Genomic DNA, 57,671 nt, shown 5'->3' on the forward strand with positions numbered 1-57,671 from the left:
CCCTAGAATGTTAAATAGTTGTATATTCTTTAAATTCATTCATCTCCAGCATATCCACTCATCACACAACCAAGCACGCTCATCCCGCCCATAATGAAACAATTCTCCAACAAAAAACAAAAAGCCAGTCATATAGACATAGTTGATCGCCAAAAATCAAAATAAACCACCAAAATAAGCGGACAAAACCATGAAAGCGCAAATAGAGAGTGTCGCTGTCACTTGTTTGACGCCTAGACGAAACATTCGGTATATCTGGCTGTCATGCGCGCTCAGGGATAAGAGCTGTACTGAAGATACGCGCTGAAGAAGTAGTCAAATGACAGGGAGCAATCAAGGATGAAGACAAGAACAACGGCACTGTCTGTTGCCATTGGTCTCGCAGTGGGATCACTTACATTCGCCTCAACCGCTATCGCGGACGAGTCTCAAGAACAAGCGCAAGAACTACAGAAGCTGAAAGTGACGGGTTCGCGTATTACTCGCGCCTCCATGGAGGGCAGTACGCCAGTCGCCGTAATAGGTGAGGCCGAAATTGCACGAGCGGGTGATGTATCCATCGCAGATGTTCTGCGCAAATCAAGCTATAACTCTTTCGGCTCACTAAGCGAAAGTTCAGGTACAAGCGCGCAAAGCCAAGCGACAATGTCACTAAGAGGCCTGGGTGGTAGTCGTACACTGGTTCTCGTTAACGGTAAACGCCTGCCTGGCTCCGCTGCGATGGGGGGCGGCCCTGCCAATATCAACGCGATTCCTGCCGCCTCTGTGGAGCGTATTGAAATCATGGCCGATGGCGGCTCAGCGGTTTACGGCTCTGATGCTGTCGCCGGTGTAGTCAATATCATCCTAAAAGACAACATGGAAGGGCTTAATGTCACTTTCGGGGGCGGAATTCCTGACCGAGAAGGGGGGGACGAGAAAAACGTCTCTATTTCCGGAGGAACCTCGGGGGATAGAGGTAACCTAATGTTCACGTTTGAACATGACAGCAAAGACGAAATCTACCAGCGCGATCGAGATTACTTAAAATCACAAAACACTAGTGCATCAAACTTTGATGACATAAGAGGCGTAAGTGTTTATGGGCGCAATGTATTCCACAACGGAACAATCCAGCCTCTTGCGGGTAGTGTCAGTGGCGGTAAGTGTAACAACGGATTTGTCGGTGAAGCCGTCTATCCAGGCTTGGGCACCGTGTGTGGTTATGATTACACAACGACAGCAGCACAAACAGCGTCTCTTGAGCGGAACACGCTGTTTGTGAATGGCGACTTAGCCTTAACTGATGCCACAACCTTTACATCTCAACTATTGATTAACCGTAACGAAAGCTTCGGTCGTTTTGCGCCTGCAGCAGGGACATTTTCAATAGACCCGACCACAACTGGTGGCGCACAATTCTTTACTGAAAATGGCCTCGATCCTAATCAGGGACCTGCTACTGTCTATTACCGTTTTGATAAAGTCGGCACTCGAGATAATACCGTCACTGATTTCCAAGCGGATCTTAATTTCGCATTGGATGGTTATTTTAATACGGATACATTCGGCGAGGTTATCTGGGAGACAGGTTATCATACCAACTACGCAAAAAGCAGCGAAGCTGGCTCTGGTTACGTGTTCAAAAGCAATGCAGAGCAGCTGGCAAACTCTGGTGAGTTTATTGGCGGGGAGTTCTCGGACAGTGCGACTTCAACCATAGCTGCACCCACTTCTCGTAATACCGAAATGGAAATGCACCAAGTCTCGGGAGGATTGCAGTTTAATATTGCTGAAATCGGCGATATCAACGTTCCACTCTACCTTGGCTCTGAATTTAGCACCTATGATTACTCGGATACTTATGATTCACAGAGTGAATCTGGCAATATTATTGGTAGTGCAGGTAACTCAGCCGCCGGCGATCGTGAGACTTTCGCATTGTTTGCAGAGTCTGTGTTATATCTCACTGAAGATTTAGAGATGAACCTCGCAGCCCGCTACGATGACTATAGCGATTTTGGTAGCGAAATATCACCTAAAATTTCATTCCGTTATCAGCCTAGGGACAACCTAATGTTCCGTGCAGGCGCAGGAATGGGCTTTAGAGCGCCTACTTTAGCAGACTTATACGCAGCGGACGCTCAATCGAGTGACTGGGCTAAAGACTATACTAAATGTACGAATGATGGTACTCCTGAGAGTAAATGTCCTGAGCGCCAATATGACGTAGTTCGCAAGTCTAATAAAGATCTTGACGCCGAACAGTCTGTTTCATTCAACTTTGGCGTAAGTTACAGCCCGATAGAAAATCTTGATTTAGTTGCTGATTATTACAATATCTCTATTGAGGACACTATTGTATTAAACACTCTGCAGTCCATGATTGATCAAGAGCGTTCAACGGGTGTCGCGAATCCAAATATCACACGTGAAGGTGGCCGTATTGTCAGTGCCAACGCGGAGTGGGTTAACTTGGGTACGCTAGATACATCTGGTATCGATCTTAAAGCAAACTACGCGCATGACCTAAATATCGGTAGTATTCGTTACGATTTCAGTGGTACCTATGTGCTTGACTATAGCGAGCCTGAGTTCGTTAATGGTCCGGTTAATAACCAAGTGGGCCGCAATGGACTACCAAAATATCGTTTCCAAACGGGTATTGGATTTAACTACATCGATACTCACGATATCTATTTATCCGCAGATTATATCGACAGCCAAGCTCAAGATATAGACAAGGATTACAACAAGACTGGGCACATCGCCAGCCAAACTACGTGGAATATCGCTTATACCTATCAAGCCCCTTGGGATGGAAGACTCTCTGCAGGCGTGCGTAATCTAACCGATGAGGATCCTTCATTTGAGAGTGATGGTGCCACCTACAACGAAGATTTATACAGCATTCAAGGCCGTGTTTTCTTCTTTAAATATTCTCAAGATTTCTAACTCAAACCTGGCGCGGTTTCGCCGCGCCTTATTTCTCTGCAATTTAACAGGTAACGGATATGGTACGTAAGGGATTAAATAACGCCATTCTCAGTTCTCTGTTGCTGACCAGCTCGTTTGCGATGGCTACTTCTACTAATGACGTTGTGTCGGCGGTAGAAAGTAAAAATAACGCAGGACAAGCATCGCAACAAAAAATTGATCAATACAGCGAACAAACCGATGGCATGCTCGCGGAATATAAAGCGGTTTTACGCCAGCTTGACAGTATGCGTATTTATAATAACCAGCTTGATCGTATGGTGAGTTCGCAAAATAGTGAAGTGGCGTCACTGGAAAAGCAAATTAACCAGATTGATCAGACCGCGATGGAAATTGTTCCGCTGACACTCAAAATGATTGATTCGCTCGATCAATTCGTGCAACTCGATTTACCGTTTCAGCTCAACGAACGCGAAAAACGCATTGCCAGCCTTCGCGAAATGATGGATCGCGCCGATGTCACCACATCAGAAAAATTCCGTCGCGTGCTTGAAGCCTACCAAATCGAAGAAGGCTTCTCTCGTAACATTGAAGCCTACAAAGCCAGCATGGAACGTGACGGCGATGTCAAAACCTATGACTTTCTTCGTGTAGGGCGGACAGCGCTGTTCTATCAGTCACCTGATGGCGCAGAAACGGGTATGTGGAACAAGCAAACCAACCAATGGGAATCACTTCCTGAAGGTTATCGTGATGCGGTTGAGCAAGGTCTGCGTATCGCGAAGAAACAAGCACCACCTGCACTGATTGAGCTACCTGTCTTTACAGGGGAGAAGTAATGATGAAGGGAATCAAGTATCTTCTAACCGGTATCACTGCCCTATCTTTATCGTTAAGCAGTGTACATGCCAACACTTTGGATGAGCTTCTCAACCAAGTGAAGAACGACCGTGTGACCGAGTCACAGCAAAACCGAGAGCGTGAAGCGGCGTTTTTGGCAGATAAAGAAAACCAAGCGGCACTCCTCGCTGAAGCCAAACAGCAATTGGCTTTCGAGACCCAACGCGGCGAGCAACTTAAAGCCACATTCGATGCGAACGATCAGAAACTGGCGGAATTGGCAGATACCTTACGTCAGCGTTCTGGCTCACTAGGTGAAATGTTTGGCGTGGTTCGTCAATTCTCTGGTGAATTTAAAGGTATCTTCCATGCCTCGCAAAACGCTGTGCAATTCCCGAACCGTGATGCACTGCTGACCAAGCTTGCCGAGAGCAAAGAGTTGCCCTCTATCAATGAGCTAGAGCAATTCTGGCAAACGGTGATGGAGCAGATGATCGTATCGGGCGATACCTCGACGGTTCCTGCAACTGTGGTGTATGGCGAGGGCAGCGAAGCGAGCGATGAAGTCACACTCATTGGTGAATTTAACGCCATTGCCAACGGTAAATACCTGACTTACGTCCCTGAGACCGGCAAATTTGAAGAACTCGCCCGCCAGCCAGCTAGCAATATTTTGTCGAACGTGTCTGCATTTGAGTCAGCATCCAGTGCCTACGCGCCACTTTATCTTGATCCGTCACGTGGTGTGATCCTTTCCCTACTGGTGCAAAGCCCTAACGTACAAGAACGTATCGACCAAGGTGGTTTGGTAGGTTACATCATTCTTGTCATGGGTGCGGTTGGTGTCCTCATCGCGCTGTTGTGCTACCTACGCTTATCCGTAATTGGCAGCAAGATGCGTAAACAGAAGAAGAGTGACGCAGTCTTGAAAGACAACCCACTCGGTGAAGTCATCCAAGCCTACAAAGAACACCAAGGCTCCAGCTTAGAAGACTTGGAAGCGAAACTGGATGAAATCATCATGCGCAATGCGCCTAAGATTGAACGCTTTATTGGCTCAATCAAGTTATTTGCATCGGTAGCACCGCTACTCGGCCTGCTCGGTACGGTCATGGGGATGATTGGCACCTTCCAGGCGATTACCTTGTTTGGTACCGGTGATCCCAAGCTAATGGCTGGCGGCATTTCAGAAGCCTTGGTAACTACCATGCTTGGCCTGGTCGTCGCGATTCCGTTGCTGTTCCTCTACACCTTCGTACACAGTAAAGGGCGTCGATTGGTACAAACCCTCGAGGAACAAAGCGCTGGCTTTATTGCACGATATCAGGAAAAGCTTCATACAGCGGAAAGCTAAGGAGATGTCATGCAATGGATACTCTCTGAGTTAGCGTCGATTCGACACTTTCTCGGCATGGGTGGCGATGTATTGGTCGCCATCTTTGTGCTCAGTGTCTTTCTGTGGTGTGCGCTGTTAGAGCGTTGGTTTTACTTTATTTTTGTAGCACCTCGTGCGGCAAAATCGGTAGTCAGCCAATGGCAACAGCGCCCAGAGCATCGCAGTTGGGCAGCGCGAATGATACGGCAAGAGCTGGTTTCAATCCGTGACATAGAAAATAAACGCGGGTTACCCATCGTCAAAGTGTTGATCGCAATGTGCCCTTTATTGGGCTTGTTAGGGACGGTTGTGGGTATGATCCATGTGTTCGATACATTAGCGGTGGTAGGCACAGGGAGTCCTCGGGCGATGGCTTCAGGGATTTCTAAAGCCACTATCCCGACGTTAGCGGGAATGGTCGCCTCCTTGTCCGGTTTGTTTTTCAGCACACGCTTGGATCATCTTGCCAAAACATCAACGCGTAAGCTTGAAGACAAGCTTAAGCATGTCACCTCGTAAAAGGATTTAAGGTAGCGACATGAAACGACGTTATAGCAATGAAGGGAATGATGAAGCGGCGATCGACATGACACCCATGTTGGATATCGTCTTCATTATGTTGATCTTTTTTATCGTCACCACTTCGTTCGTCAAAGAAGCGGGTATTGACGTCAATCGACCCAGTGCGAATACCGCACAGACAGTCAGTAAAGGCAACATCATGGTTGCCGTCGGTCCTGCGGGTGATGTCTGGGTTGATAAACGCCGTGTTGAAGTCGGTGCAGTGCGTGCCAATATTGAGCGCTTGCGTGCAGAAAGCCCAGAAGGCGCGGTCGTCATCCAAGCGGATCAAGAAGCAAGCGCGGGTGTTGTTGTTGACGTCATGGACCAAATCAAAATGGCCGGTGTGGATAGCATCTCGATTGCAGCGAAAAGCAAGGACTAGCGTATGCGTTATTTGGCGTCGATTGTGCTCGCATTATTCGTCTCGCTGGGTTTGTTTTGGGGCATGGATAAAATCGTCAACAAAGAGCGCCATGAGTTAACTGGCGACGAGACTCAGCGAATTATCGAGTTTGTGCGCATCAAACCTGATGAAAAGATCAAAGAAAGAAAGCGTGAGCTTCCAAAGCCTAAGCCACCGAAAAAGCCGCCACCACCACCGGAAATGAAGGTGACATCTACGGTGAAGCCACAGATGGATCAAGTGAAGCTTGATATGCCTAACCTGGACTTGCCGGTGAACATTTCGGGCGGTTCGGTGCTGGGTCACTACAGCCAAGGCGGTGGCGGGATGGCCGGTAATCAGGGACCAACTCCTTTGGCGACCTTCTTACCGCAAATGCCTCGCAAAGCGGCACGAGCAGGGTTAGAAAAAGGGATTGTGTTACTTGAGTTTACCGTCAATGAGCAAGGGGGCGTGGAAGACGTTCAAGTCCTTGAGGAAGACCCGCGCCGTATGGGACTCCGACGAGCCGCGCAAAAAACGGTGCAACAATGGCGGTTTAAGCCCAAGGTTGTAGACGGCAAACCCGTCAAAGCTCGGCTTTCTCAAGAAATAGAGTTTTCGATTAACTAGGACGGCCATCATGAAAAACTCATTAACACGGATGTTGGCTTTAGCGCTGTTTGCTTTGAGCCTTTCAAGCGTGTCCTATGGTGCCAATAACCCGGAGCTATCGGACCGGACGTATCGCACCGTCAATAAAGTGCAAAAGTACATCGCTAACGAAGCCTATCAAGATGCAAAGGCAGAGCTTGAGAGTGCACTCGATCGCAGTGGTAATAAGAAATATGACCAAGCCGTGCTGCTTCAGCAGCTTGGTTATATTTACTCAATTGAAGATAACTACCCGAAAGCGACCGAATACTTTGCACAAGCGCTAAAGATTGATGCTTTGCCTGTGGCTGTCGCACAGCAAGTCAGATACAGCCTGGCGCAGCTCTATATGGTACAGGAGAAATTTGCTAACACGATTTCGCTGATGAAGCAGTGGTTTCGTATTCAACTGAGTGAAGGCGAGGACAAGCCAGATGCCATGAGTTACATGACATTGGCAAGTGCCTATGTCCAACAAGAGCAGTTTAAGCAAGCGATCCCCGAGATAAAGCAGGCCATCGCCCTCAGCGATAAGCCGAGTGAGTCTTGGTATATGATGCTGATGTCTGCCTATTACCAAACCAATGATTTAGCAAACACCGCCAACGTCCTGACCACGTTGACCGAGCTATTCCCAGAGAAAAAACAGTATTGGAAGCAACTGTCGGGAATAGAAATGGAGCGCGGAAAGGATGGTAAAGCACTGGCAGCGCTTGAGTCCGCTTATAAGCTCGGCTTGCTCGATGAGGAAAAAGAAATTCTCAGGCTCACTGACTTTTTAGCCTATCAATCTATTCCTTTTCGCGCCGCCACGACATTGGCCAAGGAGATAGAAAAGGGCACGGTAGAAAAAACCAGTGAGCACTTGGACAAGCTCGGCCAGTATTGGCACCAAGCGAAAGAACTTACCAAAGCGATTAACAGTTATCGTGCAGCTTATACGTTGGACGCCGATCCGAAAACCAAACTCAAGATCGCTCGCTTAATGATCCAAGACCAACAGTACAAGAACATTATTGACTTTGCGTCGGATAAACAGGGCGTTCCCTTCAATGTTGCTGCTGAACTGGAGTACTTAAAAGGGATGGCCTACTTCGAGTTGGAGAATAACGCTGCTGCACTTAAAGCCATGCAACAAGCGGCGAAGTCGAACGAACTTAAACCCATGGCTTCCCCTTGGATAGCGTTCTTAACGAATAGCTAACCATGGCAACAACACTGCTTTTCTTTTTTGCCGAGCCTCTTTGTTGCTCGGCTTTTTTACCCTCATGGACTGAGCACGACCCCTATTGAAAAGGAAAAGGAAAACGACAATGAAAACTCCCGCACTCAGTGCCGCGGCGTTAGCCATGACTCTAGGCACAGCACACGGCGCCGATCACACCGATCCCTTTTTATGGCTGGAAGAGGTTGAGAGCGAGCAAGCCCTTACTTGGGTAAAAAAACAGAATGCCTCAACAAACGACATTCTTACTCACCACCCAAGCTATCCGACCTTCTACCAAGATAGCCTTGATGTATTAAATGCCAGTGACCGTCTCGCCTATCCGTCTCGTCGTGGCGACTACTATTACAACTTTTGGCAGGATGATACCCATATCAAAGGTATCTATCGACGCACCACGCCCGACAGTTATGCCAAAGCAAAGCCTGAATGGGAAACCGTCATTGATGTCGATGCACTCGCCAAAGCAGAAGGTGAAGACTGGGTACTTAAGGGCGTCGATTGCTATGCACCTGCCTACCAACGCTGCATGGTGGCACTCTCGCGCGGTGGCGCCGACGCCACGGTTAAACGCGAGTTCGACCTCACCACCAAACAATTTATTGCCGATGGCTTTTCACTCAGCGAAGCCAAAAGCGACATTACCTGGTTGGATAATGATCACTTACTCGTGGCAACGGATTTTGGTGAAGGAACACTGACAGATTCAGGCTATCCACGCCTGGTCAAAAAATGGCAACGTGGTACCTCACTCAAAGACGCACCTGTGGTTTATGAAGGGAACCCTCGCTCCGTCTCCGTCGGTATGTTTACATTGCGAGATGCCCACTCAAGGATGACACTTGTCCGTGAAGGCGAAACCTTTTATCGCCAACAAACATTCTGGCTCGACAAAAACACCCTGCGCCCCCTGACTCTGCCCGCTGACAGTGAGATCCTCGGCTACTTTGAAGGCGCTTTGTTCTTCCAGCTCAAGTCAGACTTGCACCAAGGCGACACCCATTTCCGACAGGGCAGCATCCTCTCCGCTGCGCTGACTGACCTAACGACAGAACAGCCACGCTATCAAGCATTTCTTGTCCCCGACACCAAAACCAGTATCGAGTCCGTTGACTTTACGGCACGCCATATCATTGTCAGCGAGCTAAATGATGTCAGTTCACGTATTCGCGTGTTGCATAAAGACGCCAAAGGGGATTGGCAACAAAAGCCTGTCGAGCTCGAAAAAAACACCCATATGCGTGTATTCAACACCTCGCCAGAACATGATGACTTTTTCGTTGACGTGGCAAGCTTCTTGACGCCACCTTCTATCTACCGGGTAGACGCTCAGTCGCATGAGACGCGACGTCTAAAGTCAACGCCACCTAAGTTTGACGCTAATGATTTAGTCGTCGAGCAACACTTTGCGACCTCTAAAGATGGCACACAAGTCCCCTACTTTTTAGTGGCCTCTAAAGCCTTGAAACGCGATGGTAAAAATCCAACCTTGTTGTACGGATACGGTGGCTTTGAAGTGAGCTTAACGCCCCACTACAGCGCGTTACTTGGTAAAAACTGGCTAGAAAAAGGTGGGGTTTATGTCCTCGCCAACATTCGTGGTGGCGGAGAGTATGGCCCTGCTTGGCACCTTGCGGCACTCAAACATCAAAGACATAAAGCCTACCAAGATTTTGAGGCCGTCGCAGAAGATGTGATTGGCAAAAAAATCACCACACCTGCCCACCTTGGTATTCAAGGCGGTAGCAATGGTGGCCTGCTGGTCGGCGCTGCCGTAACACGTCGTCCAGAGCTGTATCAAGCCGTGGTTTGCCAGGTGCCATTGTTAGACATGAAACGTTTTAATAAGCTACTGGCAGGCGCCAGTTGGATGGCGGAATATGGCAACCCTGATACCGAAGCAGATTGGGCCTATCTTAAAACGTACTCGCCCTATCACAACCTCAGTCAGGATACCGCTTATCCTCGCGTGCTATTCACCACCTCAACCCGCGATGACAGAGTTCATCCTGCTCACGCACGTAAAATGGTGGCCAAAATGCAGGCGATGGGCCACGACGTACTTTACTATGAAAACATGGAAGGGGGTCATGCGGGCGCCTCAAACAACGCGACCCGTGCTGCCATGTATGCCAGAACCTATACCTATCTCGCAAGCCAGCTGGCTTTACGCACCGATAACGACTAATGCCCTTACGTGAAGAGGGTTGGTAATTTCCAGCAATCCTCTACAATTGGTTGGGTTATGCCGAGCATGCAAATGCTCGGCTTTTTTTACCCTTTTAACCCAAAGAGTGCCTGATGGAGTCTGTCTCTCGCGCGAAGCGCTTGTTTTCTACCACCCTGCCCATGCTATTCGGGGTGCTGTCACTGATGAGTTTTCAGTTAGTCGACAGTGCATTTATCGGCCAACTTGGGGTGCTTCCCCTTGCTGCGCAAGGCTTTACCTTGCCCATTCAAATGATCATTATCGGGATTCAGGTCGGGTTAGGTATTGCCACGACCGCGGTCATTTCACGCGCTCTCGGCGCGGATAAATGCGATTACGCCAAGCAACTCGGCGGCTTAATTCTCCTGATAGGGACCCTCGGTGTCGCGGGTTTCGCCCTGCTTTTGTATGCGCTACGTCACCCGATATTAATGCTACTCGATGCCCCTCAGAGCGTGTTTCCGGTGATTGATAGTTATTGGATTATTTGGCTGGTCAGCGCTTGGGCGGGGGCGGTGCTGTATTTCTTTTACAGTATTGCGCGGGCCAACGGAAACACCTTGCTGCCCGGCTCCATGATGGTGGTCACTAGCCTGTTAAACTTGGTCCTCGATCCTGTGTTCATTTTCTGGCTCGATTGGGGCATAAATGGCGCCGCCGTCGCAACCCTGATCGCTTTTGGTAGCGGTGTGGTCATTGTCGCGCCACGGGTTATTCGCAAAGGTTGGATCTCGATGGCGTGGCACGATTTAGACATTGCCAAAAGCGTCAAATCCATCGGCCACATTATGGGGCCGGCGATGATAAGCCAGCTGCTACCGCCCGTCTCGTCCATGGTGGCAACCAAGCTACTCGCCGGCTTTGGTCCTGAGGCAGTTGCGGCATGGGCGGTGGGATCTCGCTTTGAATTTTTTGCGATTGTATCTGTGCTTGCATTAACCATGTCGATGCCACCTATGGTGGGTCGCCTACTGGGTAAAGGCGATCTCACCGAGATCCGTCATTTGGTGAAACTGGCCTGTCAGTTTGTCTTAGGCTTTCAATTTCTGATCGCTGTAGTGACCTGGTTTGCCGCCGATCCACTCGCCCAACTCATGACTAGCGATCAGCAAGTGACTGACATTTTGCATTGGCACCTGACCTTAGTGCCGTTTAGCTTAGGTGCTTTGGGCGTATGCATGTTGATGGTCTCCATTACTAATGCATTAGGCCGTTCATACACTGCCTTGACCATCTCCGCCCTTCGTCTGTTCGCATTTTTCTTGCCATGCTTATGGTTGGGCGCACAACTGGCTGAGTTATATGGCTTATTTGTGGGCGCTTTAGTCGGCAATATTCTCGCTGGCGCAGTGGCTTATGGTATGTATCGACGCGCAATGGCTAAGCTTATGGCGCGCGAATCCCTCTAAACTGACTCAACAGTCACCGCTATCATCGACTGGATACCACTAAAAAGCCCGCCACAACAGGGCGGGCTCACAAGCACAATGCGCTTAGCGCATGCGGGACTAATAACCCAGCTTGGCAAGTGTCGCTTGAATATCTTTGCCTTCACCGCCAGAGAGCGTTTTCACCGCAAGGTTAGGACGGTTGGTGAAAAAGCCATCCACACCACGGTCACGATAGCGCTCAAAGTCTACCGCTTGATCCACGGTGTAAACATGCATCAGCAAGTCTTTCTCATGGCTCATCTCTACCATCCAAGGTGCTGCAAGCTCCATGTAGCTAAACTGGCTTGACCATGCATCATCGTGCTGCGTTTGGATAGTGGATGGACCCACACCGATCGCGCCATGCTGTTTGGCATAATCCAACCATTCTGCGTAGCCTTCTTTCGAAGCCACTTCTTGGCGCGCATAGTATTGGGCGTAAGACTCATCGTCTGCTTTCGGCGCACTGTCCTTGGTGGGAATGTAGCCATCACCCGCCCAAAGCAGCAAGATTTTTGGCACGGTTGGCATCACACTTTGCAGCGTTTCAAGGCTCGATTTATTAAAAGTTTGTAGGATCACTTTGCCCTTGGCATCGTCATCTAGCCAGCCATGCTTGGTCAAATCGTCTTTCAAATCTTTCTCAATGCCTGGGAAGAACTCCGGCACCTTGGTCTCGATATACAGACCGGGCTGATGCGCACAGCCTTCAGCGATTTCACGCACTTGGTCTAAAGTAACAAGCTTCAAGCCACGGAAGCTTTCACGCGCGCGCTCTGGGTATGATTCATTAAACCAGCTACCCGCATCCAGTTTTTCCAGCTCTGCCCATGTAAAGGTATTGACCGGATCGTCGGCGCGCTCAGGGTAGACCGTCTCGATATTAGTATTGCGCTTGAGGTTATCGTCATGCACAGCAATCAATTTGCCGTCTTTGGTGCGCTGCAGATCAAGCTCGAGGTAATCGGCACCCACTTCACACGCGAGCTGATACGCGGGCAGCGTGGACTCGGGGGCGTTGTAGGAATCACCACGGTGGGCAATAACGGCGTGATCGGCAATGCCAAGCTTTTCGCTAAGCGCACTGTCACTGGCTTGAACTGAAGAAGAGAAAGATAAGGCACTGGCCACACTCAGTGCGGCAACGGTCAAGCTCAGGGTCGCTTTTGATGTTATATTCAACGGGTACTCCTTAATGTCGTTGAAATTGGCGAGATAATTAAACGCTTGTTCAATTATCGAGACAGCATAGCAAAAGCCTGATTTAAAGAGAAAACAAACTCAAAACGCCCACCGAAAAAGGTGGGCGTTAGCACGATTAAGAGGCCAGCGGCCAAAGTGACTCAACCGCCTGCAATGGGCGTTGGTCTGGGTTAGAGAGATAGTGCGGGCGTGGCGGTAAACCACTAAATGGCGTCACCGGTTTATTCTCCACACTGTTATAAACAAACATTAAAATCGAGCGTGGATCATTGGCGATATTATCAGGTGAACCGTGCATTAAGTTGCAGTCATGGAACACCAAGGTTCCAGCTTTACCCGTGACGGAGGCAACGCCATTATCATCGAGCAACGTCTCCATGGTCTCTGGTTTAGGCACGCCCAGCATTTGTTTTTTCAGCGACTGCTGATAGTTTTTCTCGCCGGTACTGCCTTCACAAGACACATAGTGATAATGCGAGCCAGGGATGACGTACAACGGCCCATTGTGCTCGGTGTTATCCGTGAGCATCAGCCAGACGGTAACCGCTCGCATCCGTGGCATTCCATCCTCAACGTGCCAAGTCTCGAAGTCAGAATGCCAAGGAAACGACTTACCTTTAAACGCTGGTTTAATATTGACGCGTGATTGCATCAAATACGCGTCCGAGCCCAAAATTTGTCGTACTTTATTGAGAATGCGCGGATCGCGCGAGAAGCGATCAATTAAGTCACTGTAGGCAAAAGGTTTAAAAATGGTGCGCAGCTCGTCGCTATCCGGCTCGGTATATAGCTCTTCATGGCCGGTCATATCATCACGTAGGCGGGTAATCTCGCGTTTAAGTGGTGCCACCATTTCCGGCATATAGTCATTCATCACCAAAAAGCCTTGGCGCTCAAACGTATCCAGCTCTTGCTGGCTTAAGCTATGCGGTACCTTGGGTTGCACACGGCCGTAAACAACCGGATCTAAGCGTGGGGAAAGCGTTTCTTTACCATTGACGCGTGAGGGATATACATCGGCTATCGCTGCCATTATTGACACCTCCTTCATGTCATTCTTTTTCTGGTGATATCTTCTCTCTTTTTGGGGCCCCAAACGGGCATTGAGTGGAATACAGTTCCATATCGGGGCGACTCGATAGAAATCAACCCCGAAACGAATTGCGGGAGCAGCCTAACAGGTTAGCAAGCGAGAGTGAACCTTTGTCATCGTGTTCACGAAAAAGGTATCCCCTTATTTTTACAGTGAAAAACGAATCGGCACTGTGACGGTGATTGTCAGCCCTGGCAAGGCATCTGGCGGCGTCGGCAACGGGGACGCACGCTGTACCAGCGCCTTAGCCTCTTCGTCCAAACTCTCAAAGTGGCTCGAGGTTTGGAGTTTGACCGATTGAACCTCGCCTTGGCGATTGACGGTAAAGGTTACCCGAGGCGAGCCTTGCTGCTTAAGTCGCCGAGCAAATCGAGGATAGCGCTTATAGTGCGCCAAATGCGCGTGAACCCGTCGCTGCCAATTCAACTTGGCAACCTTCCCCTTTACGGTTAGCTGTCCTTGCGCTGGGCCAGTCACTTTTTCACTGTGTGTTGGCGCGTCAACATGTTTCGGCGCACTCGCCTCTTTCGCGACCGACGACGCACGTGACGTTTTGGGACTTTCCTTTGGTTTAGGGCGAGGCTCAGTCGTTTGCACCTTGTGGGTCTCAACCGTCTTTTTCGTCTCTACCGCTTTAGGCGGCTTCTTGGCAGAACGTGAGACAGACTGCGGCTGTTTTTGGACTTGCGCATTTTTCTCATCTTCAACCACAGGCGTCGCGTTTGGCGTCGGTATCACTTTTTCCGCCACCGTCTCAGATGCATCAGCAGGCTGACTGGCGCGTTGCGGTTTGCCCTCTTTCACATCGTGCTTTTCCACCTTTGGGGCAGACACTTCTGGTGCGATGACAGAAATAGCAATCGGCACCGCGGCGGGAGGCGGTGCGAGCGTGCGCGCTGGTGTCCAAAAGTACGCGATCGCCACTCCAAAATGGAGACTGACGCTCACTAGCGCCCCCATCAACCAGACTTTTCGCGTGCGGTCTAACTCAAAGCCTTGCGGCAACCCAGCCAATACCGTCATGAGGAACTCGATGCTGACTGCGCAATACCCACCAGCCCGACTTGCTGATAACCCGCTTGACTAAGCGTATTAATCACTTCCAACAGTGACTGATAAGGCAAGGTTTTATCGGCCCGCAAATATAAACGGGTTTGTTTGTTCGCCACCCATAGAGGCAACTTCTGACTGGCTTCTTCAAGGGAAAACGCAGGATGCTCGTCAACTTGCAACATTTGTCCAGAGCCTACAGACAAATACACAGGCTGACTGGGCGAGGCATTCGGCTTCGCCGAAGAGGTGGGTAAATCCACCGGCACGCTGACGGTTGCAAGCGGGGCCGCAACCATAAAAATGATCAATAACACCAACATCACATCGATAAATGGTGTCACATTAATCTCATGGTTTTCTTGTAGTTCATGGTCTGACGAGGAAAATTGAAAGCTCATCTTTCTACCCTGCCTGTCGCCACGCAAGTTCAGTTTGCGCATTGCGCTCACTGTCGAGATCACGGCTCACCAGCACCAAAATAGCCACCGCTAAATCCCCCATTTGAGCACGATACGCAGCCAATGCACGGGTAAAATAGTTGTAAACAATCACAGCTGGGATCGCCGCAACCAAGCCAAGAGCCGTTGCCAGTAGGGCTTCAGCAATCCCGGGAGCCACCACGGCTAAATTAGTCGTTTGCGTATGCGCAATGCCAATAAACGCATTCATGATCCCCCACACGGTACCAAACAGCCCCACAAAGGGAGCCACGGACCCGATCGATGCCAGCACCCCTGTGCCACGATTCATCATGCTAGCCTGTGCCACCTGTACCCGCTCCAACCGTGCTTGTACCCGCTCTTTAACGCCTTGACCGACTGCATCTACTTGTTCGGATAGGGCAAGCTCGGTTTGCGCCGCACTGAGAAACGCCAGCCCAGTGCCCTGGTGAGACGATGCCGCCGCTTTGGCCGACGCAAAGCTTTCAGCGTGAGCACAAAGTGACACCAGTGGCGCTAAGCGGCGACGCGCACGACCGAGTTGCCACTGCTTAGTGACAAGCACAGCCCATGTCACGCCTGAAGCCGCCAGCAATATCAGCATGACCGCTTTGACGATAGGATCCGCAGCCTGATACATACCGAGCGGAGACAGTGCATCAACGGACAAATGGGTGGCCTGCGAGCCTGAAGCGGTCACCACTGACCCGCTCTCCGCTGGTGCCGTGGATTCACTCGCCTGCACATGCACCGTGATGACCAAGAGCCACAGTCCCAGCCCTATCCAATATCGCTTCATTTTGAGTCCTTATTATCCATGCGTAATACGCCATATCGGTTATCTACCCGCTATACCGAACGAATAACGAAAACCCGTAACCGCGTCGTTAAAATTTTGCTTTTAGCATCAATTTAATGGTGCGCCCTGGCGCCGGTACACTGGAACGCACCAGTGGGTCAATGTGGTAGACATCGGTTAAATTGGTCCCTACGACTTCAAGCGCGATGTGGCGTGATAACTGATAATTGGCAAATGCATCAAACGTTAAGGTATCGTCGCGCTGGACCACCTCATCTGACTTGGCTTTGGCAAGGTACGCGCCTTTGACCCCAGCTTCTAACTGACGATTGAAAAAGCGATGGCCCAGTTGCAGCGACGTCGACCACGCTGGGGGGACTTGCGATTCTAAATATCCGCCAGGAAAACCGCCAAACAGACAATTGCGATAATATTCTGGCTCGTCGGGGCGATAACGTGTGACGACGGAGCTCTCATCACAGACTTGATTGGTGAGCATGTAAGCGCCATTTAAATCGGCAAACCAATCACCGTCATCGTAGTTCGCTTGCAGCTCCAATCCTGCCAGCGTCTGCGAATCAATATTGCTAAAGCGCAGCATGTCATCTCGCTCGATCACGTTTTCAGTGAGGTGGTGAAAGTAAGCCAGTTTCAGATCACCGTGAGTAAAATGATGAATGTAGCCTAACTCGTGATTCACCGTTGCTTCGGGTTTGAGGCTGGTATACGCATTATTTAACGCGGAAAAGCTAAGCGTGCTTTCAAAGAGGCTTGGAAAGCGCAACATTTGGCTGTAGCGGTAGTAAATACGGTCTTGCGGCGTAGGAGAAAATGCCACGGAGGCAAACGGTGACCAACCCTGCCCGTGATCGTGTGTTTTGGGACGCATGTTCACTTTGGTATTCAATTGATTGGTCGCACGACACGTCCCTTCAATGTAGTTGTCGGGTAATAGTCCATTAGCGGGGTCACAGGGATTTTGCGCACGGCTATATTTACCGTTTCCATCATGTAACCAAGCTTGTGTGCGCTCTTCAATTTCACCTTCTTCGCGCAGCTTGGCTTCTTCTTCAGCAAGATCAGCCAATATCTGGCTCTCAGGGAACCCAAAATCCTCCAGCATTCTACGATAACTGTCCAGTATCGCCTGAATTTCAGCCTCACTCAGGAACACTCGCACTTTATAGCTGGCTTCAAGCCCCGGCGAGACAGCCTGCTGCGTGAACAGGGTATCGCCCCCTTCGGCTTGGCGCGCGGCAAGGAAGTCATCTTTAACATCAAAGCCTTGAAACTTCACACCAGCGTTAAGCGTCCATTGGGTATGTGGCTGCCAAGTGGCTTGTAAGCTGGCATCAAATTCTTGATAGGTCCCTTCTTGTGGAAAGTGCACCCAACCATCGGCTTTGTTCGCATCATAAGTATCATCAGAACGTTGCTCTCGATATTGATATCGTCCTGCCGTAGTCAGAGATAAGGTGTCACTGAACGCCATGGTATTGCTGATATTCACGCCAATACGGCTATCTTTTGCATTAGACGCAGCAGTATTACGCAACAGAGTGCTGTAGCCCGGTAACAGGTCATGGTTATTGGCATAGTTAGGAAACCCACCTCGGGTATTGGTATCGCTGACGGTGTAGGTGGTCCACAACTTGGCCGTTAAATCAATCCAAGGGTCCTTTGGCGACCAGTGATAATCAAGGTTGTAAGCTTGGGCACGCACGCGGCTAAGTGGCCATTGCGCCATTTTATTGCCATCAATTAAGTCACCAGAGCGACTTGCCATGATTTCACCATACTCGGCATCGGTGTAGCGCGCGCCAAGGCTCAATTGCTGCGCGCTCTCGAAAAGGAATGTACTTTTCAGCAACACAGATTCGGTTTCGCTGGACGTGTTAGGAATTTCCGCGCCCGGCAGATGGCGCAGCGCCAAGGTCTCTGGATCGACCTTGGTCATATAGGCTTCTTTCGAATCGCCGCTTTTATAAAAACCACTATCATGTTTTCCCCCATAATAATTGCCTTTATAGCGATAAGCGTAAGCAGCCAACCATTCCATGCTTTCGTCTCGTTTTGCCAGCGCAAGACGGTAAGCGTAGTCATCCCCGGAGAAAGGATTGTTGTTTTTGTTGTGGCTCATCGGCTGCCACAGCGAAGGATCGGCGTAAGGGTATTGGGGCGTGGACGGAAACCCGTCGACGTCGCGATAATCTTGCCCTGTGTATAAGGTCCCTAACGTGGGCGCAACCGCATTGTTGCTTCCTTCAATCAAGAACTCACCGCCAAAGTCTTTTCCCGGCAGCAAAATATCTTGCGCTGAGAGGGTATTGACGACCACCGCACCGCCTGTGGATGTTTTGACATTCGCCACAGTATTGGGGCCTTTGATGACCTGCACACCACCAATTAAGTTGGGGTCTATATAACTGCGATTCGAGACACCACGATATCCACGCCAGACAGTCAGCCCTTGCTCTGTACCATCGATGAGGACAGGCACACGACCCGGCCCTTGAACACCTCGAATATTTGGGTCAATGCCTCCGCCGTTGCGCGCATCACCACTGTACACATTGGGCATACCTTTAAAGAGATCAGCCGCATCTTTACCTTTATATCGCTCAACCTCTTTTTACTCGCGTACACCGTTGACCGGTTGTCATCGTAAACAGCATATTTACCCGCTTCATCGCGACTAATCTCCCCTTCCGAAAACGACACATCTAGGGTATCGAGCGTCAGCGACTCTGTGCTGTCGGTAATTTGATAGCTGCCATCGGCTTGTCGGTGTGCCGTCAAACCTGTACTGGTCAGTAGGGTGTTGAGGCCTTGCTCTGGAGTAAACTGTCCGTCGAGCCCCGCACTGTAAAAACCTTCGGACAAACGCGCATCCAGATGAAATTCGATACCCGATGCCAGCGCAAAGGCTTTTAATACCGCATCAAGCTCTCCGGCGGGGATCTGGTAGGTATTTACCGTGTCTGTTTGGGCATAAACGGGAGAATAAAAAGGCATGCCCAAGGTTAACGATAGACATAATATCGATGACTGCAGTTTCACAATACGGCTCCACTTAAGTGAATTAACTAACCGATACACCGAACGAAGGCGTGGAATCCGTAAAGGTGAGTGTCATTTTTTATTGGGCTGGAATAATTTGTACCCAGAGCGCAGTACGAAAGCGCAGGGCAATAGGCAGAATGGTTTCTAGATGCGCCAGGGTTTGCTGGATATTGCGGGTGGAAAATACTCCCGTCACGGTTAGATCATCCAATTGCGCATCTAAGCGCAACCAGCCTGAGAAATACCGTGAGAGCTCTTCAACTAGCGTCGAAAGCGGCATGCGTTCAGCCACGAGTTTTTGCTCCAACCAGCTCACCGCGTGAGTTTCTAAAGGCGCAAGATGCTGCACCTTATTGTCCGTGCATTGCACCGAATGCCCGGCGGGAATGTGGCGCAGTTGCCCTTGGAATGGCTGAATACGCGCATTGGTCGATAAGACTTGTATAGCACTGAAACGCGCAAACTGGCGCACAGCAAGCTGGCCTTGCTCCTCAACCCACACCTGACCATGGGCGGTGAGAACCGATAAAGGCGATGCCGCTTCGAGCATCACTTCACCGCGCTCAAGGAAAATCTGTTTTTTCCCGCCTTGATAATCGACCCACACCCGCGAGTCTGTGTTTAACGCGACACGACTCTGATCCGGCAAGGTGGACTGCTTGAGTTCCCCGACTCGGCTTGCCAAGGCAACGCCCTGTTCGTAACGCTGCGCATTAGAGCGCCATGCCAATAAGCACCCTGCGCCAATACCAATGCCACCGAGCATCAAAAACCGCCGGCGCGACAGGCCACTTTGTCGTAATAAGACCGAATGATGTCCCGAGACATCCTGAAGCTGGGATTGCACACCTTCCAGCGCTTGCCATGCCTTTTCATGATGAGGGTGAGCACGTCGCCACTGTGATAGTGCTTGTTTATCCTGCTCAGACACGTCGTCCGCCCACATACGGGCCATCCATTGTGCCGCTTGCTCAACCACATGAGGTGATAAAGATGACATCATGAATCACTCTTGCGCGGCGAGTACGCAGGCAGTCAGTGCCTTGGCAACATATTTCTCTACCGAGGAAACTGAGACAGAAAGCGCCTTTGCGATATCTTTATAGCTCATTCCCTCGAGCTGGCGCATCAGCAAAGCCTGCCGCACCTTGACCGGCAAATGCCCTAATAAAGCATCAACCGCCACCAAGGCTTCCATGGTTTGTTGGTGTTGCTCGGGCGAGCTGGCCATGCGTTCCGGCTGCGCTTGCAGATAGTCTAAGTAAGCTTGCTCAACGCGACGACGGCGATACCAATCGACGATCAAGCCTTTGGCGATATGGGTAAGGTAAGCACGCGCACTGTCTGTATCAGGCAAACGGCCGGAATTAAGCAAACGCAAATAGGTATCTTGAACTAAGTCGGCCGACGTTGACGGGCACCCCATGCGTCGCTGAATAAAGCCCGAAAGCCAGCGCTGATGTGACACATACAGCGAGGTAACACCCTGATGTAACGCCTGCTGACTCCCTATCATTGAATGTGCTCCCTACACCTAAACCGACCACCCAATACAAACGCTAACAATTATCATTAATAATTGCGTATATGCAAGCATGTTCTAGACAGAGCCATGCTTTATCGACTTAGCGCACAGTTTGTGTCACACCGGCAATCGCGCACGCATGTATCAAGTCAGTAACTTCACGCTCTAGCGTTCAAATCCCCGCCGGTTCGTGCTAACCTGCGCGCCTCCCATCGGGAGACTACTATCTATTCGTCGATCTCCGTCAATACGATTGCGCTATGCTTTGGTATTGGCATCAGCCGGTTAAAGTGATCAATCCATGAGTCAAGGTACGCTTTATATTGTTTCTGCCCCGAGTGGTGCAGGCAAATCAAGCCTGATTTCAGCACTGCTGAATGACAATCCACGCTATGACATGAAAGTGTCGGTTTCACACACCACACGCGCTATGCGCCCCGGTGAAGAAAACGGCGTGCATTACCATTTTGTCGCAGTAGAAGAATTCAAGGCCTTAATTGATCAAGGCGCCTTTTTGGAACACGCGGAAGTCTTTGGCAACTATTACGGGACATCGCGCGTATGGATTGAAGAGATGCTTAATAAAGGCATCGACATCTTTTTGGACATTGATTGGCAAGGGGCGCAGCAAATTCGTCAACAGATGCCGAACAGTAAAAGCATCTTTATTTTGCCGCCTAGCCGCGAAGAGTTAGAGCGCCGTCTCACCGCTCGCGGCCAAGATAGCGAAGAGGTGATCGCCAAACGCATGCAAGAAGCACGTTCAGAGATCTCTCACTATGCTGAATATGACTATTTGATCATTAATGATGACTTTGATGTCGCATTAATGGATCTTAAAGCGATCCTCCGTGCAGAGCGGATGCGTCAGCCTAAACAAGCCAGCAAATATCATGCAATGATTGACGACTTGCTGGCCGACTAATCATGAATATTGGCGTTTGTTCGATTGCAGCGCACCCAGTGCTAGCAATGGACGGCCGCCTTTTGTATAATTTTCGGTCATTTTTAAGACCTGTTTATCACTACAGCTGGAGTCCTTCATGGCACGCGTAACTGTTCAAGACGCCGTTGAAAAAATTGGTAACCGTTTCGATCTCGTTCTGGTTGCGGCCCGCCGCGCCCGCCAAATGCAAACGGGTGGTAAAGATCCTCTAGTACCTGAAGAAAATGACAAGTACACCGTGATCTCACTGCGTGAGATCGAAGAAGGACTGATCAACAAAGAAGTGCTAGACGCGCGTGAGCGTCAAGAAAAGCAGGAGCAAGAAGCTGCCGAAATGGCCGCTGTTAGCACCATTTCTGGTCACCGTTAATCGCGTCATTATCAGGGAACAGGCCGTTTGTACCTCTTTGATAGCCTGAAAGAAGTCGCGAACCAATACTTGCCGGAATCGCAGCTTGAAGCGCTCCGGCAAGCGTATCTGGTTGCGCGCGATGCCCATGACGGGCAAACCCGCTCCACCGGTGAGCCCTACATCATCCACCCCATCGCCGTTGCGCGGATCCTCGCAGAAATGCGCTTGGACTGCGAAACCTTAATGGCGGCGTTGCTGCACGATGTGATTGAAGACACAGACGTGACCAAAGAGGATCTGCAACAACGCTTTGGTGATGTGGTTGCGGATCTGGTGGATGGCGTTTCCAAGCTCGACAAGCTCAAGTTTCGCGATCGCAAAGAAGCGCAGGCGGAAAACTTCCGCAAAATGGTCATGGCAATGGCCCATGACATTCGCGTCATTCTGATTAAGCTCAGCGACCGCACCCATAATATGCGTACCTTGGGTGCCCTGCGCCCCGATAAACGTCGCCGTATTGCCCGCGAAACACTGGAAATTTTTGCCCCACTCGCTCACCGTCTCGGTATTCACAATATTAAAGTGGAGCTCGAAGAGCTCGGCTTTGAAGCGCTCTACCCCAACCGCTATCGCGTCCTCAAAAAAGTGATTGCGCAGGCGCGGGGCAACCGCAAAGAAATGATCCAAAAAATCCATGCGGAAATCGAAGGCCGCTTGGAAGATGCCGGGATCAACGCGCGCGTGCTCGGTCGAGAGAAGAACCTTTATTCCATCTATAACAAGATGAAGAATAAAGAACAGCGCTTTCATACCATTATGGATTTGTATGCCTTTCGCGTGATCGTCGACGACCTCGACACCTGTTACCGCGTCTTAGGGCAAATGCATAATCTGTATAAACCGCGCCCCGGCCGCTTGAAAGACTACATCGCCGTGCCGAAGGCGAACGGTTATCAATCACTGCATACGTCAATGATTGGTCCGCATGGTGTGCCGGTTGAAGTGCAAATTCGCACTGAAGACATGGACCAGATGGCGGACAAAGGGGTCGCTGCGCACTGGGCGTATAAGAGCGGCGCCGAACGTCCATCCGGTACCACGGCACAAAAACGTGCTCAGCGCTGGATGCAAAACTTGATTGAGCTGCAGCAAAGCGCGGGGAACTCCTTCGAGTTTATCGAAAGCGTTAAATCCGATCTTTTCCCCGATGAGCTGTATGTCTTTACCCCGAAAGGGCGTATCGTCGAGCTCCCTGTGGGCGCCACAGCCGTTGACTTTGCCTATGCGGTTCATACCGATGTGGGTAACACCTGTGTCGGCGCGCGAGTCAATCGTCAACCGTATCCACTAAGCCAGCCTCTGAAAAACGGCCAAACCATTGAGATCATTACCGCACCGGGCGCTCGCCCGAATGCCGCATGGCTCAATTATGTGGTGACCGCTCGGGCACGGACCAAGATCCGTCAAGTGCTCAAAACCATGCGCCGTGAAGAATCAGTCACATTGGGACGTCGTTTGCTCAACCATGCGTTGGGTGAGAAAAACCTACCCGATGTCGATCCTGATCGCCTCAATGCGATTTTGACCGACCTAAAGCTAGAAAGCAGCGATGATTTGCTCGCCGCGATCGGCTTGGGTGAGTTAATGAGTGTCGTGATCGCTCGCCGCCTGCTGGACGATGAAAACACGGACGCGGAACCTTCGGACGGGAAAATGCCTATCCGTGGCGCAGATGGTATCTTGGTCACTTATGCCAACTGTTGCCGCCCTATTCCGGGCGATCCGATTATCGCGCATGTCAGCCCTGGTAAAGGCTTGGTGATCCACCGTGAAACCTGTTCAAACATTCGCGGCTACCGTCAAGAGCCGGACAAATATATGCCTGTTGAGTGGGCAGACGATTTCGATCAGGAGTTCAGTACTCGTCTACGCGTGGATATGCAGAACCATCAAGGGGCGCTAGCGGATTTAACCAACACCATCGCCGCGACGGGATCGAATATTCAGGGACTGACGACCGAAGAAAAAGATGGCCGCTTGTACACCATCTTTGTTCGCCTCACCACCACAGACAGGGTTCACCTTGCCAATATTATGCGCCGCATTCGTGTGATGCCAAACGTGGTCAAGGTCAGCCGTCAAAAGAACTAGCCATGTTGCCGTTTCGCGCTCAGGCTATCACTCGCCCGCCTTTTGGTGGGCGAGTTTGTTTCTCTCCTATCGTGTAACTAACGGAACCTCACCATGACACCAGAACGGTTTGAACGTATTCATCAAGTGCTTGCCCAGCGCCAGCCTGATCTCACCGTGTGTATGGAACAAGTCCATAAGCCAAATAATATCTCTGCCATTATTCGCACCGCAGATGCCGTCGGCGTACATCGTCTTCATGCCGTCTGGCCAAAAGGCAGTAAAATGCGCGCTTTAGGTGGCACCTCAGCAGGCTCTCGCAATTGGGTCGATGTACAAACCCATGATTCGACGGCCGAAGCCTTTGATGCGCTTCACGCTCAAGGCATGCAGATCTTAGTCACCAACTTATCCGACACCGCCATCGATTTTCGCGACGTCGATTACACCCGCCCCACCGCTATCGTATTAGGCCAAGAAAAAGAAGGCATCAGTCGCGAAGCGCTCGATAAGGCGGATCAAGATATCCTCATCCCAATGGTGGGTATGGTACAGTCATTAAACGTGTCAGTGGCGAGTGCTCTTATTCTGTATGAGGCCCAGCGACAGCGCCAATTAGCGGGTATGTACCAGCGGGCTCACACCCGTATTCCGGACGAAGAAGTCCACAAGATCCTGTTTGAGCGGGGCCATCCTGTTCTAGCACGCGTGGCCAAACAAAAAGGGCTACCCTATCCTCCGCTGGATGAACACGGGCAAATCGTTGCTGATGAGGCATGGTGGTCTGCGATGCAGGCAGCCAAACACAAACGTAGTAAATAACGGACTATTTTGATGCGATCATCCATGCTCAATGCTGTCTCAGTCGAAACACTGGCCGGTGTCGGCGCCAAAATGGCGGAAAAGCTGACCAAGCTAGGGTTGTATACGGTTCAAGATGTCTTGTTTCACTTGCCGTACCGTTATGAAGATCGCACACGCGTCTGGCCGATCGCCAGTTTGCTCCCCGGACAAACCGCGACCGTTGAGGGTGAAGTGACGCACAATGACACTGTGTTTGGGCGCCGCCGCATGCTAACCGTGCGGATCCATGATGGCAATGGTGCGCTGACGCTACGCTTTTTTAACTTCAACGCCGCGATGAAAAACAGCCTCGCCATCGGCAAACATGTGAAGGCCTATGGCGAGCTAAAACGCGGTAAGCATGGCCTAGAAATCATTCACCCTGACTATAAAGTCTTTTCTGAGCCTACCGAGCTTGCGCTAGAAGAAACCCTGACACCTGTCTATCCCACCACCGAAGGGCTGCGCCAAGCTACCTTGCGCAGTCTAACCGACCAAGCGTTGGCATTACTGGACAAAAGTGGTGTACAAGAGTTACTCCCTGAGGGCTTATATGATAGACAGCTTTCATTACGCGATGCCTTACACCTTTTGCATCGTCCGCCACCAGAGGTGTCACTTGAGGCCTTGCTTGCCGGGCAACATCCTGCCCAACGTCGCTTAATTATTGAAGAATTACTCGCCCAACATCTGTCGATGCTGTCCGTTCGTCATCAAGCGCAAGCGGTCAGTGCCACACCGTTGCCGCCGAATGGGGCGCTGAGCCAACAATTGCTGGCCAATCTGCCATTCTCACCTACAGGGGCACAATCGCGCGTAGTCGATGAAATCAGTCGCGATCTGGCTAAGCCCGTCCCCATGATGCGCTTGGTACAAGGCGATGTGGGCGCGGGTAAGACGCTAGTTGCGGTATTGGCGGCGCTGCAAGCTATCGAACACGGTTACCAAGTCGCATTAATGGCCCCCACGGAGCTATTGGCCGAACAGCATGCGGTGAATTTTGCCCAATGGCTGGAGCCGTTGGGTATTCAGGTCGGTTGGCTCGCCGGTAAGCTTAAAGGCAAAGCGCGCGACGCTGAACTTGCACGGATTGCCAGCGGTGAGGCGAAAATGGTGGTCGGCACGCATGCGTTGTTTCAAGCCCATGTCGACTTTGACCATTTAGCCTTGGTGATCATTGATGAGCAACACCGCTTTGGTGTTCACCAACGCCTCGCCCTGCGAGAGAAAGGCGAGCAACAAGGGGCGCATCCGCATCAATTGATCATGACAGCCACCCCGATCCCGCGTACTCTCGCGATGACTGCGTATGCCGATCTCGATACCTCGATTATCGATGAGCTCCCCCCGGGGCGCACGCCAATCCAAACCGTTGCCGTGCCAGATACGCGTCGCGATGACATTATTGCGCGTGTCAGTGCCGCCTGCAGTGAAGGCCGCCAGGCGTATTGGGTGTGTACCTTGATTGAAGAATCCGACGCTCTCGAGGCACAAGCTGCTGAAGATACCGCCACCGCACTCAAAGCGGCGCTTCCTCATCTTGCCGTCGGCCTTGTCCACGGACGCATGAAAGCGGCGGAAAAACAAGCCGTCATGCAAGCCTTTAAGCAAGGGGAGCTGCATTTGTTGGTCGCGACTACCGTGATTGAAGTGGGTGTCGATGTCCCCAATGCCAGTTTGATGATCATTGAAAACCCCGAGCGACTCGGGTTGGCACAGCTCCACCAACTACGGGGCCGTGTCGGTCGAGGCTCCGTCGCCAGTCACTGTGTGCTCTTGTATCATGCCCCTTTGTCTAAAACCGCCAGTCAACGCTTGGGCGTCCTACGCGAAAGCAATGATGGCTTTGTGATCGCACAGCGCGATCTCGATATTCGTGGGCCCGGCGAGCTTCTCGGCACCCGACAAACCGGCTTGGCCGAGTTTAAAATTGCCGATCTGGTGCGTGACCAAGCGCTGATCCCTGAGGTACAGAAGTTAGCGCACCACCTGCATCAACACTATCCGCAACACGCCGCCGCAATCATCGCACGTTGGCTTGGCCATAAAACCCATTATTCCAACGCATGATCGCCGATATCGCTCTCCCAGTGGGCCATGACCAACGCCATGGCCTCAGATTTGCTATATCCGGCTTGATTGGCCACCTGAATAAAATGTGCCAATGGCGCTTGTACATATTGCAACCGTTGATGAGGCTCAGCAGGACGCGCTTGCTGGCTGACTTTCATCCCAACGCCTCGCACTCGCTCTAACCATCCTTGCTCGGCAAGTTGCTGATAACTGCGCGAGACCGTCATCGGATTCATCTTTAACTCTCGCGCCAGCACGCGTACCGACGGCAACCGCTCGCCAGAGCGCAGCGCACCACTGGCGATCTGACGCTGGATTTGCTCAATCAATTGCTGAAATTTCGGGGTAGGATCGTTTTTATCTAAACAAAGTCGCATAGGCCATAGTATGTGTATTAGTTCTATACGACAGTATGGTCGGCCTATCCGCCTTCGCGAATAGGCCATGAAGAAAACGTGGCAACGCGCACACTAGCTTTTGGCACGCCCCTGATTGACCGGAAATGTCATCTGGATCCTCAACCCTCCTTCGGTACGGGAAGACAGGCGAATATCGCCGCGCAGTTGTTCCACAATCCGTTTCACAATGGCGAGTCCCAGTCCGGTTCCCTCGCTACCACGAGCCGAATCACCCCGCGTGAACGGCTGGAAAAGCGACGCTTCTAGGCTCGCATCAATGCCCGGCCCATTGTCCTCAACTTCGACCCATTGGTGGGTATGATCGGCGGTACTGCCACAACGAATACGTACCCAACCGTTGCCATAGCGGACCGCATTAACCACCAAGTTAGTCACGGCTCGCTTAAGCGCCACTGAGTTGGCATACAACTCGCCATACAAAGGCAGCAACTCGGTATCCATCTCGATACCCACCAGCTGTTGGCTATTCGCTACATCACGACAAATGCTCGCTAAATCCACCGGATCAGGGTCTTGCTGCTGCACCGCGCGCAGATAATCCATAAACTGATTGATGATCTCGTTGCACTCTTCGGTATCTTTAGTGATGCTATCGGCAAGGTATTCATCGTCCGGCGACATCATTTCGGTCGCCAAGCGAATGCGCGTCAGCGGCGTACGCAAATCATGGCTCACCCCTGCCATCAGCAAGGCGCGATCTTCTTCGAGTTTGCGTATGCCTGCAGACATTTTATTAAACGCCACTGTTACCGCTTGAATTTCAGAGGCGCCTTTTGGAGCAACAGGCTCAGGAAACCGGCCTTCAGCCACATCTAACGCAGCACGCTCTAAGGTCACCAGTGGGCGGTTTTGCATCTTGATAAACAGCCAACCACCTGCAATCACCAGCAACGCAATAATCAGGCTGTATTGGAAAAGGGGCGCAAAGTCATCTTGATGCAGTTCGGAAAGCGGAATACGCATCAAAAAGTCATCGATGGCGTCAAACTTTAACCACAGCACATAGCTGTCTTCACCACTGACAAGGCGCACTTCGGTCGGCGTTCCCAGCTCTTCGCTCATCCGCGCACTGAGATAATCGATCTGCATCGCATCTTGGTAAGCGCCTGCGGCGTCACTGTTAGGAGCATGTAAGGTCACCCCAATTTGTTCCAGCAGTTGCCGCCGCACAGGCTCACCCAAGTGCAGCACTTCCCCGTCTTTCAGCGTCCAATCCTCTTCCAGCATCAAGCGCACTTCAAAGGCCAGGATTTTATTGAACTGCTGCAAGCTGGGGAGCAGGGCATAATTCACGATGGTGAGATAAGAAAAAACTTGGCTGGCAATCAATAGGCCAGCCAAAATCAACAGCGTGCGGGCAAAGTTGGTGCGCGGCGACATCCGCATCGCTTAGACCTCGCCGTCAGGGACAAACACGTAGCCCAGCCCCCACACGGTCTGGATATAACGTGGCTTGCTCGGATCTTCTTCAATCATGCGGCGCAATCGCGAGATTTGCACGTCAATGGAGCGTTCCATCGCGGAGTACTCACGTCCGCGCGCCATATTCATCAACTTGTCGCGTGATAACGGCTCGCGCGCATTGGTCACCAAGGCTTTAAGGACCGCAAATTCTCCCGAGGTTAACGTCATTGGGTCGTCATTACGGAACATCTCCCGCGTACCGAGATTGAGGCGAAACTCGCCAAATTCGACCACCTTGGTGTCTGCACTCGGTGCGCCCGGCGCTTCAATGGTTTGGCGGCGCAAGACAGCACGGAGGCGCGCCAATAGCTCCCGTGGATTAAATGGCTTGGGCAGGTAATCGTCCGCGCCCACTTCTAATCCGACAATGCGGTCAATTTCATCACCCTTTGCGGTGAGCATTAAAATCGGTAATTGGTTGTTCGCCTGACGCAAACGGCGGCAGATAGATAAGCCATCTTCACCCGGCAGCATCAAATCCAAGACCATCAGGTGAAAGGCTTCCCGCGCGAGCAAGCGATCCATCTGTTCGGCATTGGCCACACTGCGCACTTGGAAGCCCTGCTCAGTTAGGTAACGCTCTAGTAGCGAACGCAGACGCATATCATCATCCACCACTAGGATTTTATAGTTTTCTTGCATGGTTAACCCTCATACTCAATGCGGTTATCTGCCGACAAATCAAGCAGTCACTGCTGTAATCATACCGGATTTTGCCACATTTGCGCGGATTGACACTGATGGTTCCGCCACGAAACAACGAAGAAATTGTTACCGAGTGTTGCCTCGACAAGCTTGCTCGGTTCTTGTAATTTGCTCGTTGAAATTGCATCACTTATTGAGGCTTCGCGAGGGTTAAGGAGACGCTGCGTGAAAACCAAACTGGTCACCCGCGAAGGGTTTAACGCACTCAAAGCGGAACATGACCACCTGTGGCATGAAAAACGCCCAGAGATCACCAAAATTGTCAGTTGGGCGGCAAGTTTAGGCGACCGCTCAGAGAATGCCGACTACACCTACAACAAGCGCTTGCTGCGACAAATTGACCGCCGCGTCCGTTATCTGCGCAAGCGGCTGAATGAACTCACCATTGTCGACTACTCGCCCCAACAAGAAGGGCGGGTCTTTTTTGGCGCTTGGGTGGAAATTGAAAACGAGGCGGGCGATATCAAACGCTTTCGGATTGTTGGCCCTGATGAGATTTACGATCGTAAAGACTACATCTCCATTGATGCGCCCATGGCGCGCGCCCTGCTCAAAAAAGCGGTCGATGATGAGGTGGTGGTCCGAACCCCTGAAGGCGAGAAGCATTGGTTCGTCAATGCAATCACTTACCCTACCGAGACCGACTCACGGGAACCTTAACGACCACAAAGGTCAAAGAAACAGATTCAATGGCAGTGCTGCGGTGCTGCCGTGCTTGTTTACAAAAGGATATGCATGCACAGTCAACTGACTCAAACCCTGGCTAAAGAGCTCAATGTCTCACCCAACCAGGTCGCAACCGCCGTTGCGCTGCTCGATGACGGAAATACCGTCCCCTTTATTGCTCGCTATCGAAAAGAAGCCACCCAAGGGCTGGATGACAGCCAACTGCGCACGCTGGAAACACGCTTAGTGTACTTGCGCGAAATGGAGGCTCGGCGTGATACCATCCTAAAATCGATTGATGAGCAAGGTAAACTAACCGATAGCTTGCGTCGCGACATTTTGGCGGCAGACAGCAAGAACCGCTTGGAAGATCTCTATCTGCCCTATAAACCCAAGCGTCGTACCAAAGGACAGATTGCCATTGAAGCAGGCCTAGCGCCCTTGGCCGAGGCCTTATGGCAAGACGCGTCGCAAGACCCTGACACACTCGCCCAATCCTATCTCAATCCCGAGCTGAGCATCGCCGACACCAAGGCCGCACTCGACGGCGCCCGCGCCATCATGATGGAGCGCCTCGCTGAAGATGCCGCCTTGCTCGATAAAATTCGTCAATATCTCAACCAACACGCGGTGTTACGCGCAAGTGTTGTCACAGGCCAAGAAGAGGCTGGGGCGAAATTTAAAGACTACTTCGATCATCAAGAGCCGATCGCTAAAGTGCCTTCTCACCGCGCCTTGGCCATGCTACGTGGCCGCAACGAAGGCGTCTTGCAACTGGCCTTAGTCGCTGACCCAGACCAAGAAGCAGACAGCAAAGGCAGTATCTGCGAAACCATGATTGCCGAGCATTATGGCTTATCCTTGGGCAATGCGCCCGCCGATCGTTGGCGTAAGCAAGTTATCGCGTTCGCGTGGCGAGTCAAAATACTCATGCACCTCGAGACTGAGCTTATGGCCAGTTTGAAAGAGCGGGCCGAAAGCGACGCCATTGATGTCTTTGCCGCCAACCTAAAAGACGTTTTGATGGCCGCTCCTGCGGGCCCACGCTGTACGCTCGGCATTGATCCGGGTTTGCGTACCGGCTGTAAGGTGGCCGTGGTGGACGGTACAGGGAAATTGCTCGATACCGCCACCATTTATCCTACCGCCCCGCGTCACGACGTAGATGGCGCGAGCAAAACGGTGCTCAATTTAATTAAACGTCATCAGGTCAACCTCATCGCGATCGGCAACGGCACCGCTTCCCGCGAGACCGAAGCGTTTGCCAAAACCATGCTAAGTCAGGCTGGTTTAGCCATTCAGACCGTCATGGTCAGTGAGGCAGGTGCCTCGGTGTATTCGGCATCGGAATTAGCCGCCAATGAGTTTCCAGACCTTGATGTCTCGCTGCGTGGTGCCGTTTCTATCGCCCGCCGCTTGCAAGACCCACTGGCCGAACTGGTTAAAATTGACCCGAAATCGATTGGCGTAGGCCAATATCAACACGATGTCTCTCAAAGTCAGCTTGCCAAAAAACTCGATGCTGTGGTCGAAGACTGTGTGAACGCGGTCGGGGTGGATCTGAACAGTGCATCGGCGCCACTCCTGACTCGTGTCGCTGGCTTAAGCCAAACCATGGCGCAAAATATTGTCGCTTTTCGTGATGAAAATGGCCGCTTTGGCGATCGTAAAACCCTGCTGAAAGTGCCGCGTCTTGGCCCTAAAGCATTCGAACAATGTGCGGGCTTTTTACGGGTAATGGATGGTGCCAACCCGCTGGATCGCTCTGGCGTTCACCCAGAAACCTATTCTTTGGTCAAACGCATTGCGGAGAAAACCGGCAAAGCCGTCGAGGCGCTGGTCGGTAATAGCCGTTTCTTGCAAGGCCTGAACGCGAAAGAGTTTGCAGATGACAACTTTGGGGCAATCACGGTCACCGATGTGCTTAACGAGCTGGCAAAACCCGGCCGCGACCCGCGCCCTGAGTTTAAGACCGCCACCTTTGCGGAAGGCATCAATCAAGTCAGCGATCTGAAGCCCGGAATGCAACTGGAAGGCGTGGTGACCAACGTGACGCACTTTGGCGCCTTTGTCGATGTCGGGGTTCACCAAGACGGTTTGGTGCACATCTCCGCCCTATCGAATCGCTTTGTCAGTGACCCTCGCGAGGTGGTCAAAGCCGGAGATGTGGTTAAAGTCAAAGTGATGGAGGTGGATGTACCACGCAAACGGATTGGCTTATCCATGCGTTTGGACGATACCCCTTCAGGCGACAGTGCGTCCCAAGGACAAGGCGATAACCACAAAGCGGGACAGTATCGCCCATCACGCAAGGCGCCTCGTCAACCCGCCGCACCTATCGGCGGAAGCATGGCTGATGCCTTTGCCCGCGCCAAGCGCTCTTAACGACGCAAAAAAGCCCCGCTCGTCTTGGCGGGGCTTTAACGTCAATAGGCTCGGTGGACCGAGCTTAAATCACAATCAACACTTCTGAAGGCATATTCGCCACGGTCGCTTGCTGGTAGCGCATCGCGACTACCGCACGGGTACGTTCAAATCTTTGCAGCTGCTCAATTTTCTCCAACACCTCTTCGGGCATTTTGAGCCCCAACGGATAGCCGTTTTCTGGTCGCGCCTCGTCTCCGGGCTCGCTACGAGTGATGGCATCAATGCGGTTAGCAACATTGGCGCCGTTGTAGTCTGCGTCTTGAAAGGACTCGGGGGTATAGTCGAAAGAATAATTGGGATGCTGTGACGGATCCCAAGAGGGATTACGCAGTTGCTTGTCTTGCTCCGTCGCGGGTCTTTCATGATCCAACGCGGGTGGCTGTTTGGTCGGAACAATTTTTTCGCGCACGCGATTTTCCCGCGCAACTTGCTCAGTTGGCGGGTTCACCGATGGCGCGACAGTTGGGATACTGACGCTTGCTGGCGATATATTCATCTGATGCTACCTCCCAACATCAGCTGAAGGCCTTATTGTCAGTCCGGCCTCGTCTCCTTATAGTTTAGACGACAACCGCGAGTATTGTGCCTATTGTTCCCAGCGCAGACAAAAATTGTCCTGCGTTATAGGCGGTATCATCGTTTTCCTTCACTTTGTCCGGATGGTCCATGCCCAACGCGCCATAAGTAAAGGACTCAACCGATGATTTCTCTTTAGACTTCTCAACGCCTTCAGCGTTTTTGGCTGCTTTCGCATCCTTGACGTCTTTCACCGCTGGGGTGGCCGCTGTCTCAGCGGGCTTTGTGTCTTTGACCTCTTTGTCCGCATTTGGTTGCGTTTGCGGCGGTGATTTTGGCTTCATCGACTGAGGATGATAGGCCTGAGACTGCCCAACGTTGCCTACGTTCATTATGGTCTCTCCTCATACCAGAGCAAGTGACATAGTTAACTTATCGGCAGAGGAATGACAAGATTTAGTCAATTCTGCCAAAAATCGTTCAGCGCGCGCAGTCAGGGCGGCAATTGGTTGCCAGAAAGGCGGTGAGCCTGTCTACCACACCGTCAGGCTCAGTGACAAAAGGGGCATGGGCACTGTGTGCAAAGACCTCACTCGGTGAATGAGGTACCCAAGCGTCCATCTGTCCCGCCACGGCGACAGGCACCAACCCATCGAGGCGACCGTACAACCGCAGCCAAGGTAAGCGAATTGACTGGCATGCTTGACGTAAATCCGCCGAAGCCAGTATTTGCAAACCATCGGCCAGAGCCTGAGGATCCGGTGCAGGTCGTGAAAACACTGCCTGCTTGAGCGCTTTAATGTCTTTCTTCGCAGTGGGCGACCCCATGGCCTGCAGCGCCATAAACCGCTCCACGGTCAAAGAAAAATCCTGCTCAAGCTGTGAGGCAAATGCATTCAGCACCGCGGGTTTAATGCCTCGCCATCCCGGTTCCGCGACAAACTTGGGTGAGCTTGCGACCGTCACGAGCCCCGTCAAACGATGGGGCGCGAGCAGGGCCGCTTGCGTGGCCACCAATCCGCCCAGTGACCAGCCCAACCAAGTTGCTTGCGCTGGTGATTCTTTAAGCAACACTTGTGCCAGTTGTTCTAAATCAAGCCCCGGCTGTGCGGGGCTCAACCCAAATCCGGGCAAGTCAACACAATGAACACGGTAGTTTGCAGTGAGATACGGCAAGATAAGCGACCAAACAGCACTGTTCATTCCCCAACCATGAATGAGAACCAGATCGGGGCCTTGTCCGTAAGATTGCCAATCACATAACGCCATGCTTTACACTGCCTTTGTACTCTTTTTCATCAGGATGGCTATGATACCAGCAATTCATCCCCCTCGCCTTGCTGGCGTTTGGCAAAGCATTAGGGGCAAATCTTTGCCCCATCAGTGCCCCGTGTGTCGCTTATCCCTCCCTGCCGATCATACGTTGTGCTGCGACGCGTGCTGGGATAAGCATCATCAGGCCTACGGGTGTCAATGTTGTGGCTTGCCGGTGCTCACCCCTCAAACACATTGTGGTCAGTGCCTCAGCCATCCACCTGCGTGGCATACGCTTACCGCGATCAGCGCCTACCTCGACCCACTCCCTGATTTGGTTCACCGCTTTAAATATCAAGGAGACTTCGAGCTCGCCCTTCCGTTCGCCAAGCTGCTCAGCGAGAAAATCGACACGCCTGCCCCAGTCTTACTGCCTGTTCCCTTACACTGGCGGCGACGGCTACAACGCGGCTTTAACCAAAGCGCTCATCTGGCATGGGCGCTACAACAGCGGCTCGGCAGCCAAGTCGTCAATCACTATCTAAGACGTACTCGCCATACCTCACCTCAGCAAGGGCTGGATAGATCTGCGCGACTGAAGAACCTGCGCGGGGCATTTCGCTTACACGGCGCACTGCCCGCAGAGCATGTTGCGCTTGTCGACGACGTGGTGACAACCGGAGAAACGGTTAGTCAACTTTGCCGTTTGTTGCGCCGAGCGGGTGCGCAACGGGTCGATATTTATTGTATTGCGCGGACCAAGCTCCCTTGAGATAAACCGCAGTGACCATAAATTAGCCACATTGAACAAGGGGTGATAGCAAGTAAAAACCGGAGTACACTGTACAAAACACACTGGATTAGTCAGGTATTTGTCGTGTCAGAAGTCAAAATTTCAGAAAATGCACAAAGCCACTTTGTGAAGTTGCTTGAGCAACAGCCCGAGGGCACCAATATTCGCGTGTTTGTGGTTAACCCAGGCACGCCAAACGCCGAGTGCGGTGTTTCTTATTGCCCACCCGAAGCAGTAGAAAGCAGCGATACTGAACTTAAATTCAACGGCTTTTCTGCTTTCATTGATGAGCTAAGCTTGCCGTTTTTAGACGAAGCGGAAATCGACTTTGTCACCGATAAAATGGGCTCACAGCTGACGCTGAAAGCACCGAATGCGAAAATGCGTAAAGTGGCCTCCGATGCGCCTTTAATGGAGCGTGTTGATTACGTGATTCAAAGCCAAGTCAACCCACAGCTTGCCAGCCATGGCGGCCATGTGAACTTGATTGAAATCACCGATGACGCCGTGGCAATTTTGCAATTCGGTGGCGGTTGTAATGGCTGCTCAATGGTAGACGTGACCTTAAAAGAAGGGATCGAAAAGCAGTTGCTGGCCGAGTTTAGTGGTGAGCTAAAGGGTGTGCGTGATGTCACCGAGCACGCGCGTGGCGATCATTCTTACTACTAATAAACGCCGTCTCCTATCGCAAAAACAGGCCAACTGGCCTGTTTTTTTATTGGCGGCCTCAGTGTGTGACGTGAAAAAAGCTATCTCGTCGCCAATGGTAAACAAAGCACACTGCGAGACTGAGTCCTCTTAGCGCCATAAAAGTAAGCATCGCTAACCACAGGGCGTGATTGCCCCACCCTTGCGCTAACCACCATGCAGCAAAAAAGCCCGCGGTGGCGACAAACATCCCATTGCGCATGTCTTTACCCCGCGTGGCACCAATAAAGATACCATCGAGCAAAAAGCACCACATCGACACTAAAGGCATAGCCACCAGCCAAGGTAAATAACGTGCCGCTTGGTCACGCACCGCTTCGATATCGGAAATCAACGCAATGATGTGATGGCCTGCCACGCCAAACGCCAACGTGATCGCCAAACAAATCACCAACGACCAAAAAGTGCTGCCTATCAGTGACACTAACAGCTCAGACTTGCTCTGCGCGCCAATCGCTCTACCCACCATCGCCTCCATCGCATAGGCAAAGCCGTCCATCGCAAAAGAAATCAACATCAGAAAGCTCATCAACACCGCATTGGCGGCCACAATGTCATCGCCGAGTGTGGCCCCTTGGAAGGTCATGAAGGTAAACGCCAACTGCAAGCTAAGGCTACGTAAAAAGATGTCTCGATTAAGCTTAAGCAAGCGGCTCATCCCAGTCAGCCCGCGCTCAAACACCGACCGAACGGTCGGTAACTGACGCGAATGCCAGATACCTTTGACAAAATAGAGCCCCAGCATGAGGCCGATATAATCGGCAGCCACACTCGCTGCAGCAGCTCCTTCGACTTTCATATCGAGACCCACCACAAACAGCAAATCAAGGACAATATTGGCACTGTTAACCACAATCAGCAGCCACATCGGCTGGCGCGCATTTTGCGCCCCCAGTAGCCAACCCATGATCACCAAGTTCATCAAGGTCGCCGGCGCACTAAAGATCCGAATGGAGAAGTACTGGCTCGCGTAATGTTTCACCTCGGCGCTGGCATCACTAAAGTGCATCACCCCCTCTAAAATAGGCACATGCAGTGCGATCAAAAGTACAGCCAGCAAGCCCGCTAAGGACGCGCCACGCACAAAGGTGGCCGCCAACTCACGGTTATCACTCGCGCCATAGGCTTGCGCAGTAAACCCGGTGGTCGCCATACGCAAAAAGCCCAACAGCCAAAAGGTCACATTTATCATGGTGCTGCCAACCGCCACACCACCTAAATACCATGCATGGTCTAAATGGCCGATCACCGCGGCATCCACTAACCCTAATAACGGAACGGTGATATTGGAGATCACCATAGGTAAAGCCAGCGATAAGACCCGCCAATGAAGCTCACGCTGAGTGAGAGACTGCCACATACTTCCTCGTTCTCAATATTGGACGCCACGCTATGCGTCAGGATGATGTATCATTTTTGATAAAGAACACGATTGCAGCGATAACCGGCAAGGTCAGCGGGTGGCCCTTATCGATGCAGCAGTGTACCATTGCGGCAATCTCATCGACGAGCGGCCATTGCACTGTGTCAGTTGCACTGCGCCAACTAGGCTCATCACCTCTGTGAATAAGGAAAGGTTATGCGTGTATTTTTTGCCTGTGTATTGGCGGTATTGCTAGCGGGTTGCTCGAAAGTGACCAAGCAAAACTACGATCAGCTCGAAGTGGGCATGAGCTATGACGTGGTTGTGAGCCACATTGGCGAACCTAGCCAATGCGACGACACCATGGGCTTGACGCACTGTGTGTGGGGCGGCGATGGTAAACATATCAAAGTCTCGTTTGTCGCCGACAAAGCCACCGTGTTGTCGGCGCAAGGGCTAAAGTAGCCTCTCAATAGCGCAACGCGTGGTCGGCAAGGAGCACCACAAAGGTCGCGAAGATATGCCATATCGAGAATTTAAACGTCTGCCACGCGATGCCTTTTTGCGACTGGGTTTTCAGTCGCCAAGCGTAACCGACAAAGACCAGATTTAACGTGGTCGCCCCTACCAGATACAACCAACCACTCATCCCGGTCAGCCAAGGGAAAATGCCCACGATGACCAGCAGTAGGGTGTAAAGCAAAACCATAGTTTGGGTAAACCCTACCCCATGAGTGACAGGCAGCATCGGCACATCGGCTTTAGCATAGTCATGGCGGCGATGTATCGCTAACGCCCAAAAGTGAGGCGGCGTCCAAGTAAAAATGATCATCACCAGCAGCAGCGCGTGGGCGTGAAGCTCTCCGGTCACCGCGGTCCAGCCTAACAAAGGCGGCATCGCTCCCGCCAAACCGCCAATCACGATATTTTGCGGGGTCGCAGGTTTAAGCCACTGGGTATACACCAATGCATAACCGACCAGACTGGCAAACGTTAGCCAAGCCGTGAGCGGATTCAGCCACCAACAGGCAATGAATCCCATCACCATCAGTATCACCGCAAAGGCCAACGCGGCGCCTTGACTCACTCGTCCCTCGGCTACGGGGCGATGGCGGGTGCGCTGCATTTTCGTGTCAATTTTCCAGTCGATAACGTGATTAAACACCGCCGCTGCGCTGGCTTGCGCACCAATGCCAAATAATCCCACCAGCACCGCCGACCAAGGTGGCCAGCCGGGAGTGGCTAAGCACATGCCCACCAACGCGGTGAGAAGCAACATGGCAACCACACGCGGTTTGGTCAGCTCGTAATAATCACGCCAATTGGCGCCAGCAGGTGTCGAAACACTAGCGGTACGTTGAAACTGTGCCATCACGAGCTCCTTGAGATAGTGACGAGGAAAGAGATAAACGACGAGTGATCAGCAACGTAACCAACAGTGATAATCCCCCTAAGTTGTGCGCCACCGCCACACTCAGCGGCAGTAGCGCAACCACATTGGTTATCCCTAACGTAATTTGCATCGCCAGCACACCACTCACTGCCATTGCCAGCGCGCGCGCCCCAGCACGCCACAGCATCCATGCCCAAGCGAGCACTAATACAGTGACCACCATGGCGCCCAGACGGTGGGTGGCATGAATGGTCACCCGCTCGGCATGGTTAAGCACGCCAAACTGATAGGTGTCGCTAAGAGGACTGACGGGATGAAAGGCGGAAGGGGTGAAAAGCTGCCACCAAGGGCTTTCACAGATAGGTAGCTGAGTGCAGACGGTGGCGGCATAGTTGGCAGAGGTCCAGCCGCCGAGACCGATTTGTACAATCACCGCGACCAAAGCCAACGTGCCCACGCGGCGCGCGGATGACGACATCGAAAACACAGGCAATCGGAGCGCGCCTGTCGCCACCGCCAGCCAAACTAGCAAGCATACCGTGGTGAAACCACCGAGTAAGTGCGCCATCACCACCACCGGCATCAAACTTAAAGTCACGGTCCACATCCCTAAGGCGGCTTGCGCGATGACGACCACACTGAGCAAGGTGGTCAGTGGTCGTAAAGCCTGATAGTCAGGACGTCGCCAGCTGATCCACGCCAACGCAAAAATCGCCAGCCCTAAGGAGCCCGCCACGTAGCGGTGCAACATTTCATTCCATGCTTTATTGATATCAAGCGGCGCATCTGGGAAACGCGACATGGCGACCGATTGCGCGCTTTCACTGGCCGGCACTGCCAAATGGCCATAGCATCCGGGCCAGTCTGGGCAGCCAAGCCCCGCTTCAGTGAGGCGGGTAAACGCGCCGAGGCCGACCACCAGCACAGCCAGTATCAGTGTCGATAAAACGGCGAGTTGGTAGCGACGCGTTGCCATAATCAGCCTACCTTCGACAATTTAAGGAGCCGTTTGAGATCGCGCAATAAGCCTTTGCCTTGCGCGACCCACTTGGTTTTATCATCACTGACCGGATAGGCCAGCACCACATTATTCATCGGATCGCTTAGATAAATAGTATTTTTATCAAATGCTTGTTGCTGCCATGCCTGCGCCTGCTCTGTGGTCAGGGTTTGCCATGTCAGTACCTCCGGCGCTTTCGGGGCGGAGCGCGTCAGTGCCACGCTACTGACCCGATCGCGCTCTTTGCCGACCGCAATCGGAATTTGTGTTAACTGAAACAGGGCTTGCTCGCACACAGAGTCACATTGCTCTGGCACCCGATAAATCAACCGCCACTGGCCTTGCTCAGGTAACCAATTTAGGGTCGCCGGCTCAGCGAGAAACTGTCCGTAATTGGTGACCCCTTTTTCATACCAGCTTTGCTCCAGCACCAATTTCGCCACCACCACAGGTAGGACAAAAATACCAATCAAAGCTACGAGCGTTATGCGTCCTTTCACACCGCTTCCCTCTGTTTTGTTTTATACCACCAGATGCCTGCGCCAATACTGACCGCGAGCGCCATTAACGCCCACTGCAAGGCATAGCCATAATGTTTCACTGGCGGCATCACCACCGGCTGCCACACCGGCGTCACCCCCGCTTGCGCCAAGGCATCTGTGTTTGGCGTGGTCACATCCACCAGTTTTTCTGCCCGTATCAACCACTGCGCCTCCAGCGCGGGCATTTGAGCCTTAAGTGCTTGTAAGTCAATGCGCTGCACCCGAGCGGGCCACTTATGCGATGCCGTTTCTTCCTTGAGCACCACCCGCTCAGAGGGTGTATCGACAAAGCCAGACAGCTGGTAGCGCGATGCCAATGCAGGCACAGCAGGCAAGTGGCGCACTGCTGGCGCGGCCACCCAACCCAATTCAACCAGCCACCATCGCGATGGCTGCTGACTTGGAATGAGGGGAAGAAAGAGGCGATAGCCTACCCGGCCTTGGTGGGTCTGATTATCCAGCCACACGGCAAATTCAGGGCGAAACTGTCCGTCGAGCGCCAATCGTTGGCCTTTTCGCACCATGCCTGAAAGTGAGTTGGGGGCTTGATTGGCATCAAACTGTGCCAAGTGTTGGGCTTTTTGCACGCCACGCGTCCATTGCCAATGACTTAACTTGACGAGTAGCGCGACCACAACCACAGTCAATATCAGAAACCCCATTCGCCGTCCTTGTTTCATGATTACCTATTGCGCTAAGGAGCGCTTATGCTGGTCAAAGCTATTCTGATTTGTTTGCTGATCTTTATTTTGTTTAACTTATTTCGTGCCATTCCTGTCTTGCTCAATGGCGATCGCTCCGTCCCTTTATCTCGCTTTTTGGGCCGTCGCGTTTTATTTTCCGTCTGTATCTTCTTATTGCTTTTATTGGCGCTCTCAATGGGCTGGATTACCCCCAACCCACGCCCCTATTGATCTATAAGATGTATACAAAAACGAACAAGCATAACCACACCACATCAACAAAGTGCCAATACCAAGCACTGGCTTGAAAACCAAAGTGTTGTGTCGGCGTGAAGTGGCCGCGTAATACACGTAACCAAATCACAAACAACATGATGGTGCCTAATGTAACGTGTAGGCCATGAAAGCCAGTTAATAAATAAAAGGTGTTGCCATAGACCCCAGAGTCGAGACGTAGATCCATTTCTTGGTAAGCATGGATGTATTCTTCACCCTGAAAAAACATAAACAATGCGCCTAATAACACCGTGGCCAATAGGAAGCTTTTAATTCGCCCCCGTTGATTTTTCTCCATCGCGGTATGGGCAATATGGAGCGTTACAGAAGAGGTCAGGAGGATAAAGGTGTTTAACAGCGGTAACCCCATCGCGGGCATCGCGGTGGTTTCAATCCCGCCTGGGGTCAACGTGAGTGGCCACTGAGCGACGAAATCTGGCCACAGCACCGCCGCGGTCATCGCGTTATTGCTCGCACCGCCCAGCCAAGGGACGGCGATAAAGCGGGCATAAAAGAGCGCACCAAAAAAAGCGCCAAAAAACATTACCTCAGAGAAAATAAACCAACTCATTCCTTGGCGAAAAGAGCGGTCCATTTGCGCCGAGTACAGCCCTTGCATGGATTCGCGGATCACGTCGCGAAACCAGCCGGTGAGCATAACCAAAATAAGTACGGTGCCGGCCAGCAACAGCCAAGGGCCATTGCCACCAAATAAACCGCCCACCGTGGCACCTGCGCCAGCGGCAATCAAGAACAGCGCCACCGCACCAACAATCGGCCAGATACTCGCCGCAGGGACATAATAACGTTCAGGCGTCGCCATGAGCGCCTCCTTATTCCTTGGCGCTGGCTGTCACATCAAACAAGGTGTAGGCCAGCGTTAAGTGGTTAATGTCATCCGGCAGCTCAGGATCCACGTAAAACACGAGGGGCAAAGCCGCATCCTCGCCACGCGGTAAAGGCTGACGGTTAAAACAAAAGCATTCAATTTTGTTCAAGTATTGCGCGGCTATCCCAGGTGAGACCGAAGGCACCGCTTGGCCAATGGTGTCATAGCGCGCATTGTTGGTGGCTAGGTAGTTGATGGTATGGGTTTCACCGGGATGCACCTGCATACGTTTAACTTGGGGCTCGAACGTCCAGCGCATCCCCGGGTTGATGTAGGCAATAAATTCAATGGTCACCAAGCGATCTTGGTCAATGCCCGCACTGGATGCGGCGGCCTCATTATCGGTTTTGCCGTTTATCCCAGTAACGTCACAGAACACGTCATACAAAGGCACTAAGGCAAACGCAAAGCCAAACATCGCGACTGCGAGCAGCAGTAAGCGGCGCACCGAGCGCGCAGACTCAGTGGCCATGGCGCGTCTCCTCCAGATCTGGCGGTGTCTCAAAGGTGTGATACGGTGCGGGCGAAGGCACGGTCCACTCCAGCCCTTCGGCACCCTCCCACGGCTTCGCTGCAGCAGGCTCACCGCCACGCGCGCATTTGATCACCACCGCGAGGAAAATAAGTTGCGACAAGCCAAAGGCAAAGCCACCGATGCTGACAATGGCGTTCACGTCCGCAAATTGCAGCGCATAATCGGGGATCCGGCGTGGCATCCCCGCCAGCCCCAGAAAGTGCATGGGGAAGAAAAGCACATTGACCGAAATCACCGAGCACCAAAAGTGCCACTTGGCCAAGGTTTCATTAAACATATGACCGGTCCACTTGGGGAGCCAGTAGTAAGCCGCGGCCATAATCGAGAACACCGCCCCCGAAACCAGCACATAGTGGAAGTGCGCCACCACAAAATAGGTATCATGATACTGAAAATCGACCGGGGTGATCGCCAGCATCAAGCCCGAAAATCCGCCGATGGTGAACAGCACAATAAAGGCAATCGCAAACAACATGGGCACTTCAAAGGTTAACGATCCCCGCCACATGGTGGCGACCCAGTTAAAGACCTTCACCCCAGTCGGCACCGAGATCAGCATGGTGCAGAACATGAAAAACAATTCGGCAAATACCGGCATCCCAGTGGTGAACATATGGTGCGCCCATACTAAAAAGCTTAACCCCGCAATCGAGGCGGTGGCGTATACCATCGAGCTATAGCCGAACAGGCGCTTGCGCGAAAACGCGGGGACAATTGCCGAGATAATGCCAAAGCTTGGCAAAATCATGATGTAGACCTCGGGGTGACCAAAGAACCAGAAAATATGCTGGAACATCACAGGATCGCCGCCCCCCGCGGCATCAAAAAAGCTAGTGCCAAAGTATTTATCGGTCAGCACCATGGTGGCGGCCCCTGCCAATACCGGCATCACCGCAATCAACAAAAAGGCCGTGATCAGCCAAGTCCAAACAAACAGCGGCATTTTCATGTAGGTCATGCCCGGCGCACGCATATTGGTGATGGTGACAATCACATTGATGGCGCCCATGATTGAGCTGATCCCCATGATATGCAGGGCAAACACAAACAGGCCGGTACTGTCTGGGCTATAAGTGGTCGACAGCGGCGCGTAAAACGTCCAGCCAAAGTTAGGGCCGCCGCCTTCCATAAACAAGGAGCCAATAAGCAGTAAGAACGCGAACGGCAGGATCCAAAAGCTCCAGTTATTCATCCGTGGCAGCGCCATGTCCGGCGCTCCTATCATCATTGGCACCATCCAGTTAGCCAAACCGGTAAACGCGGGCATCACCGCGCCAAACACCATGATCAGGCCGTGTACTGTGGTCATTTGGTTGAAAAAGTTAGGCTCAACCAGTTGCAAGCCGGGCTGAAAAAGCTCAGCACGAATAACCATCGCCATCGCCCCACCCAGTAAAAACATGGTGAAGCTGAAAATCAGATACATGGAGCCAATATCTTTGTGGTTGGTGGTCAACACCCAACGCATGATCCCACGCGGTTTATGGTGATGATCGTCATGCAAGGTATCTGGGGTAGTATCTGTCATCACGCGCTCCTAAAGATCTTCACCTGACTTCACCGCGTTGATTTGCGCAGCTTGTACGGTATCACCGGTGTCATTGCCCCACGCATTGCGCTCATAGGTCACCACCGCCGCCAATTCTTTGAGCGACAATTGCGGACCAAACGCTTGCATGGCGGTACCTGCTTTGCCGTTGACAACAATATCAATATGGTCGACCAATCTATCCGGCTGAATGGCAATCTCAGCGCCGGCCAACGCGGGGAACACGCCCGGCATCCCTTGTCCTTCGCTTTGGTGACACATGCCACAGCGGCTGTCATACACTTGTTCGCCTAGCGCCATCAGCTCATCCATCGGCATTTCCATGTCCAGCAAGCGTTGCTCTTCTTCGCGCGCTTTCTGCTGTGCTAGGGCCGTTTTTTGCACCCAAGCATCAAATTCCTCTTGGGGCTTGGCGATCACCACAATCGGCATAAAGCCGTGGTCTTTACCGCACAGCTCTGCACATTGGCCGCGATAAATGCCGGGCTTATCAATTTTGGTCCACGCCTCATTAATAAAACCGGGGTTAGCATCTTTCTTCACCGCAAAGGCAGGCACCCACCACGAATGAATCACATCTTGCGAAGTAATCAAAAAGCGCACCTTACGCCCGACTGGCAACACCAGAGGCTGATCGACCTCGAGTAAATAGGTGTCACGCTTTTGTCTCTCATTGCGGATTTGTTCGGGGCTTGAGGCAAGCAGTGAAAAGAAGGCAACGTCATGGTCAAAATAGCGGTAATGCCACTTCCATTGCGAGCCCGTTACCTGCACTGTGAGGTCCGGCTCAGTGGTGTCTTCCATATCGAGTAGCACTTGGGTGGCCGGAATCGCCATGCCGACCAAAATCAAAAACGGCACGAGCGTCCACGCGATCTCTACTTTGGTGCTCTCATGGAACGAGGCAGGTTTTGCGCCTTTGGATTTACGGTGACGGATAATGGACCAAAACATCACCCCAAACACCAGCACGCCAATTGCAACGCAGATATAAAAGATGGTCATGTGCAGGTCATACACCTGCTGACTGATGGCCGTCACCCCTTGGGTGAGGTTCCAGCCTTCTCGTTCTGCAGCATGCACACCCACTGCAGGAAGGAGCATTGTCCCTATCAAAAGTAGTAATCGGCGCCTCAACACGGCTTCCTCCTGCCTCACTCATGATTGACGCTGGCGAGAATACGCACAGATACAATCACTAACGATAGTTAACGTTTTATTTACAATTAAGTTAGGCAAGGATGGCGAAAAGGACAAAAAATCGAGGCGAAAAAGATCATAAAGCCAGACACGTGCCCACCTTGTGTGAGCACGACGGCAGAAAAGCGATAGCGCGAAAGAAAAGTTATAACTCGAGATGAAGGACAACAGGCGTGAAGCGCAGACGATAGCGTGGCATGGCCGCTAATGCACGTTGCCATAACCGCCAACGGGGACAGGGTTTATCGAGCGGTGATTTTTCTTCTACGCGGCACGCCCAAGGCAACGCGTTCACGATCGCCATTCTCGGGTCGGCAAAACCATGTTGGTATTGTTCGCAGCCCAACTTTTGTCCCATGCGGGTATGACATTTGTCCCCCGCCAGCACTAAACATGCCTCCATTTGCGGAAAATGGCGGCTGATATGATGGCAAAAGGCTGAAATTTCGCGGTTACTGCACTCTAGTAAGGCTTGGTCACAAATTAGCATGGTTGGGTGACCAGCAGGTACCGCTAATTGATCCAGCCAATCAAGCTGCTTGACCGAGCCTTGCACCATCCGAAACCGTTCACTGGTATGAAAGAGTCGCTCACGCCAGAGTAAGGTTTCGTCGACGTCTACTTCCAACCAACGACAACGGCCATTGTCGAGACGGTAAAAACGGGTATCGAGTCCGCCCCCCACGTTAATAATCCACGCGGTGGGATGCTGGGCTAAGAATTGTTTTACAATCGCGTCACATTGACTGGTAAGCGTGGCATAAAGCAGCTGGGTTTGATCCAGATTATGCCAATCACATTCGGGCTGGAGAACACATCCCTGACAGGCTGCAGCCGCCACCGGATCGTAAATCACCCCATCATCGGTAAGGCTCTCACGGCTGCGCAGCCACATCGGCTTAAATAGCTTGCTAGGAACAGAATGCTGTTGAGTACGCACGGACACCTCCACATACGATAATTATAGATGATAATAATTATCGTTTGCTTGAGCAATAATGCAAAGGTGTTTTTTTAACCGCGGTCAAATCACGGGCGAGCGACGCCCGTGCCAGAAACCTATTACATCCAATCGGCGTTACGGATCACACCCACAGCCACGCCTTCAATGGTCAGTGATTGTGCGGTTAAATCCACCGAGATCGGCATAAATTCGTCATTTTCAGCGTGCAATACCACTTGCGCGCCTTTTTTCTCAAGACGCTTCACGGTCACATCGTCATCAACGCGAGCAACAACGACTTGGCCGTTGTGCACATCTTGGGTCTTGTGCACCGCCAGTAAATCGCCATCTAAGATACCGATGTCTTTCATGCTCATGCCATTGACGCGTAATAAAAAGTCAGCGCGCGGTTTGAACAAGGCAGGGTCAACTTGGTAATGACTTTCGACATGCTCTTGCGCCAATATCGGCTCACCAGCCGCCACGCGACCAATCAGCGGCAAACCTTGATCTTCTGGGGCGACCACTTCTTCTTCGCAAATCAAACGAATGCCTCGTGACGCGCCGGGAATAATCTCCAGCACTCCTTTACGGGCTAAGGCTTTTAGATGCTCTTCCGCCGCGTTCGCGGAACGAAAACCCAACTGACGAGCAATCTCGGCACGGGTCGGCGGCATCCCTGTCTCTTCGATATGGGCTTTGATTAAATCAAAAACCTGCTGTTGTCTCGCGGTTAACGGCTTCATGCTCTTACCTGTCTTTTTATACAGTTAACTGTGAGTATATCCAGTAATTAAATGCTTGAAAAGGCCTAATTCACGCAGCGAGAAGCGGATCTCATTGTGGCTTGAAACGGTGGGTTAGCGTAATTTCCCGACCTTTCGTTGCGAGTTCGCCGTACTTTTCTGCTATCCTTGGCGCGCATTTTGATTTTGAGGCGCTAACCGTTATGGCTCTCTGGCAAAAACTCTATTATAAGCTATTGAATTTGCCGCTCTCTGCATGGGTAAAAACCCACTGTATTCCATCCGAACCTATTGAGCAGCTCAACCTATCGTTAACACGGCCCATCGTCTATGTGCTGCCGTTTCACTCCCACACGGATTTACTGACCCTTAGGCGAACCTGTTTGCGTCAAGGGCTGCCTGATCCGTTAAAACCCCTCACCATTGGGGATACTACCTTGCCGCGCTACGTGTTTATTAGCCACGGCCGCAAGGTATTTAGTGGTCAGCAAGATTTACCGGCCCGCTCGTTGGCGCATTTTAAAGATTTACTTAACCTTCATCGCCAAGACAGTGAGCTAGATATTCAGCTCGTCCCCGCCTCGGTGCTGTGGCAACGGGATCCGGGTAACGAAACGCAGCGTGATCAAGCGATTTTGCGCGCAATGAATGGCCCTGAGAAACTGTGGACCATTCTGACCCGTGGCCGTGATGGCATGGTGCGCATCAGCCAAGCAGTATCGCTACGCTATATGGCCGACAAGCACGGCACCGACCAAGCGATCGCGCACAAACTCGCGCGAGTGGCGATGATCCACTTCTCGCGTCAAAAACTTGCTGCCTCGGGACCTCGGCTCCCGAATCGCGCCCTACTCTTTAAGCGTCTGCTGGCCTCGAAAGCGATCGACAAAGTGGTTCATGATGAAGCGCAAAGCCGCAATGTCTCGGTTGAGAAAGTGCGCAAAGAAGCGGTCGATATGATGGAAGAGATCGCCGCCAACTTCTCCTATCGCTTGATTCGCTATAGTGATCGCCTGCTAACTTGGTTGTGGAACAAGCTGTATCAAGGCATCAACGTCAACAACGCCGAGCGCGTGCGTCAGTTGGCGCAAGACGGCCATGAAATAGTCTATGTGCCCTGCCACCGCTCACACATGGACTACTTGTTGCTATCGTATGTGCTGTACAAAGAAGGACTGGTACCGCCGCATATTGCCGCCGGCGTCAACCTTAACTTCTTCCCGGCTGGGCCCTTATTCCGCCGTGGCGGCGCCTTCTTTATTCGTCGCAGCTTTAAAGGCAACCGCCTGTATTCCACCGTTTTCCGTGAATACCTAGCAGAGTTATTTGCCCGCGGCTATTCGGTCGAGTACTTCTCCGAGGGCGGCCGCTCACGCACAGGCCGCTTGCTACCGGCGAAAACTGGGATGCTTGCCATGACCTTGCAAGCCATGCTTCGCGGTCAACAACGCCCAATCACCTTGGTGCCCGTCTATATTGGCTACGAGCATGTGATGGAGGTCAATACCTACGCCAAAGAGCTGCAAGGCCAACGCAAAGAGAAAGAAAGCTTTGGTCAAGTGGTAGGTATTGTGCGCAAGCTGCGTAACTACGGACTGGGGTACGTCAACTTTGGCGAGCCTATTCCACTGAACCAACACCTAAACGACAAGGTGCCGGACTGGCATGATTACATCAATCCGATCGAGCCGCAGAAACCCGCTTGGATGAACCCAGTGGTCAATGACTTGGCTGAAAAAGTGATGACTCGGATTAACGATGCGGCCGCCACTAATGCCCTGACCCTTTGTGCCACCGCACTGCTGGCCTCCCGTCAACGCGCCTTAAGCCGCGAGGCATTGGAGACCCAACTGGCGGTGTATCAACAGCTGCTTACACAAGCGCCGTATTCGGCCTGTTGCAGTGTGCCGCAAGACAGTCCCGCGGACTTAGTCGACCATGCTTTGTCACTGAATAAGTTTGTGGTCGAGAAAGACACCATGGGCGATGTGATCTCGCTTAACCGTCAGCAAGCGATTTTGATGACCTATTATCGCAACAACGTGATCCATTTGGTGGCGCTGCCTTCATTGATTGCGCAGATCCTGATCACCCACAAAACCATCAGCCAAAGTGGCTTACGCGCCTGCGTGCAGCAGCTTTATCCGCTGCTCAAAGCCGAGCTGTTTATGAGTTTTGACCAAGCCAGCTTAGATAGCTACTTTGATGCGCTATTGCATGCCATGCAGGCACAGTCGCTGATTTGTTGTAACGACGATAAAGTGACCATGAACAATGCCAAGCTGGGTGAGTTGCAATTGCTGGGGCGTACCATCGTCGAAACCTTGCAACGCTATGCAATTACGTTGACCTTGTACACCCACCAGCCGCATATTGAAAAGCGTGATCTGGAAAAACACAGCCAAATGTTGGCACAGCGTTTAAGCCGCCTACACGGGATCAACGCGCCGGAGTTTTTTGATAAAGGCGTGTTCAGTACCTTTGTGGATACGCTCCGTGAGCAAGGCTATCTCGATGACGATGCCAAAGCTAATGCTGAGCGCATCCAAGCACTGAATGATTTGGTATGCGGGCTGATTTCACCAGAAGTCCAGCTCACCATTCAGGCCGTGCTGAACCAGCCACTGACGGGCCGAGCGGAAAACACCGAGTCCGACAGCGGGCAATAAGCATCCGATATTGAGCACTAAAAAAGGCGCATGATGCGCCTTTTTTATGTGTCAGGGTCAGTGATTGCTTAGAGGTATACGCCCGCTAAGACGCCCAGAAAAATCACTAAACCCACATAGTTATTGTTCATAAACGCCTGAAAGCAAGGCATTCTTTCTCGCTCACGCACTAAATACTGCTGGTAAACAAACAACGCGAACGCGGCCAGCAAGCTCCAATGAAAGCCTGCCGATAGGGCCAGCCAATTCCCCACCAACATCAGCAGTAACAGTGTCGATAATTGCAAACCACCAATCGCCGCTTTGTCCCAACGGCCAAATAAAATGGCGGTCGATTTCACCCCGATCTTCAAATCATCATCTCGGTCGACCATGGCATAAAGGGTGTCGTAGGCAATGATCCAACAGTTATTTGCCATAAACAAAAGCCATGCAACGGGAGGAATGGTGTCTTGCACGGCGGCAAATCCCATCGGGATCCCCCAACTAAACGCCAGCCCCAATACCAATTGAGGAAGATGGGTATAACGCTTCATAAAGGGATAGACAAACGCCAAGGCGACGCCGACAAAGGACAGTTGAATGGTCAACAGGTTTTGCGTTAATACCAGCGCAAACGAGGCGAGAACCAAGCCAAAAAAGAGCGCGAGCGCCTCTTTTTCGCTAATACGTCCAGACGGCAGTGGCCTATCCTTAGTGCGTTTAACATGGCCATCAAAATGACGGTCCGCATAGTCATTAATCACGCATCCGGCGGCACGCATCATGTATACGCCCAATACAAAAACCGCCAGCACATCGAAGGGTGGTAGACCGTCGGCAGCCAAAAATAAGGCCCACAAGGTTGGCCATAAAAATAATAAGGTCCCAATCGGGCGGTCAAGGCGGGCCAGTTGAGCCAGCGCCACTAACTTAGGGCTCATGCGGGGATCTCCTTTCCGTACATGGGCGAATCAGGTAAAAACAATTCCGCCACCAACATCGGACGGTTATGCAGCCAAAGCCGCGAGCGACGCGCTTGAAGTCCACCCGTTGGCATCGTTACTTCCGCCACTTCAATCGCATCACGGCGCGATGCGCGCTGTTTAAAAACATGCTGACCTAACGGCACGGCGCCTAGGGCGTTCAGGTAACCGCCTTGTCCTTCAAGCGTGGAAGCGGGTAACAGCGTGCGCCCACAAACCCATGCGTGGCCGTCTCCCTTTAAGATCACTTCACGCACCACGCACGCCTCGTGACCGATTAATGCCACTTCATCCGTGGTCAGTTTATCCGGCGTCAGTTGATACACATTGACCACATCCACATCAAAGCGCTGACAGTGGCGCTTGAGTCGAGCCGTCATCGAATGCGATTCGAGTAACCAACTCCCATGTTGAGAGCGTTTTAACGCGGCGATATCTGGTCGTTCCCAGCGCGCTTGTTTCAGCGCCGCCAAATAGGTTTGATTTAAATCCGACATTGTTTCCTGTGCCACATCGCGCAAAATTCGCCCGCTTCATCCCCTCGGTGGCTTACAATATTGCTATACTCGGCTGGCAATTGTAGCAAGCCAGTCCCGATTGGAGAATGCAGGGCGGCCTAACCCTATCATATGAGCAACTGAATTGCTGGGTGGATATGAGAAAGATTCAAACCTTATGGATGGCCTTAGTCGGCCTATTATTACTGACCAGCTCGGCCGTGTTCGCTGAAGCAGAGGGTGACGGACAAGCGCCCAAATACAGCTACTTTTCCCTAGAGCCTGAGATCACCACCAACTATGTCACTGAGGGGAGCCGGCTCGGCTTTATCAATGTCAAAGTGGAGCTGATGGTCGATGACCCGAAACTGGTGCGTGAGCTGGAATATCATGCGCCGCTGATCCGTGATGCCATCATCGAGACCTTGAGTCAGCAAACCGTCACCAAGATAAAATCGCTATCCGGTCGAGAAGCAATCCGTAAAGCCTGCCTGGAGCGCGTCAATGAGCTCTTATTAGCAGAAACCAATCGACGCATTCTCGCCGATCTCTTGTTTACCAAGTACCTATACCAATAAGCGATCGTTATCCGCTACGCGGATAACGCATCTTGCTCAGCATCACTGGGCACCACTTCAAGGTGGCCACCTTGCGCTAACAACATGTCGCGCACATTGCTCGGTGGCTCAGCATCGGTAAAGACCATATCGAGTTGGGTAATGTTGCCAAGATTCACCATGGCATTACGACCAAACTTGGTATGGTCGGCAGCCAGCATCACACAGCGGCTGTTATCTAGAATCGCTTTTTTGACACGTACCTCGTGGTAGTCAAAATCGAGCAGCGACCCATCATCATCAATGCCACTGATCCCCAAAATGCCGAAGTCGAGGCGGAACTGGGAGATAAAATCGAGGGTAGCTTCACCCACAATACCCCCGTCACGGTTGCGCACTTCGCCCCCAGCAATAATCAGGGTGAAATCCTGCTTGGGCATTAAGATAGCAGCGGCATTTAAGTTATTGGTCACCACCCGTAAATTATGGTGATTAAGTAACGCACGTGCTACCGCCTCCGGTGTGGTGCCGATATCAATAAACAAGGTCGCGCCATCCGGAATGTGCTTCACCAAAGCTTGAGCAATGGTGTCTTTTTCTTGCTGCTGCAAGACCTTACGCGTTGCATACGCGGTGTTTTCCGAACTCGACGGTACTGTCGCCCCACCGTGATGGCGGCGAATGTGGTTCTCTGCGGCCAATTCATTGAGATCGCGTCGAATCGTTTGCGGGCTGACATTGAAGCGCTCAACCAAGTCTTCCGTGCTCACGTATCCTTGTGACTTAACCAGATCAATGATTTGCTGATGACGTTTGTTTTGCTTCACTGCATCTCCCCTTACAAAAAGCCCCCGCGGTCACGGGGGCTTTCTAGTTTACTCATTGCCTATGGGCAATGCCAAGACTGATTGTTTAGGCAGCATGTGCCGGTGACTCACGACGCACGCGGCTCTCACCTACCCATGCTAAGCATAGGAAGAAAATCGCCAAGATACAGCCGCCGGTAAGGAGCATAAAGCCACCGTCCCAACCAAAGTGATCCACGGTATAACCCAATGCAATATTGGCCACCACTGCACCACCGAGGTAACCGAATAGTCCGGTTAAACCTGCCGCCGTACCGGCCGCTTTTTTCGGTGCAAGCTCAAGCGCATACAAGCCGATCAGCATCACCGGACCATAAATCAAGAAGCCAATCGCCACCAGCGCGACCATATCGACGCCCGGATTGCCCGCAGGGTTAAACCAATAGACCAATACCGCCAAGGTGACTAAGACCATGAACAGTACACCCGCTGGCGCACGTGCCCCTTTGAAGAACTTATCTGACATCCAACCACACAGCAGTGTGCCCGGGATCCCCGCCCACTCGTAGAGGAAGTAAGCCCATGAGGACTTATCCACGGTAAAGCCTTTGGCTTCATCCAGATACACAGGCGCCCAGTCCAATACGCCATAGCGAATCAAGTAGACAAAGGCGTTAGCAATCGCGATGTACCACAAAAGACGGTTTTTCAGTACATACGTCACGAAGATATCTTTGGCGGTCATTTCCTTCTCAAAGGCTTCTTCGTCGTAGTTTTCTGGATAGTCGTTTTTGTATTCTTCAATCGGTGGCAAACCACATGATTGCGGGGTATCGCGTAGGGTTAACCAGATGAATACCGCGACCAAGGCAGCAAAAAACGCCGGGACATAGAAAGAGGCACGCCAGTCGTCATTGAACAGCCACAGGCCAAGCAAGAATAGCGGACCAATCAAGCCGCCCCCCACGTTATGCGCCACGTTCCAAACAGACACCAGCTCACCACGCTCGCGGCGTGACCACCAGTGCACCATAGTACGCCCGCAAGCCGGCCAGCCCATGCCTTGTACCCAACCGTTAATAAAAAGCAGGATAAACATAATGGTAATACTGCTGGTTGCCCACGGCATAAAGCCAAAGCAGAACATCACCAACGATGACATTAACAGGCCAGCACTCAAGAAGTAGCGAGGGTTAGAGCGGTCAGACACGCTGCCCATGAGAAATTTAGACAGACCGTAAGCGATCGAGACAGCGGCTAATGCAAAGCCAAGATCGCCGCGGCTAAAACCATATTCTTCAATAAGAAATGGCATCGCCAAGCTGAAGTTTTTACGCACTAGGTAGTAACCGGCATAACCGATAAAAATACCAATAAACAATTGCCAACGCAGTCGGGTGTAGGTTGAGCCGACTTGCGATTCTGGCAATCTTTGCCGGTGAGGTGCCGGACGAAAGATTCCAAACATGAGAGGGTTCCTCAGTAAGATGTACGCGATGGATAGGTAAAAGGGTTACAAATCAAAAGAGTGAGCATTGAAATATTCGAATACGCTCAACGGGTGGAATACTTACTCAAAATGAAAACAAAAACCGTGAATCCGAACATAAATTATCGATCTAGARCAATAAAAATGTGCGTTCGAATAAAAAAAGAGCAGTAATCTGCTCTTTTTCGTTTGCGTTTGTTTGACGGACAATGTTAGGCAGCGCGTTTGGCATCCCAAAGGCCGAGTAAGCAACCGACGCCTAAACCAAACACGTGCGCCATATTGGCGATATTCATGCCCAGTGGTTGGAAGAACCCAATCACTAACCATGCCAACATAAACACGACATACGGTTTATCAATGGTTAACCCGCGCTCGGGGGCGAGCCACGTTAACCACCATAAATAGCCTAAGAGCGCGTAAACCACACCGGATAAGCCGCCAAAATAAGGCCCTTCCAGCCAATATTGCCCCAGACCGGAGAAAAGGGCAGCAAAGAGGAAAATCTGCATCAGCTTGCTGCCACCAGCCCGTTGCTCGATACGTCCCCCAAGTACCCACCACCACAACAAGTTAAAGACGATGTGTAGCGCCGAGAAATGAAGCAAGGCGTGACTAAACAACCGCCACAATTGCCAGCGCTGCTCGCTATCAGCGGGAAACAGCAGGCTGCGCACGACGACCTCAAATCCGCCTAAGATCATCATGGCAAACAAGGCGGCACACGCGATCATCACGGTAATCGTCACTGGACCAGACTTGTCTTTCACCGTTTGCCATAACCCTGCGGAGGGATAATGAAACCGAGCGTGACGGGTTTCCGCTACCTGCCAAGACGCAGCCTGATAGCGGCTATGCATAGGCTCCGCCACAAAACGGGCCAGTTCTTGTTCAACCCAGGCGGCTTGGCTGTCATCGACCAGCCATAACGCCACTTGGGCATCCGCTTCCGGTGCCAGCTCAATCGCCACCTTATGCGCTGCTGCATAATCGACAAATGCCTGCGCTAGCCGTGCGTTAGGCAGTACCGCCATTTTTTGCATAGAGGCTCCTTGCGCCTATTCCAGTCCTGACTCAGTCGGCAAGGCCTGACGATGCCAAGCCTCAAAGCCACCATCGACACTGTAGACAGACTCGAACCCTTGGTTAATTAAATACTGTGCCGCCCCTTGGCTGCTAATGCCGTGGTAGCACATCACCAGTACGGGTTGATCAAAATCGACCTGATCCATAAAGGCGACCAAGGTGTCGTTGGTTAAGTGAAAGGCACCTTGAGAGTGCGCCACTTGAAAGGTTTGTGGATCGCGAATATCCACTAATACTGCATTTTGCTGATCATCACGCAGCATTTCCCACGCATCGGTCACAGAGATATGAGCAAACTGATCCATACCTAATTCCACTCCACTCACAGAGTTATTCCCAAAGTTATGTAGCACGATGCTATCGCGCCGCTCGTTATAAACGGCATTGTACCTGAGTTTAGGCCGCCTCGCTTGTTAGACAGGTTAAGTCATGGTCATTTATTGATCGTCTGTGGAAAAAGGTGTGGATTGAGTTGATAAGCGAAGATCGTCGAATAGGATCCACTAGATATAGATCTGATCATGGATAAGCTGTGAATAAGTTACGTGAAACTTTCTAACTTCGATGATCAACAGATATAAAAAAACCGGCCCGCGGGCCGGTTTATTCGCATGGATAGCGCTATAGGGCGTCACCCATGGCATGTTTCAGTTTCTTCATCGCATTTTTTTCAAGCTGGCGAATCCGCTCAGCCGAGACTTGGTAATGATCCGCCAAGTCTTGCAACGTGGCCTTGTCATCATCCAACCAACGTGCGCGAACAATGTGTTGGCTTCGCTCATCCAATGCAGCCAGTGCATGGGCAAGACGACGGTTCGCGTGCGATTCCCAGTTTTCCGCCTCTAGCGAGGCCGCCACATCAGAGCTCTTGTCTTCTAAATAGTAGACTGGAGCCATGGCGGCGCCATCACGCTCATCATCGGCGTTTGCTGGGGCTTCGAAGGTCGCATCTTGCGCGGCGAGACGTGCTTCCATCTCGCGGACTTCTGCAGCATCTACACCAAGTTGCTCCGCCACCATGTTCACTTCATCGTTGTTAAACCACCCCAAGCGCTTTTTGTTTTTGCGCAGGTTAAAGAACAGCTTACGCTGTGCTTTGGTGGTTGCCACTTTAACGATACGCCAGTTACGCAGCACGTACTCGTGAATTTCGGCTTTGATCCAGTGCACCGCAAAGGAGACAAGGCGAACGCCGACTTCTGGGTTAAAGCGTTTGACCGCTTTCATCAAGCCGATGTTACCCTCTTGCACTAAATCTGCCATGGGTAAGCCGTATCCGGTGTATCCACGGGCGATATGAACAACAAAACGCAAGTGTGAGAGGATCAGCGATTTCGCTGCCTCAAGATCACCATGGTAATGGAGACGCTCGGCCAACGCATGCTCCTCTTCGGCAGTGAGCATGGGGTGGCTATTCACCGCCTGCAGGTAACTGTCTAAGTTATCCTGTGCGATGGGGGCCAGTGCGTACATCTCTTTTGTCATTCAAACCTCGTTTCCGAATCGTCGAAGACCGAATTGCTGATTAAGCATGCAAAAATATACCCAAGCGGGGTAAAACTGCAAGCCCTGTTGTGTGTCTCGTGCTCTATGACCGCAATAAGTCTACACAGGTTCAATTTCTTTTAGATGACGACGTGTCGCCAACACCGCGGCCAACACCCCTAATAAGGTGGACACCATCAACAATAGCAAAGATTCATCCCAACCAAGTCCGGTGAGCGTAAAGTGATTGTCATAAAGCTGTGCCAATTGACTGACTGCTGCATCCATTAAAAACGTATTTAATGCGGTAATCACCCATGCCAACACCGCCGCCAATCCGCCTAACCAAGCGCCCATGTAGAGATAGGGACGCAAAATAAAGCTGTCGGTTGCCCCCACCATCTTCATCACTTGAATACGGGATTGATGATGGAGCACCTGTAACCTCAGGGTATTGCCGACCACTAGCAGCACCGCTGCCAGCATCAGTCCCGAGAACAACCAAGCCAAGGTGATAGCGATGTGCTTGATCGCTTCCAGTCTGGCTAGCCAATCGCTGTCGAGACGTACCTCTTCGACACCATCCAATGCAGTGAGCTTCGCCAATAACCCTTGCGCCACTTGGCTGAGCGCAACCTGTGTTCCGCTGTCAGAGGCAGACACATCAACGCGCGGCACGACCACTAACACCGCCGGAAGTGGGTTGTTGTCGAGCAAGCTAACGGCCTGCTCAAAGCCACGTTGGACACGCAAAGTATCGAGCCCTTGTGAGGGCGAAATATAGGTCACACTGGCCACATCAGACCAACCGCGAATATCGCTAGCAAGGGCTTGCGATTGTGCCTCGGTCTGCGCTTTATCAAGATAGACACTCAACTCCGCTGGGTTGTGCCATTGGTCGGTCACTGCCAAGACGTTTTTAGCCAGTAAG

At 51.8% G+C, this 57,671-nt stretch carries 56 protein-coding genes (1 of these 56 running past the window's edge); 22 read left to right on the forward strand and 34 right to left on the reverse strand.

Annotation, left to right across the window (positions count from 1 at the left end):
- The first annotated feature begins 339 nt into the window (after positions 1-339).
- From BZG82_RS02580 to BZG82_RS02620, 9 genes are all read left to right on the forward strand, one after another.
- On the forward strand, positions 340-2,934 hold the full coding sequence (locus tag BZG82_RS02580; RefSeq protein ID WP_077765101.1) for a TonB-dependent receptor plug domain-containing protein: 2,595 nt from the start codon (positions 340-342) through the stop codon (positions 2,932-2,934).
- Positions 2,935-2,993: 59 nt separating this feature from the next.
- Entirely contained in the window at positions 2,994-3,755 is a 762-nt protein-coding gene (locus BZG82_RS02585) for a DUF3450 domain-containing protein (RefSeq protein WP_077455043.1), read from the forward strand.
- A 2-nt stretch (positions 3,756-3,757) separates the two neighbouring features.
- On the forward strand, positions 3,758-5,110 hold the full coding sequence (locus BZG82_RS02590) for a MotA/TolQ/ExbB proton channel family protein (protein WP_069589053.1): 1,353 nt from the start codon (positions 3,758-3,760) through the stop codon (positions 5,108-5,110).
- Between the two features lie 9 nt (positions 5,111-5,119).
- Positions 5,120-5,650 (forward strand): MotA/TolQ/ExbB proton channel family protein, encoded by a 531-nt coding sequence (locus BZG82_RS02595; RefSeq protein ID WP_069588959.1) that lies wholly within the window; start codon positions 5,120-5,122, stop codon positions 5,648-5,650.
- A 19-nt stretch (positions 5,651-5,669) separates the two neighbouring features.
- Positions 5,670-6,077: an ExbD/TolR family protein gene (locus tag BZG82_RS02600; protein ID WP_069588961.1), complete on the forward strand. Its 408-nt coding sequence runs from the start codon at positions 5,670-5,672 to the stop codon at positions 6,075-6,077.
- 3 nt (positions 6,078-6,080) lie between these two features.
- Positions 6,081-6,710, forward strand: coding sequence for an energy transducer TonB (locus BZG82_RS02605; RefSeq protein ID WP_077479776.1), 630 nt, complete (start codon positions 6,081-6,083; stop codon positions 6,708-6,710).
- A gap of 10 nt (positions 6,711-6,720) precedes the next feature.
- Positions 6,721-7,935: a tetratricopeptide repeat protein gene (locus BZG82_RS02610; protein ID WP_108742948.1), complete on the forward strand. Its 1,215-nt coding sequence runs from the start codon at positions 6,721-6,723 to the stop codon at positions 7,933-7,935.
- A gap of 109 nt (positions 7,936-8,044) precedes the next feature.
- Positions 8,045-10,144 carry a prolyl oligopeptidase family serine peptidase gene (locus tag BZG82_RS02615; RefSeq protein WP_077765103.1) on the forward strand — a complete coding sequence of 700 codons (2,100 nt, stop codon included), beginning with the start codon at positions 8,045-8,047 and terminating at the stop codon, positions 10,142-10,144.
- Positions 10,145-10,257: 113 nt separating this feature from the next.
- Positions 10,258-11,574 (forward strand): MATE family efflux transporter, encoded by a 1,317-nt coding sequence (locus BZG82_RS02620; RefSeq protein ID WP_077765104.1) that lies wholly within the window; start codon positions 10,258-10,260, stop codon positions 11,572-11,574.
- A gap of 99 nt (positions 11,575-11,673) precedes the next feature.
- On the opposite strand, the gene BZG82_RS02625 is transcribed toward BZG82_RS02620, so the two are convergent.
- The 9 genes from BZG82_RS02625 to BZG82_RS02660 all read right to left on the reverse strand — a co-directional run bounded on the left by BZG82_RS02625 (position 11,674) and on the right by BZG82_RS02660 (position 20,762).
- On the reverse strand, positions 11,674-12,777 hold the full coding sequence (locus BZG82_RS02625; RefSeq protein WP_077662575.1) for a glycerophosphodiester phosphodiesterase: 1,104 nt from the start codon (positions 12,775-12,777) through the stop codon (positions 11,674-11,676).
- A gap of 136 nt (positions 12,778-12,913) precedes the next feature.
- Positions 12,914-13,831: a phytanoyl-CoA dioxygenase family protein gene (locus BZG82_RS02630; protein WP_077765105.1), complete on the reverse strand. Its 918-nt coding sequence runs from the start codon at positions 13,829-13,831 to the stop codon at positions 12,914-12,916.
- Between the two features lie 207 nt (positions 13,832-14,038).
- Positions 14,039-14,914: an energy transducer TonB gene (locus tag BZG82_RS02635; protein ID WP_077765106.1), complete on the reverse strand. Its 876-nt coding sequence runs from the start codon at positions 14,912-14,914 to the stop codon at positions 14,039-14,041.
- Positions 14,911-15,342 carry a biopolymer transporter ExbD gene (locus BZG82_RS02640; protein WP_077479783.1) on the reverse strand — a complete coding sequence of 144 codons (432 nt, stop codon included), beginning with the start codon at positions 15,340-15,342 and terminating at the stop codon, positions 14,911-14,913. Before BZG82_RS02640 ends, BZG82_RS02635 begins: the two co-directional genes overlap by 4 nt.
- A gap of 4 nt (positions 15,343-15,346) precedes the next feature.
- Positions 15,347-16,183: a tonB-system energizer ExbB gene (gene exbB / locus BZG82_RS02645; protein ID WP_077662572.1), complete on the reverse strand. Its 837-nt coding sequence runs from the start codon at positions 16,181-16,183 to the stop codon at positions 15,347-15,349.
- Between the two features lie 88 nt (positions 16,184-16,271).
- Positions 16,272-18,764 (reverse strand): TonB-dependent receptor domain-containing protein, encoded by a 2,493-nt coding sequence (locus tag BZG82_RS02650; protein ID WP_077765107.1) that lies wholly within the window; start codon positions 18,762-18,764, stop codon positions 16,272-16,274.
- On the reverse strand, positions 18,647-19,243 hold the full coding sequence (locus tag BZG82_RS16310; RefSeq protein WP_131826224.1) for an STN domain-containing protein: 597 nt from the start codon (positions 19,241-19,243) through the stop codon (positions 18,647-18,649). Before BZG82_RS16310 ends, BZG82_RS02650 begins: the two co-directional genes overlap by 118 nt.
- 79 nt (positions 19,244-19,322) lie before the next feature.
- The gene (locus tag BZG82_RS02655) at positions 19,323-20,249 is read right to left on the reverse strand and encodes a DUF4880 domain-containing protein (RefSeq protein ID WP_077765108.1); all 927 of its coding nucleotides are present in this window, start codon (positions 20,247-20,249) and stop codon (positions 19,323-19,325) included.
- A gap of 3 nt (positions 20,250-20,252) precedes the next feature.
- Positions 20,253-20,762 carry a sigma-70 family RNA polymerase sigma factor gene (locus BZG82_RS02660; RefSeq protein WP_077662567.1) on the reverse strand — a complete coding sequence of 170 codons (510 nt, stop codon included), beginning with the start codon at positions 20,760-20,762 and terminating at the stop codon, positions 20,253-20,255.
- Positions 20,763-21,072: 310 nt separating this feature from the next.
- Here BZG82_RS02660 and gmk point away from each other — a divergent pair, with 310 nt between their 5' ends.
- From gmk to recG, 5 genes are all read left to right on the forward strand, one after another.
- The gene (gene gmk / locus BZG82_RS02665) at positions 21,073-21,696 is read left to right on the forward strand and encodes a guanylate kinase (RefSeq protein ID WP_069588981.1); all 624 of its coding nucleotides are present in this window, start codon (positions 21,073-21,075) and stop codon (positions 21,694-21,696) included.
- 118 nt (positions 21,697-21,814) lie between these two features.
- Positions 21,815-22,087 (forward strand): DNA-directed RNA polymerase subunit omega, encoded by a 273-nt coding sequence (rpoZ, locus tag BZG82_RS02670; RefSeq protein WP_069588983.1) that lies wholly within the window; start codon positions 21,815-21,817, stop codon positions 22,085-22,087.
- A gap of 27 nt (positions 22,088-22,114) precedes the next feature.
- Positions 22,115-24,220: a bifunctional GTP diphosphokinase/guanosine-3',5'-bis pyrophosphate 3'-pyrophosphohydrolase gene (gene spoT, locus BZG82_RS02675; protein ID WP_069588984.1), complete on the forward strand. Its 2,106-nt coding sequence runs from the start codon at positions 22,115-22,117 to the stop codon at positions 24,218-24,220.
- Between the two features lie 93 nt (positions 24,221-24,313).
- Entirely contained in the window at positions 24,314-25,021 is a 708-nt protein-coding gene (gene trmH, locus BZG82_RS02680) for a tRNA (guanosine(18)-2'-O)-methyltransferase TrmH (RefSeq protein WP_077639834.1), read from the forward strand.
- Between the two features lie 12 nt (positions 25,022-25,033).
- Entirely contained in the window at positions 25,034-27,112 is a 2,079-nt protein-coding gene (gene recG / locus BZG82_RS02685) for an ATP-dependent DNA helicase RecG (RefSeq protein ID WP_077765109.1), read from the forward strand.
- On the opposite strand, the gene BZG82_RS02690 is transcribed toward recG, so the two are convergent.
- From BZG82_RS02690 to ompR, 3 genes are all read right to left on the reverse strand, one after another.
- On the reverse strand, positions 27,097-27,492 hold the full coding sequence (locus BZG82_RS02690) for a GntR family transcriptional regulator (protein ID WP_077479794.1): 396 nt from the start codon (positions 27,490-27,492) through the stop codon (positions 27,097-27,099). The two genes, recG and BZG82_RS02690, sit on opposite strands and share 16 nt — an antisense overlap.
- Positions 27,493-27,585: 93 nt before the next feature.
- On the reverse strand, positions 27,586-28,920 hold the full coding sequence (gene envZ / locus BZG82_RS02695) for a two-component system sensor histidine kinase EnvZ (RefSeq protein ID WP_077479795.1): 1,335 nt from the start codon (positions 28,918-28,920) through the stop codon (positions 27,586-27,588).
- Between the two features lie 3 nt (positions 28,921-28,923).
- Positions 28,924-29,640 carry an osmolarity response regulator transcription factor OmpR gene (ompR, locus tag BZG82_RS02700; protein ID WP_069588994.1) on the reverse strand — a complete coding sequence of 239 codons (717 nt, stop codon included), beginning with the start codon at positions 29,638-29,640 and terminating at the stop codon, positions 28,924-28,926.
- A 228-nt stretch (positions 29,641-29,868) separates the two neighbouring features.
- On the opposite strand from ompR, the gene greB reads away from it, so the two are divergent.
- Together greB and BZG82_RS02710 are read left to right on the forward strand one after the other, a co-directional pair.
- Positions 29,869-30,363: a transcription elongation factor GreB gene (greB, locus tag BZG82_RS02705; protein ID WP_077479797.1), complete on the forward strand. Its 495-nt coding sequence runs from the start codon at positions 29,869-29,871 to the stop codon at positions 30,361-30,363.
- A 75-nt stretch (positions 30,364-30,438) separates the two neighbouring features.
- Positions 30,439-32,754, forward strand: a complete 2,316-nt coding sequence (locus BZG82_RS02710) for a Tex family protein (RefSeq protein WP_077765110.1) — start codon at positions 30,439-30,441, stop codon at positions 32,752-32,754.
- A gap of 64 nt (positions 32,755-32,818) precedes the next feature.
- On the opposite strand, the gene BZG82_RS02715 is transcribed toward BZG82_RS02710, so the two are convergent.
- The 3 genes from BZG82_RS02715 to bioH form a co-directional block, all read right to left on the reverse strand.
- A complete protein-coding gene (locus BZG82_RS02715) occupies positions 32,819-33,292 on the reverse strand; it encodes an ATP-dependent Lon protease (RefSeq protein ID WP_077765111.1) in 474 nt (157 codons plus the stop codon).
- A 64-nt stretch (positions 33,293-33,356) separates the two neighbouring features.
- Positions 33,357-33,656, reverse strand: coding sequence for a hypothetical protein (locus BZG82_RS02720; protein WP_415752731.1), 300 nt, complete (start codon positions 33,654-33,656; stop codon positions 33,357-33,359).
- A gap of 136 nt (positions 33,657-33,792) precedes the next feature.
- The gene (gene bioH, locus BZG82_RS02725; protein ID WP_077639828.1) at positions 33,793-34,581 is read right to left on the reverse strand and encodes a pimeloyl-ACP methyl ester esterase BioH; all 789 of its coding nucleotides are present in this window, start codon (positions 34,579-34,581) and stop codon (positions 33,793-33,795) included.
- A gap of 220 nt (positions 34,582-34,801) precedes the next feature.
- On the opposite strand from bioH, the gene BZG82_RS02730 reads away from it, so the two are divergent.
- Together BZG82_RS02730 and nfuA are read left to right on the forward strand one after the other, a co-directional pair.
- Positions 34,802-35,338, forward strand: coding sequence for a ComF family protein (locus tag BZG82_RS02730; RefSeq protein ID WP_241837340.1), 537 nt, complete (start codon positions 34,802-34,804; stop codon positions 35,336-35,338).
- Positions 35,339-35,443: 105 nt separating this feature from the next.
- Positions 35,444-36,028, forward strand: a complete 585-nt coding sequence (gene nfuA / locus BZG82_RS02735) for a Fe-S biogenesis protein NfuA (RefSeq protein WP_077455024.1) — start codon at positions 35,444-35,446, stop codon at positions 36,026-36,028.
- 58 nt (positions 36,029-36,086) lie between these two features.
- On the opposite strand, the gene dinF is transcribed toward nfuA, so the two are convergent.
- Positions 36,087-37,427 (reverse strand): MATE family efflux transporter DinF, encoded by a 1,341-nt coding sequence (gene dinF / locus BZG82_RS02740; protein ID WP_077765113.1) that lies wholly within the window; start codon positions 37,425-37,427, stop codon positions 36,087-36,089.
- A gap of 219 nt (positions 37,428-37,646) precedes the next feature.
- On the opposite strand from dinF, the gene BZG82_RS02745 reads away from it, so the two are divergent.
- Positions 37,647-37,895: a DUF3862 domain-containing protein gene (locus BZG82_RS02745; protein WP_077662560.1), complete on the forward strand. Its 249-nt coding sequence runs from the start codon at positions 37,647-37,649 to the stop codon at positions 37,893-37,895.
- Positions 37,896-37,899: 4 nt separating this feature from the next.
- Here BZG82_RS02745 and cyoE read toward each other — a convergent pair whose 3' ends face one another.
- The 4 genes from cyoE to BZG82_RS02765 are packed head-to-tail and all read right to left on the reverse strand — an operon-like array spanning position 37,900 to position 41,027.
- The gene (gene cyoE / locus BZG82_RS02750; protein WP_077765114.1) at positions 37,900-38,802 is read right to left on the reverse strand and encodes a heme o synthase; all 903 of its coding nucleotides are present in this window, start codon (positions 38,800-38,802) and stop codon (positions 37,900-37,902) included.
- A complete protein-coding gene (locus BZG82_RS02755; protein ID WP_077765115.1) occupies positions 38,777-39,799 on the reverse strand; it encodes a COX15/CtaA family protein in 1,023 nt (340 codons plus the stop codon). The genes cyoE and BZG82_RS02755 overlap by 26 nt, the downstream gene beginning before the upstream one ends.
- A 2-nt stretch (positions 39,800-39,801) precedes the next feature.
- The gene (locus BZG82_RS02760; RefSeq protein WP_077765116.1) at positions 39,802-40,323 is read right to left on the reverse strand and encodes a hypothetical protein; all 522 of its coding nucleotides are present in this window, start codon (positions 40,321-40,323) and stop codon (positions 39,802-39,804) included.
- Positions 40,320-41,027, reverse strand: coding sequence for an SURF1 family protein (locus tag BZG82_RS02765; protein ID WP_158075973.1), 708 nt, complete (start codon positions 41,025-41,027; stop codon positions 40,320-40,322). The genes BZG82_RS02760 and BZG82_RS02765 overlap by 4 nt, the downstream gene beginning before the upstream one ends.
- Positions 41,028-41,072: 45 nt before the next feature.
- On the opposite strand from BZG82_RS02765, the gene BZG82_RS02770 reads away from it, so the two are divergent.
- Complete coding sequence (locus tag BZG82_RS02770) at positions 41,073-41,279, forward strand: DUF2909 family protein (protein WP_077455019.1); 207 nt, start codon at positions 41,073-41,075, stop codon at positions 41,277-41,279.
- Between the two features lies 1 nt (position 41,280).
- Here BZG82_RS02770 and BZG82_RS02775 read toward each other — a convergent pair whose 3' ends face one another.
- The 6 genes from BZG82_RS02775 to lexA form a co-directional block, all read right to left on the reverse strand.
- Positions 41,281-42,147: a cytochrome c oxidase subunit 3 gene (locus BZG82_RS02775; RefSeq protein ID WP_077765118.1), complete on the reverse strand. Its 867-nt coding sequence runs from the start codon at positions 42,145-42,147 to the stop codon at positions 41,281-41,283.
- A gap of 10 nt (positions 42,148-42,157) precedes the next feature.
- A complete protein-coding gene (locus BZG82_RS02780; protein WP_077639822.1) occupies positions 42,158-42,685 on the reverse strand; it encodes a cytochrome c oxidase assembly protein in 528 nt (175 codons plus the stop codon).
- Positions 42,675-44,276 (reverse strand): cytochrome c oxidase subunit I, encoded by a 1,602-nt coding sequence (gene ctaD, locus BZG82_RS02785; RefSeq protein ID WP_077765119.1) that lies wholly within the window; start codon positions 44,274-44,276, stop codon positions 42,675-42,677. Before ctaD ends, BZG82_RS02780 begins: the two co-directional genes overlap by 11 nt.
- Before the next feature lie 9 nt (positions 44,277-44,285).
- Positions 44,286-45,401: a cytochrome c oxidase subunit II gene (coxB, locus tag BZG82_RS02790; protein WP_077765120.1), complete on the reverse strand. Its 1,116-nt coding sequence runs from the start codon at positions 45,399-45,401 to the stop codon at positions 44,286-44,288.
- A 241-nt stretch (positions 45,402-45,642) separates the two neighbouring features.
- A complete protein-coding gene (locus BZG82_RS02795) occupies positions 45,643-46,437 on the reverse strand; it encodes a class I SAM-dependent methyltransferase (protein ID WP_338012741.1) in 795 nt (264 codons plus the stop codon).
- A 122-nt stretch (positions 46,438-46,559) separates the two neighbouring features.
- Complete coding sequence (lexA, locus tag BZG82_RS02800) at positions 46,560-47,186, reverse strand: transcriptional repressor LexA (protein WP_069589035.1); 627 nt, start codon at positions 47,184-47,186, stop codon at positions 46,560-46,562.
- Positions 47,187-47,389: 203 nt separating this feature from the next.
- Between lexA and plsB the strand changes: the two genes are divergently transcribed.
- On the forward strand, positions 47,390-49,855 hold the full coding sequence (gene plsB / locus BZG82_RS02805) for a glycerol-3-phosphate 1-O-acyltransferase PlsB (RefSeq protein WP_077662553.1): 2,466 nt from the start codon (positions 47,390-47,392) through the stop codon (positions 49,853-49,855).
- A 68-nt stretch (positions 49,856-49,923) separates the two neighbouring features.
- On the opposite strand, the gene ubiA is transcribed toward plsB, so the two are convergent.
- Positions 49,924-50,778, reverse strand: coding sequence for a 4-hydroxybenzoate octaprenyltransferase (gene ubiA, locus BZG82_RS02810; protein WP_077765121.1), 855 nt, complete (start codon positions 50,776-50,778; stop codon positions 49,924-49,926).
- Entirely contained in the window at positions 50,775-51,317 is a 543-nt protein-coding gene (locus BZG82_RS02815; protein WP_069589039.1) for a chorismate lyase, read from the reverse strand. Before BZG82_RS02815 ends, ubiA begins: the two co-directional genes overlap by 4 nt.
- A 158-nt stretch (positions 51,318-51,475) precedes the next feature.
- Between BZG82_RS02815 and BZG82_RS02820 the strand changes: the two genes are divergently transcribed.
- The gene (locus BZG82_RS02820; protein ID WP_069589058.1) at positions 51,476-51,895 is read left to right on the forward strand and encodes a flagellar basal body-associated protein FliL; all 420 of its coding nucleotides are present in this window, start codon (positions 51,476-51,478) and stop codon (positions 51,893-51,895) included.
- Between the two features lie 14 nt (positions 51,896-51,909).
- Here the strand turns inward: BZG82_RS02820 and BZG82_RS02825 are convergent, their stop codons facing one another.
- The 6 genes from BZG82_RS02825 to ftsX all read right to left on the reverse strand — a co-directional run.
- Complete coding sequence (locus BZG82_RS02825) at positions 51,910-52,701, reverse strand: DeoR/GlpR family transcriptional regulator (protein ID WP_069589041.1); 792 nt, start codon at positions 52,699-52,701, stop codon at positions 51,910-51,912.
- An 85-nt stretch (positions 52,702-52,786) separates the two neighbouring features.
- Complete coding sequence (gene glpT, locus BZG82_RS02830) at positions 52,787-54,148, reverse strand: glycerol-3-phosphate transporter (RefSeq protein ID WP_077639818.1); 1,362 nt, start codon at positions 54,146-54,148, stop codon at positions 52,787-52,789.
- A gap of 233 nt (positions 54,149-54,381) precedes the next feature.
- Positions 54,382-55,212 carry a rhomboid family intramembrane serine protease GlpG gene (glpG, locus tag BZG82_RS02835; RefSeq protein WP_077765122.1) on the reverse strand — a complete coding sequence of 277 codons (831 nt, stop codon included), beginning with the start codon at positions 55,210-55,212 and terminating at the stop codon, positions 54,382-54,384.
- Positions 55,213-55,227: 15 nt separating this feature from the next.
- A complete protein-coding gene (gene glpE / locus BZG82_RS02840) occupies positions 55,228-55,560 on the reverse strand; it encodes a thiosulfate sulfurtransferase GlpE (RefSeq protein WP_069589045.1) in 333 nt (110 codons plus the stop codon).
- 316 nt (positions 55,561-55,876) lie between these two features.
- Positions 55,877-56,740: an RNA polymerase sigma factor RpoH gene (gene rpoH / locus BZG82_RS02845; protein ID WP_069589047.1), complete on the reverse strand. Its 864-nt coding sequence runs from the start codon at positions 56,738-56,740 to the stop codon at positions 55,877-55,879.
- 120 nt (positions 56,741-56,860) lie between these two features.
- A protein-coding gene (gene ftsX / locus BZG82_RS02850) for a permease-like cell division protein FtsX (RefSeq protein WP_443216475.1) crosses the window boundary here: on the reverse strand, positions 56,861-57,671 show its 3' portion. 209 nt of this gene lie beyond the right edge of the window; the window shows 811 of its 1,020 coding nt (coding positions 210-1,020); its start codon lies beyond the right edge, outside the window; the stop codon is at positions 56,861-56,863.

The organism is Salinivibrio sp. PR5 (assembly GCF_001996085.1).
Classification (GTDB): Bacteria; Pseudomonadota; Gammaproteobacteria; order Enterobacterales; family Vibrionaceae; genus Salinivibrio; species Salinivibrio proteolyticus.

What these genes read in the sequence shown, in the direction of transcription:
- trmH (WP_077639834.1), top strand. Translation starts at nt 24,314, where the DNA reads ATGACACCAGAACGGTTTGAACGTATTCATCAAGTGCTTGCCCAGCGC.
- bioH (WP_077639828.1), bottom strand. Translation starts at nt 34,581, where the DNA reads ATGGCGTTATGTGATTGGCAATCTTACGGACAAGGCCCCGATCTGGTT.
- BZG82_RS02580 (WP_077765101.1), top strand. Translation starts at nt 340, where the DNA reads ATGAAGACAAGAACAACGGCACTGTCTGTTGCCATTGGTCTCGCAGTG.
- BZG82_RS02690 (WP_077479794.1), bottom strand. Translation starts at nt 27,492, where the DNA reads ATGCGACTTTGTTTAGATAAAAACGATCCTACCCCGAAATTTCAGCAA.
- BZG82_RS02755 (WP_077765115.1), bottom strand. Translation starts at nt 39,799, where the DNA reads ATGGCAACGCGTCGCTACCAACTCGCCGTTTTATCGACACTGATACTG.
- BZG82_RS02765 (WP_158075973.1), bottom strand. Translation starts at nt 41,027, where the DNA reads ATGGGGTTTCTGATATTGACTGTGGTTGTGGTCGCGCTACTCGTCAAG.
- BZG82_RS02820 (WP_069589058.1), top strand. Translation starts at nt 51,476, where the DNA reads ATGAGAAAGATTCAAACCTTATGGATGGCCTTAGTCGGCCTATTATTA.
- rpoZ (WP_069588983.1), top strand. Translation starts at nt 21,815, where the DNA reads ATGGCACGCGTAACTGTTCAAGACGCCGTTGAAAAAATTGGTAACCGT.
- BZG82_RS02605 (WP_077479776.1), top strand. Translation starts at nt 6,081, where the DNA reads ATGCGTTATTTGGCGTCGATTGTGCTCGCATTATTCGTCTCGCTGGGT.
- envZ (WP_077479795.1), bottom strand. Translation starts at nt 28,920, where the DNA reads ATGCGGATGTCGCCGCGCACCAACTTTGCCCGCACGCTGTTGATTTTG.
- BZG82_RS02770 (WP_077455019.1), top strand. Translation starts at nt 41,073, where the DNA reads ATGCTGGTCAAAGCTATTCTGATTTGTTTGCTGATCTTTATTTTGTTT.
- plsB (WP_077662553.1), top strand. Translation starts at nt 47,390, where the DNA reads ATGGCTCTCTGGCAAAAACTCTATTATAAGCTATTGAATTTGCCGCTC.
- exbB (WP_077662572.1), bottom strand. Translation starts at nt 16,183, where the DNA reads ATGAAGCGATATTGGATAGGGCTGGGACTGTGGCTCTTGGTCATCACG.
- BZG82_RS02630 (WP_077765105.1), bottom strand. Translation starts at nt 13,831, where the DNA reads ATGGCAGCGATAGCCGATGTATATCCCTCACGCGTCAATGGTAAAGAA.
- BZG82_RS02615 (WP_077765103.1), top strand. Translation starts at nt 8,045, where the DNA reads ATGAAAACTCCCGCACTCAGTGCCGCGGCGTTAGCCATGACTCTAGGC.
- glpG (WP_077765122.1), bottom strand. Translation starts at nt 55,212, where the DNA reads ATGCAAAAAATGGCGGTACTGCCTAACGCACGGCTAGCGCAGGCATTT.
- recG (WP_077765109.1), top strand. Translation starts at nt 25,034, where the DNA reads ATGCGATCATCCATGCTCAATGCTGTCTCAGTCGAAACACTGGCCGGT.
- ompR (WP_069588994.1), bottom strand. Translation starts at nt 29,640, where the DNA reads ATGCAAGAAAACTATAAAATCCTAGTGGTGGATGATGATATGCGTCTG.
- gmk (WP_069588981.1), top strand. Translation starts at nt 21,073, where the DNA reads ATGAGTCAAGGTACGCTTTATATTGTTTCTGCCCCGAGTGGTGCAGGC.
- BZG82_RS02640 (WP_077479783.1), bottom strand. Translation starts at nt 15,342, where the DNA reads ATGAGCTTTCAATTTTCCTCGTCAGACCATGAACTACAAGAAAACCAT.
- glpT (WP_077639818.1), bottom strand. Translation starts at nt 54,148, where the DNA reads ATGTTTGGAATCTTTCGTCCGGCACCTCACCGGCAAAGATTGCCAGAA.
- BZG82_RS02610 (WP_108742948.1), top strand. Translation starts at nt 6,721, where the DNA reads ATGAAAAACTCATTAACACGGATGTTGGCTTTAGCGCTGTTTGCTTTG.
- BZG82_RS02650 (WP_077765107.1), bottom strand. Translation starts at nt 18,764, where the DNA reads ATGCCCAATGTGTACAGTGGTGATGCGCGCAACGGCGGAGGCATTGAC.
- BZG82_RS02620 (WP_077765104.1), top strand. Translation starts at nt 10,258, where the DNA reads ATGGAGTCTGTCTCTCGCGCGAAGCGCTTGTTTTCTACCACCCTGCCC.
- BZG82_RS02720 (WP_415752731.1), bottom strand. Translation starts at nt 33,656, where the DNA reads ATGAAGCCAAAATCACCGCCGCAAACGCAACCAAATGCGGACAAAGAG.
- BZG82_RS02715 (WP_077765111.1), bottom strand. Translation starts at nt 33,292, where the DNA reads ATGAATATATCGCCAGCAAGCGTCAGTATCCCAACTGTCGCGCCATCG.
- ctaD (WP_077765119.1), bottom strand. Translation starts at nt 44,276, where the DNA reads ATGACAGATACTACCCCAGATACCTTGCATGACGATCATCACCATAAA.
- BZG82_RS02660 (WP_077662567.1), bottom strand. Translation starts at nt 20,762, where the DNA reads ATGATAGGGAGTCAGCAGGCGTTACATCAGGGTGTTACCTCGCTGTAT.
- BZG82_RS02600 (WP_069588961.1), top strand. Translation starts at nt 5,670, where the DNA reads ATGAAACGACGTTATAGCAATGAAGGGAATGATGAAGCGGCGATCGAC.
- BZG82_RS02595 (WP_069588959.1), top strand. Translation starts at nt 5,120, where the DNA reads ATGCAATGGATACTCTCTGAGTTAGCGTCGATTCGACACTTTCTCGGC.
- lexA (WP_069589035.1), bottom strand. Translation starts at nt 47,186, where the DNA reads ATGAAGCCGTTAACCGCGAGACAACAGCAGGTTTTTGATTTAATCAAA.
- BZG82_RS02635 (WP_077765106.1), bottom strand. Translation starts at nt 14,914, where the DNA reads ATGACGGTATTGGCTGGGTTGCCGCAAGGCTTTGAGTTAGACCGCACG.
- rpoH (WP_069589047.1), bottom strand. Translation starts at nt 56,740, where the DNA reads ATGACAAAAGAGATGTACGCACTGGCCCCCATCGCACAGGATAACTTA.
- BZG82_RS02585 (WP_077455043.1), top strand. Translation starts at nt 2,994, where the DNA reads ATGGTACGTAAGGGATTAAATAACGCCATTCTCAGTTCTCTGTTGCTG.
- BZG82_RS02780 (WP_077639822.1), bottom strand. Translation starts at nt 42,685, where the DNA reads ATGGCCACTGAGTCTGCGCGCTCGGTGCGCCGCTTACTGCTGCTCGCA.
- ubiA (WP_077765121.1), bottom strand. Translation starts at nt 50,778, where the DNA reads ATGAGCCCTAAGTTAGTGGCGCTGGCTCAACTGGCCCGCCTTGACCGC.
- BZG82_RS02815 (WP_069589039.1), bottom strand. Translation starts at nt 51,317, where the DNA reads ATGTCGGATTTAAATCAAACCTATTTGGCGGCGCTGAAACAAGCGCGC.
- BZG82_RS02710 (WP_077765110.1), top strand. Translation starts at nt 30,439, where the DNA reads ATGCACAGTCAACTGACTCAAACCCTGGCTAAAGAGCTCAATGTCTCA.
- dinF (WP_077765113.1), bottom strand. Translation starts at nt 37,427, where the DNA reads ATGTGGCAGTCTCTCACTCAGCGTGAGCTTCATTGGCGGGTCTTATCG.
- cyoE (WP_077765114.1), bottom strand. Translation starts at nt 38,802, where the DNA reads ATGGCACAGTTTCAACGTACCGCTAGTGTTTCGACACCTGCTGGCGCC.
- glpE (WP_069589045.1), bottom strand. Translation starts at nt 55,560, where the DNA reads ATGGATCAGTTTGCTCATATCTCTGTGACCGATGCGTGGGAAATGCTG.
- BZG82_RS02745 (WP_077662560.1), top strand. Translation starts at nt 37,647, where the DNA reads ATGCGTGTATTTTTTGCCTGTGTATTGGCGGTATTGCTAGCGGGTTGC.
- BZG82_RS02775 (WP_077765118.1), bottom strand. Translation starts at nt 42,147, where the DNA reads ATGGCGACGCCTGAACGTTATTATGTCCCTGCGGCGAGTATCTGGCCG.
- BZG82_RS02655 (WP_077765108.1), bottom strand. Translation starts at nt 20,249, where the DNA reads ATGATGTCATCTTTATCACCTCATGTGGTTGAGCAAGCGGCACAATGG.
- BZG82_RS02590 (WP_069589053.1), top strand. Translation starts at nt 3,758, where the DNA reads ATGAAGGGAATCAAGTATCTTCTAACCGGTATCACTGCCCTATCTTTA.
- coxB (WP_077765120.1), bottom strand. Translation starts at nt 45,401, where the DNA reads ATGCTCCTTCCTGCAGTGGGTGTGCATGCTGCAGAACGAGAAGGCTGG.